34 protein-coding genes and 1 pseudogene are annotated in these 43,646 nt (G+C 68.8%); 18 read left to right on the forward strand and 17 right to left on the reverse strand.

Going from position 1 to position 43,646, the window contains the following annotated elements; genetic code table 11:
• Together ACH4RC_RS40135 and ACH4RC_RS40140 are read right to left on the reverse strand one after the other, a co-directional pair.
• A partial coding sequence (locus ACH4RC_RS40135; RefSeq protein WP_398209617.1) for a condensation domain-containing protein occupies positions 1–1,467 on the reverse strand: 1,467 nt, incomplete at its 3' end.
• Positions 1,464–9,428, reverse strand: coding sequence for an amino acid adenylation domain-containing protein (locus ACH4RC_RS40140; protein ID WP_398209619.1), 7,965 nt, complete (start codon positions 9,426–9,428; stop codon positions 1,464–1,466). The genes ACH4RC_RS40140 and ACH4RC_RS40135, both read right to left, overlap by 4 nt.
• A gap of 431 nt (positions 9,429–9,859) precedes the next feature.
• On the opposite strand from ACH4RC_RS40140, the gene ACH4RC_RS40145 reads away from it, so the two are divergent.
• From ACH4RC_RS40145 to ACH4RC_RS40165, 5 genes are read left to right on the forward strand one after another with little or no spacing between them, the layout of a single operon-like run.
• On the forward strand, positions 9,860–11,263 hold the full coding sequence (locus ACH4RC_RS40145) for a class I adenylate-forming enzyme family protein (RefSeq protein WP_398209621.1): 1,404 nt from the start codon (positions 9,860–9,862) through the stop codon (positions 11,261–11,263).
• Positions 11,260–11,544: a hypothetical protein gene (locus ACH4RC_RS40150; RefSeq protein ID WP_398209622.1), complete on the forward strand. Its 285-nt coding sequence runs from the start codon at positions 11,260–11,262 to the stop codon at positions 11,542–11,544. The genes ACH4RC_RS40145 and ACH4RC_RS40150 overlap by 4 nt, the downstream gene beginning before the upstream one ends.
• On the forward strand, positions 11,541–11,741 hold the full coding sequence (locus ACH4RC_RS40155; RefSeq protein WP_043382691.1) for an MbtH family protein: 201 nt from the start codon (positions 11,541–11,543) through the stop codon (positions 11,739–11,741). Before ACH4RC_RS40150 ends, ACH4RC_RS40155 begins: the two co-directional genes overlap by 4 nt.
• 8 nt (positions 11,742–11,749) lie before the next feature.
• Positions 11,750–12,313 carry a hypothetical protein gene (locus ACH4RC_RS40160; protein ID WP_398209624.1) on the forward strand — a complete coding sequence of 188 codons (564 nt, stop codon included), beginning with the start codon at positions 11,750–11,752 and terminating at the stop codon, positions 12,311–12,313.
• Positions 12,310–12,942 (forward strand): DUF6875 domain-containing protein, encoded by a 633-nt coding sequence (locus ACH4RC_RS40165; protein WP_398209626.1) that lies wholly within the window; start codon positions 12,310–12,312, stop codon positions 12,940–12,942. The genes ACH4RC_RS40160 and ACH4RC_RS40165 overlap by 4 nt, the downstream gene beginning before the upstream one ends.
• Before the next feature lie 769 nt (positions 12,943–13,711).
• Here the strand turns inward: ACH4RC_RS40165 and ACH4RC_RS40170 are convergent.
• From ACH4RC_RS40170 to ACH4RC_RS40180, 3 genes are all read right to left on the reverse strand, one after another.
• On the reverse strand, positions 13,712–13,864 hold the full coding sequence (locus ACH4RC_RS40170) for a hypothetical protein (protein WP_398209628.1): 153 nt from the start codon (positions 13,862–13,864) through the stop codon (positions 13,712–13,714).
• Complete coding sequence (locus ACH4RC_RS40175; RefSeq protein WP_398209630.1) at positions 13,861–14,304, reverse strand: hypothetical protein; 444 nt, start codon at positions 14,302–14,304, stop codon at positions 13,861–13,863. Before ACH4RC_RS40175 ends, ACH4RC_RS40170 begins: the two co-directional genes overlap by 4 nt.
• 146 nt (positions 14,305–14,450) lie before the next feature.
• Complete coding sequence (locus tag ACH4RC_RS40180; RefSeq protein ID WP_398209632.1) at positions 14,451–15,008, reverse strand: TetR/AcrR family transcriptional regulator; 558 nt, start codon at positions 15,006–15,008, stop codon at positions 14,451–14,453.
• Between the two features lie 64 nt (positions 15,009–15,072).
• On the opposite strand from ACH4RC_RS40180, the gene ACH4RC_RS40185 reads away from it, so the two are divergent.
• Positions 15,073–15,456: a hypothetical protein gene (locus tag ACH4RC_RS40185; protein WP_398209634.1), complete on the forward strand. Its 384-nt coding sequence runs from the start codon at positions 15,073–15,075 to the stop codon at positions 15,454–15,456.
• Positions 15,457–15,491: 35 nt separating this feature from the next.
• Here ACH4RC_RS40185 and ACH4RC_RS40190 read toward each other — a convergent pair.
• Together ACH4RC_RS40190 and ACH4RC_RS40195 are read right to left on the reverse strand one after the other, a co-directional pair.
• A pseudogene (locus tag ACH4RC_RS40190) lies at positions 15,492–16,298 on the reverse strand (IS5 family transposase).
• Positions 16,299–16,916: 618 nt separating this feature from the next.
• On the reverse strand, positions 16,917–19,607 hold the full coding sequence (locus tag ACH4RC_RS40195; RefSeq protein WP_398209635.1) for a hypothetical protein: 2,691 nt from the start codon (positions 19,605–19,607) through the stop codon (positions 16,917–16,919).
• Positions 19,608–20,082: 475 nt separating this feature from the next.
• On the opposite strand from ACH4RC_RS40195, the gene ACH4RC_RS40200 reads away from it, so the two are divergent.
• On the forward strand, positions 20,083–21,453 hold the full coding sequence (locus ACH4RC_RS40200) for a glutamate-cysteine ligase family protein (RefSeq protein ID WP_398209637.1): 1,371 nt from the start codon (positions 20,083–20,085) through the stop codon (positions 21,451–21,453).
• A 175-nt stretch (positions 21,454–21,628) separates the two neighbouring features.
• Here ACH4RC_RS40200 and ACH4RC_RS40205 read toward each other — a convergent pair whose 3' ends face one another.
• Positions 21,629–22,615, reverse strand: a complete 987-nt coding sequence (locus ACH4RC_RS40205; protein ID WP_398209638.1) for a RimK family alpha-L-glutamate ligase — start codon at positions 22,613–22,615, stop codon at positions 21,629–21,631.
• Positions 22,616–22,878: 263 nt separating this feature from the next.
• Here ACH4RC_RS40205 and ACH4RC_RS40210 point away from each other — a divergent pair, with 263 nt between their 5' ends.
• Positions 22,879–23,403, forward strand: a complete 525-nt coding sequence (locus tag ACH4RC_RS40210; RefSeq protein WP_398209640.1) for an aminotransferase class I/II-fold pyridoxal phosphate-dependent enzyme — start codon at positions 22,879–22,881, stop codon at positions 23,401–23,403.
• Positions 23,404–23,459: 56 nt separating this feature from the next.
• Complete coding sequence (locus tag ACH4RC_RS40215) at positions 23,460–24,032, forward strand: aminotransferase class I/II-fold pyridoxal phosphate-dependent enzyme (RefSeq protein WP_398209671.1); 573 nt, start codon at positions 23,460–23,462, stop codon at positions 24,030–24,032.
• Between the two features lie 221 nt (positions 24,033–24,253).
• Here ACH4RC_RS40215 and ACH4RC_RS40220 read toward each other — a convergent pair whose 3' ends face one another.
• From ACH4RC_RS40220 to ACH4RC_RS40230, 3 genes are all read right to left on the reverse strand, one after another.
• Positions 24,254–25,525, reverse strand: a complete 1,272-nt coding sequence (locus tag ACH4RC_RS40220; protein ID WP_398209642.1) for a hypothetical protein — start codon at positions 25,523–25,525, stop codon at positions 24,254–24,256.
• 588 nt (positions 25,526–26,113) lie between these two features.
• Positions 26,114–26,857, reverse strand: a complete 744-nt coding sequence (locus ACH4RC_RS40225; protein ID WP_398209644.1) for a Mut7-C RNAse domain-containing protein — start codon at positions 26,855–26,857, stop codon at positions 26,114–26,116.
• 1,027 nt (positions 26,858–27,884) lie between these two features.
• Positions 27,885–28,472 (reverse strand): TetR/AcrR family transcriptional regulator, encoded by a 588-nt coding sequence (locus ACH4RC_RS40230; protein WP_398209646.1) that lies wholly within the window; start codon positions 28,470–28,472, stop codon positions 27,885–27,887.
• 82 nt (positions 28,473–28,554) lie between these two features.
• Here ACH4RC_RS40230 and ACH4RC_RS40235 point away from each other — a divergent pair, with 82 nt between their 5' ends.
• On the forward strand, positions 28,555–29,454 hold the full coding sequence (locus ACH4RC_RS40235; RefSeq protein WP_398209648.1) for an SDR family oxidoreductase: 900 nt from the start codon (positions 28,555–28,557) through the stop codon (positions 29,452–29,454).
• 121 nt (positions 29,455–29,575) lie between these two features.
• On the opposite strand, the gene ACH4RC_RS40240 is transcribed toward ACH4RC_RS40235, so the two are convergent.
• From ACH4RC_RS40240 to ACH4RC_RS40250, 3 genes are all read right to left on the reverse strand, one after another.
• Positions 29,576–29,947, reverse strand: a complete 372-nt coding sequence (locus tag ACH4RC_RS40240; protein ID WP_398209649.1) for an antibiotic biosynthesis monooxygenase family protein — start codon at positions 29,945–29,947, stop codon at positions 29,576–29,578.
• A gap of 29 nt (positions 29,948–29,976) precedes the next feature.
• Positions 29,977–30,483 carry an NAD(P)H-dependent oxidoreductase gene (locus tag ACH4RC_RS40245; RefSeq protein ID WP_398209651.1) on the reverse strand — a complete coding sequence of 169 codons (507 nt, stop codon included), beginning with the start codon at positions 30,481–30,483 and terminating at the stop codon, positions 29,977–29,979.
• Between the two features lie 81 nt (positions 30,484–30,564).
• Positions 30,565–31,017, reverse strand: coding sequence for a VOC family protein (locus ACH4RC_RS40250; RefSeq protein WP_398209652.1), 453 nt, complete (start codon positions 31,015–31,017; stop codon positions 30,565–30,567).
• Positions 31,018–31,116: 99 nt separating this feature from the next.
• On the opposite strand from ACH4RC_RS40250, the gene ACH4RC_RS40255 reads away from it, so the two are divergent.
• The 3 genes from ACH4RC_RS40255 to ACH4RC_RS40265 all read left to right on the forward strand — a co-directional run bounded on the left by ACH4RC_RS40255 (position 31,117) and on the right by ACH4RC_RS40265 (position 33,272).
• Positions 31,117–32,118 (forward strand): Lrp/AsnC family transcriptional regulator, encoded by a 1,002-nt coding sequence (locus tag ACH4RC_RS40255; protein ID WP_398209654.1) that lies wholly within the window; start codon positions 31,117–31,119, stop codon positions 32,116–32,118.
• Between the two features lie 398 nt (positions 32,119–32,516).
• Entirely contained in the window at positions 32,517–32,768 is a 252-nt protein-coding gene (locus tag ACH4RC_RS40260; protein WP_398209656.1) for a hypothetical protein, read from the forward strand.
• Between the two features lie 345 nt (positions 32,769–33,113).
• Complete coding sequence (locus ACH4RC_RS40265) at positions 33,114–33,272, forward strand: hypothetical protein (protein ID WP_398209672.1); 159 nt, start codon at positions 33,114–33,116, stop codon at positions 33,270–33,272.
• Positions 33,273–33,723: 451 nt separating this feature from the next.
• On the opposite strand, the gene ACH4RC_RS40270 is transcribed toward ACH4RC_RS40265, so the two are convergent.
• The 3 genes from ACH4RC_RS40270 to ACH4RC_RS40280 all read right to left on the reverse strand — a co-directional run bounded on the left by ACH4RC_RS40270 (position 33,724) and on the right by ACH4RC_RS40280 (position 35,425).
• Positions 33,724–33,858, reverse strand: a complete 135-nt coding sequence (locus ACH4RC_RS40270; RefSeq protein WP_398209658.1) for a hypothetical protein — start codon at positions 33,856–33,858, stop codon at positions 33,724–33,726.
• A 257-nt stretch (positions 33,859–34,115) separates the two neighbouring features.
• Positions 34,116–34,382, reverse strand: a complete 267-nt coding sequence (locus ACH4RC_RS40275) for a transposase (protein WP_398209660.1) — start codon at positions 34,380–34,382, stop codon at positions 34,116–34,118.
• Between the two features lie 161 nt (positions 34,383–34,543).
• Positions 34,544–35,425, reverse strand: coding sequence for a ketopantoate reductase family protein (locus tag ACH4RC_RS40280; RefSeq protein WP_398209662.1), 882 nt, complete (start codon positions 35,423–35,425; stop codon positions 34,544–34,546).
• On the opposite strand from ACH4RC_RS40280, the gene ACH4RC_RS40285 reads away from it, so the two are divergent.
• The 5 genes from ACH4RC_RS40285 (at position 35,401) to ACH4RC_RS40305 (ending at position 43,561) form a co-directional block, all read left to right on the forward strand.
• Entirely contained in the window at positions 35,401–35,808 is a 408-nt protein-coding gene (locus ACH4RC_RS40285; protein WP_398209664.1) for a TetR/AcrR family transcriptional regulator, read from the forward strand. The genes ACH4RC_RS40280 and ACH4RC_RS40285 overlap by 25 nt on opposite strands.
• 1,031 nt (positions 35,809–36,839) lie before the next feature.
• Positions 36,840–37,109, forward strand: coding sequence for a hypothetical protein (locus tag ACH4RC_RS40290; protein WP_398209665.1), 270 nt, complete (start codon positions 36,840–36,842; stop codon positions 37,107–37,109).
• Between the two features lie 212 nt (positions 37,110–37,321).
• Complete coding sequence (locus ACH4RC_RS40295; protein WP_398209666.1) at positions 37,322–38,374, forward strand: trypsin-like peptidase domain-containing protein; 1,053 nt, start codon at positions 37,322–37,324, stop codon at positions 38,372–38,374.
• Between the two features lie 2 nt (positions 38,375–38,376).
• Positions 38,377–39,468, forward strand: coding sequence for a hypothetical protein (locus ACH4RC_RS40300; protein ID WP_398209667.1), 1,092 nt, complete (start codon positions 38,377–38,379; stop codon positions 39,466–39,468).
• A complete protein-coding gene (locus ACH4RC_RS40305) occupies positions 39,461–43,561 on the forward strand; it encodes an AAA family ATPase (RefSeq protein ID WP_398209669.1) in 4,101 nt (1,366 codons plus the stop codon). Before ACH4RC_RS40300 ends, ACH4RC_RS40305 begins: the two co-directional genes overlap by 8 nt.
• Positions 43,562–43,646 lie beyond the last annotated feature (85 nt).

Here is a 43,646-nt window from a genome sequence, read left to right on the forward strand (position 1 = left end):
ATTCAACTCCCCGTACGACAGCGCGGCCCCCTCCCACACCACCGCCACCGCATCCGGCGCCACCGCCACCCGCTCCTCGAACAACCCCGGCAACGACACCCGCGAAGACTCGGCGACCGCAGGAACCGCCAGCACAGCCGCCCGCTCCTCCGCGGAGAGCAGATCGATCCGCCCGACCGGCCGGGAAGGATCCGTGACGAAGAGATCGAGCACCCGGATCAGCCGATCGACGAACCGGGTGGCCGTCGCGCGGTCGAACAGGTCGTCGCGGTAGTCCAGGCGGAGGTACAGACGGCGCCCGGGGGCGGCGATCAGGGTCAGTGGGTAGTGCGTCGCGTCCCGTCCACGGGCCAGGTCGGGGGTGATCCACAGGCCGGTCTCCGGCCGCTCGCCGGCTTCGTCCCACGGGTAGTTCTCGAAGACCAGTGAGGTGTCGAAGAGGTCGCCGAGGCCCGCCAGTTGCTGGATGCGGGCGAGCCCGAGGTGATGGTGCCCGGTGAGCCGCGACTGCGCGCTCTGCACCTGGCGGACGGTGGCCAGCAGTGATTGCGCCGGGTCCATGGACACCCGTACCGGCACCATGTTGATGAGCAGACCCACCATGTTCTCGACGTCTGGCAGTTGAGGGTCGCGCCCGGCCACAACGGCCCCGAACACGACGTCGTCGTGGCCGGTGCGCCGGCTCAGCACCAGCCCCCAGGCGGCCTGGAGCACGGTGTTCAGGGTCACGCCGTGCTTGCGCGCCCGGTCGGCCAGCGCTGCCGTGCGGTCCTCGTCCAGCTCCACCGTGATCCGCTCCGGCATCAGTCCGGGGCGGCCCGGGTCCACCGGGGCGAGCAGCGTCGGCTGTTCGAGTCCGCCGAGCGCCTCCCGCCAGGCGGCCTCCGCCGCCGGCTGGTCCTGCTGCGTGAGCCATCCCAGGTACTGCCGGTAGGGGGCCACTCGGGGCAGCACGGTGGCGTCGCCCTGGCTGTCGTACAGCGTGGTCAGCTCGCGCACGAGCAGGGGCGTCGACCAGCCGTCGAGCAGGATGTGGTGGGTGGTCATGATGAGGCGGTGCCGTTCGGCGGCCAGGCGCACCAGGGAGAAGCGCAGCAGGGGCGGCTCGGCCAGGTCGAAGCGGCGGGCGTGCTCCTTGGCGGCGAGCCGGGCCAGCTCCGCCTCCGCGTCGGCGTCGGGGAGGGGCGACAGATCGAACTCGTCCCAGGGTACGTCTGCCTGCCGTGGTATCAGCTGTACGGTCTGGCCGGACTCCACCTGGCGGAAACCGGCGCGCAGGTTCGGGTGGCGTCGGACGAGTGCGAGCATGGCGGCCCGCAGCCGCGCCGCGTCGAGGGCGCCCTCGATGGCGAAGACATGCTGCACCGCGTAGACGTCCGCGCCGTCCTGCTCATAGCGGGAGTGGAACAGCAACCCCTCCTGCATCGGAGAGAGGGGGAGGATGTCTTCAAGGCCGGACGACGTCATTTCTGCACCCTCCACGCTGCTTCGAGCTGCTCGATGTCGTGCTGGCTGAGTTCGGTCAGGGGGAAGTCCGAGGGGCTGTGGCCGCCGGTGCCGGAGCTCTCGCCGTGCCGGACCAGTCCGCGGATCGCCCGGAACCAGAGGTCGGCCAGGGCTCGGACGTGCCGTTCGGTCCAGAGGTCCGGCGCCCAGCTCCAGACGGCCTCCAGCTCCGGCCCGCCCGGGGCGTCGCGGACCATGCTGTTCACCTCGAGCCCGTGCGCGAGCGCGGTCGCCGGGTCGGCGCCGCTCAGCAGGCCCGTCTCGGCGGCCACGGTCCATTCCGGGCGGCCGGGGACCACCGGGGCGCCCGCCGAGGGGAACCGGCCAAGGTAGTTGAATCCGAGTTGCGGTACGGCGAGCCCGGCGAGCTCCGGTCCGGTGCCGGGATCGAGATGCCGCAGCAGGCCGTAGCCGATGCCCCGGTCGGGCAGGGAGCGGACCTGCTCCTTGACCCGTTTCAGGGCCTGCCCGAGCGGCGGCCCGCCGTCGACGACCTCTTCCCAGGCCAGGGGCCCCGGGTCGACGCGGACCGGATACAGCGAGGTGAACCATCCCACGGTGCGCGAGAGGTCCGTGCCCTCGACGATCTCCTCGCGCCCGTGTCCCTCCACATCCACCAGGAGAGCCGTGTGCCGTCCGCGTGCGTGGGTCCGGCGCCACTGAGCGACCGCCAGGGCGAGCGCGGTGAGCAGGACGTCGTCGACCTTTGCGTGGAAGCCCGTGGGCACCGTCGTCAGGAGCGGGGTGGTGACCTCGGGTGGCAGGGAGAGTGTGAGATCGCGGGCGCGGCCCACGGTGTCCCGTGTGGCATCCAGCCGGCCGGCGGTCAGCGGTGGGTCGGCCGCGGTGAGCAGTCCGGTCCACAGGGCCGCCTCGGCGGTGCGGGCCGGCTGCCGGGCCTCGACGGCGAGGAGACTCGCCCAGCGGCGCAGGGAGGTGCCCACCGGGTCCAGCCGTGGAGGTCGACCGTCCTCGACGGCCTCGCAGGCTGCGATGAGATCGGGCAGCAGGATCCGCCAGGACACCCCGTCGACGACGAGATGGTTGACGACGACCAGCAGCCTGCCCCGTTCGGCTGGTCCGGCGTCGAACCAGACGACCTGGAGCAGCGGGCCACGCGCGGCGGACAAGCGGGCGGACGCCGCCTTCGCCTGTGCGCGGACCAGCGTCGCGTCGACGGCGCCGCCGGTCTCGACACGGTGAATTAGGTCCGCGGCCGGGACGGACCCCACCGGGCCCACCTGGAGCGACCACTGCCCATCGTCCTGACCGCTCGGTGTCCGGGTCAACCGCAGCGCGTCGTGGTGGTCCACGAGCGCCTGAACGGCCGCGACGAGGTGGTCCTCGCGCAGTCCGGCCGGCACCTCCAGCAGCATCGCCTGATGGAAGGCGTCGATGTCGCCACCGCGCGCGTCGTACCAGCGCATGATCGGGGTCGGAACCATCCCTCCCACGCCCGAGTCGTCGGGGCCGGGCGCCGACACGGCCAGTTCCTCGGCGACCTCGGCCAGTCCAGCCGCGGTCCGCTGCTCGAAGACGTCACGGACCGCGAATCCGACACCTGCCGAGCGAGCGAGGCTGACCAGCCGGATCGAGACGATGCTGTCACCGCCGAGCGCGAAGAAGTCGTCGTCGGGCCCGACCTCGTCCACGCCCAGGGCCTGCGCGATCAGCGTCCCCAGCAGTCGCTCACGCTCGGTCCGCGGCTCACGACGCGGCACGTCCGCCCCCGCGCCCGGATCGGGTGCGGGCAGCGCGGCCAGGTCGAGCTTGCCGTTGGCGGTCAACGGCAGCCGGTCCAAGGTGACGTACGTGGACGGCGCCATGTACTCGGGCAGCCGCTGCCGTACGAACTCACGCAGGTCCGCCGGTGTTTCGTCGGTGTCGGGGACGATGTAGGCGATCAGGCGGGTGCTGCCGGGCTGCTCGTGGTGGGCGACCACGGCGGCCTGCCCGATCGCCGGATGGCCGGTCAGCACGTTCTCGATCTCGCCGGGCTCGATCCGGAAGCCACGGATCTTGACCTGCTGGTCGGCGCGGCCCATGTACTCCAGATCCCCGGCGGCATTACGGCGCACGAGGTCACCGGTGCGATACATACGCCCGCCCGGCTCAAGGCCGTAAGGGTCGGCGACGAACCGCTCAGCCGTCATGCCCGCCTTGTTGAGATAGCCGCGGGCCAGACCCGCCCCGGCGATATACAGCTCGCCGGTCACCCGCGGCGGGACCGGCCGCAGGCGCGCGTCCAGGACATAGACCCGGGTGTTGGCCATCGGACGGCCGATCGGTACCGTCGCACCGCCACGGTAAGGGCGGGACACGGGGTGGTGGGTGGCGAAGGTGGTCGTCTCCGTCGGCCCGTAGCCGTCCACGACCATCAGCTCCGGGCAGGCCTCGTGCAGACGCTGCACCGTGGCCCCGGACACGGCCTCGCCGCCGCTCCATACCTGATGCACCCCCGACAGCGCCTGTGCAGCGTGCTCGGTGATCACGTTCAGGAGGGAGCTGGTCAGCCACAACGCGGTCACGCCGTGGGTGGTGATGGTGTGGTGCAGGGCGGGCACGTCCAGGTCCCCGGCCGGGGCCACGACCACGGTCCCGCCGTTCAGCAGCGGCACCCACAACTCATAGGTCGAGGCATCGAACGCGGCCGGCGAGTGCAACAGGACGCGTCGATGCGCCGAGCGGTCAAAACGCGGGTCCAGAGCCAGCGCGGCCACATTGCCGTGCGTCACCACGATCCCCTTGGGCGCACCCGTCGAACCCGAGGTGTACATCACATACGCCGCATCCCCCGCACACACACCCACCCCGGGATCACCGGGGTCGGACGCCAAGGGCTGAGGAGACTCGGTTCGGAGCAACTCCACGGCCTCGGCACCTGATGCCGGAATCGACTGTTCGTCGGCGATCAGCAAACGTGCTCCGGTGTCGGCGAGGACGTGGCGGATGCGCTCGGCCGGGTAACGGGCGTCGAGAGGCACATGGACGGCGCCGGCTTTCATCAACCCGAGGACCGTGGTGACCGACGCGATCGAACGCTCCAGAAGGACACCAACCGCGTCACCGGGCAGCACTCCCCTGCCGACCACATCGTGCGCGAGTTCATTGGCCCGCGCGTCGAGCTGTGCGTAGGTGAGAGTGGTGGCACCGTCAGTGACCGCCGGGGCATCCGGTGTCTGTGATACCTGACGCGCGAACAGCTCGCCCAACGACGCATCCGGCACGGCATCCGTCGTGTCGTTGAAGTCGACTACGGCATACCGGTGTTCGTCGGGAGTGAGGATGTCGATGTGGTTGAGGGGCCGGTCGGGGTGGGTGGTGGCGACGTCGAGGAAGTGGAGCCACCGCTCGAACAGCGCCCGCACCGTGGAAGCGTCATAGATGTCGCTGGAGTACTCGACCGCCCCACTGATCCCCTGCGGCTCCCCATGAGCACCGCGCCGTTCGGCAAGGCTGAATAACAGGTCGAACTTCGCCGTGCCCGTCCTGCCCAGCTCGACCTCGGCTCGCATCCCTGGAAGCTCGAGTTCTGTCTCGGGCGCGTTCTGGAGGGCCAGCATCACCTGGAAGAGCGGATGGTGCGACAAGGTCCGGGCCGGATTGAGCAGCTCGACCAGATACTCGAAGGGAACATCCTGGTGCGCGTAAGCGGCCAGACTCCTCTCCCGCACCCGAGTGACCAACTCCGTAAGACTCGGATCACCGGACGTGTCCGTGCGCAGCACCAGCGTGTTGACGAAGAACCCGATCAGCTCATCCAACGCCTGATCTGTACGCCCCGCCACCGGACTCCCGACCGGAACGTCCTCACCCGCCCCCAACCGGGACAGCAAGGCCGCAAGCCCCGCCTGCAACACCATGAACAGACTCGCGCCCGACGCCCGCGCCAGATCCGCCAGACGCCGATGCAGATCCGGATCGATGTCGACCGTGACGTAGTCACCTTGGTAGGTCATCACCGCCGGGCGCGGACGGTCCGTCGGAAGCGTCAGCTGATCCGGCAGACCCGCCAACGCCTCCGTCCAGTACGCGATCTGCGTCGCGAACAGACTGTCCGGATCATTCTGGTCACCCAGAAGTTCGTTCTGCCACAACGTGTAGTCCGCATACTGCACCGGCAGCCCACGCCACTGCGGCACCCGCCCCTCCACCCGCGCCGTATACGCACGAGTCAGATCAGCAGCGAGCGGACCCAACGACCAACCGTCCCCCGCGACGTGATGCAGGACGAGCAGCAGCGCGTGTCGGTGTTCTGACACCGTGAACAACTCGGCGTGCAGCGGGATTTCGGTGGCCAGGTCGAAGGCATACCGGGCCGCTGACTTCAGGGCCTCCGGCAGCTCCGTCTCGGTGATGTCGGTGGCGGGCAGTTCGACGCTCACGCTGTCGAGGACGTGCTGGTACGGAGCGTCGTGGGCCTCCGGGAACACCGTCCGCAGACTCTCGTGCCGGGCCACCACGTCACCGAGCGCGGCACGGAGCGCGTCACGGTCCAGCTCACCGCTCAGCCGCACGACGAGCGGGATGTTGTAGGTGGCGCTCGGCCCCTCCATCTTGTGCAGGAACCACAGCCGCCGCTGGGCGGACGAGAGCGGAAGGGTCTGCGGGCGTTCCCGCGTCGCCAGGGGCGGCCGAGCGGGTGCCGCGGTGTCGAGGAGTGCGGCCACCGCGGCCGGCGTCGGACCCTCGAACAGCGCGCGCAGCTCCAGCTCCACGCCGAACGCGGCACGGATCTGGGCGATCAGACGGGTGGCCAGCAGCGAATGCCCGCCCAGGTCGAAGAAGTCGTCGTCCACGCCGACCCGAGCCAGACCCAGCACCTGCGCGAACAGATCGCACACGATCTGCTCCTGCGGCGTACGCGCCTCCCGCCCCGGCCTGAGCACGGTGAAGTCCGGCTCCGGAAGCGCCGCCTTGTCCAGTTTGCCGTTGGCGGTGAGCGGCATGCGCTCGAGTACGACGACGGCGGCGGGGAGCATGTAGTCGGGCAGCCGGCCCCGCGCGAAGTCCCGTACCTCTTCGGCACGGAGGGCTTCCCGTGCCACCACGTAGGCGATGAGGCGGGCATCGCCGGACTGTTCTTCGCGGACCACCACCGCCGCCTCAGCGATGTCGGGGTGGTCGGTCAGCACGTTCTCGATCTCGCCGGGCTCGATGCGGAAGCCGCGGATCTTGACCTGCTGGTCGGCGCGGCCGACGAACTCCAGCTCGCCATCGTGGTTCCACCGCACCAGGTCACCGGTGCGGTACATCCGCGTACCCGGCTCGGCCGCGTAGGGGTCCGCCACGAACCGCTCGGCAGTCATCGCGGGCCTGCCCAGGTAGCCGCGCGCGACACCGGCCCCCGCGACGTACAGCTCCCCCACCACGCCGGGCGCCACCAGCTCAAGCCCGGGGCCGAGCACATACGTCCGCAGGTCGGGGATCCCGACGCCGATGACGCTGGCCGCCGCCGCGGTTGCTCGCTCCCGTGTCAGCGGCTGGTACGTCACGTGGACCGTGGTCTCGGTGATGCCGTACATGTTGATCAGCGCCGGCGTGTCGTCGGGGTGGCGCCGGTACCAGTCGGCGAGGCGGGACGGCTGGAGTGCCTCACCGCCGAACACCACCGTGCGCAGGGCGAGTGCACGGCCCGTCGGGGAGGCCTCGGCGTCGGCCTGCGCCAACTGGTAGAAGGCCGACGGCGTCTGATTGAGGACAGTGACGCCGTGCTCGGCCAGCAGATCCAGGAACGCGCCGGGCGCCCTGCTCACCTCGTACGGCACCACGACCAGCCGGCCGCCGTGCAGCAGCGCTCCCCACAGCTCCCAGACGGAGAAGTCGAAGGCGTACGAGTGAAACAGCGTCCACACATCGTCGGGGCCGAAGCCGAACCACTTCCGGGTGGCGTCGAAGAGCCGCACCACATTGCGGTGGGCGACGACGACGCCTTTGGGCCGGCCGGTGGAGCCGGACGTGTAGATGACGTACGCGGGATGACCGGGCGCGAGCGCGGTGACAGGGTTGTCCGCGGACCGACCCGTCACATCGAGCACGTCCAGCAGCAGTACGGGCATCTCCTCGACCATGGCTGCCGAGGGACGATGCTCACTCGTCGTCAGCACAAGAGCGGGCCGCGCATCGGCGACCATGTGCGCCACACGAGCCGCCGGATACCCCGGATCGACAGGAAGATAAGCCGCACCCGCCTTGAGCACCGCCAGGACAGCCACCACCAGGTCCGCACTCCGCGGCAGCGCCAGAGCCACCACATCCTCCGGACCGACACCACGACCGACCAGCTCATGAGCCAACCGGTTCGCCCGCTCATTCAACTCCCCGTACGACAGCGCGGCCCCCTCCCACACCACCGCCACCGCATCCGGCGCCACCGCCACCCGCTCCTCGAACAACCCCGGCAACGTCACCCGCGAAGACTCGGCGACCGCAGGAACCGCCAGCACAACCGCCCGCTCCTCCGCGGAGAGCAGATCGATCCGCCCGATCGGCCGGGAAGGATCCGTTGCCGTGACGGCTCGCAGGGCCGTGCGCAGGCGCTGGTGGTGAACGGCCAGTTCGTCGTGCGTGCAGAGGTCGGGGTGGGCGTTCACGTCGACTGCCGGTCCGGCGCCGTCGCGCCGGTCCCACACGGCGAGGGTGAGGTCGCCCACCAGGCCGGAGGTGAGGTTGTGCGCGGTGGTCGGCAGACCGGCGAAGGTGATCGCGTAGTCGAAGGACATGACGTTGACGACCGGTGCGTACCACGTCCCCAGGCGGCCGGGCAGTGCGAGGTCGCGCTGAATGTCCTCGGCCCGGTACCGCTGGTGACCGCCCAGTTCGCGCACGCGCTCGCCGATCTGGGCGAGGAGCTCACCGAGTGTCAGCTCGGGCCGTAGCGTGAGCCGGAGCGGCAGGACGTTGGCGGCCGTGCCGGGGGTGCGGCGCTCCACCTGGGTGAGGCGGGCCGTCACCGGCAGGCCCAGGACGACGGTGGTCGTGCCGGTCGTCCGGTGGACGTGGAGGGCCGCGGCGGCGATCACCAGGTGCGACCAGGGGGCGCGGGCCCGGCGGGCCGCGGCGCGCAGTGCCGTGTGTTCCGCCGGCTCCAGTGCGGTGGTGTGCCGGAGATAGCGCTCCGGTGTGGTCGACGGCGTGCCGACGATTCCGGACGGCCGCGGACGGTCGGCGAAGCGTTCCGTCCAGTACGCCCTGTCCTGGGCGAACCGCTTCGACTCCTGGTACGCCTGATCGGCCGTGACCAGGTCGGACAGCGTGCCGAAGGGGCTGGCTCCCACCGGGCCGCCTCCGGCGAGGGCGGTGTAGACGTCGGCGGCCCGGCGCGTGATCAGCAAGGCCCCGAAGGCGTCCATCACGGCATGGTGGTAGCCCTGGTACCACCAGAAGCGGTCGGCGCTCAGCTTCAGGAGCGCGTACTCGAACAGCGGGCCCTCGGTCAGGTTCATGGGCCGGGCGACCGCGGTGTCCATCCAGTCGCGGGCGGCCTGTTCGGGGTCCGGCTCCGCACTGAGGTCGGCGACCGCGAGCGGCCGGTCGACAGGCTCCTGAAGCGCTTGCCGGACCTCGCCGGCTTCCTCGACGAAGCGGACGTGCAGCGCCTCCGCTTCGGCGACGACGAGTCCCAGGGCTTGCGCGAACAGCTCCGCGTCCACACGTCCCTGAATCTCCAGGTACTCCCCCACCCGGAAAACGCGATTTCCTCTCCCCAGTCGCTGCTCGGCGATCCATATCTCGCGTTGCGCAGCCGTGAGGGGCAGCGTGGTGCACGTGGTGCCTGCACTGACGGACAAGTCTCCACCTCCGAGAATTCCCCCGCACGGATGGCCGGAGAGGCAGGAATGAAACTCACGATGTCCTGAGATACGCGTCGTCAATTCGATCGCGCAGAAGTGGGCAGAAACAGAACGGCGACCTGCGCGCATCCTGCGCTCTGTCGAAGCGACATGGATCGCCGTGCGTGAACTGGAGCCGGACGCAATCGCCCGGAAACGCGGCAGAGGGAACCTAACTCCCGAAGATCCGGAGGGTCAAGGAGATCAATCTCCTATGCCACGAGCAGGTCCGGGCCGTGTCCCGCCGGCGGGACACGCGGGACGACCCGGCGGGGCGTGGCCGACGCTCGCCATACGCTGCACGAAGTTCTCCCCGGCGGCACCGCGCCCCGCCGGTGCGGCGGCCCGCGTCGGAACCTGCGCGCCGATCGGAGGCCGGTCGGAGGAGGTTCGAAGGCGGTTCGGAGGCGGTTCGGCTTGATCGATGGGCTCTTGCCCGCCGTTTCTCGACAGTGTTAGCTTCATTTCTCATAAATGCCGATCACACGTTTCCCGAGGCTGTTTCACAAAAGGAAACCCGTATGGCAAAAACGCAGTGGGTAAGTCATCTGCTGAACCGTGGCGCGGACGACGACCCGTGGGCCGTTTCGAGCGCTTCGGTCACCCGGGGACAGTTACGCGGCGCGGTAGCCGAATTCGAGAAGACTTTCCGTGACCAGGGAATCGGCGAAGGCAGCTCGGTTCTCCTGAGGATGACGCCGAGTTTCACTTATATTCAGGTCCTGTTGGCCCTGTGGAGCCGTGGCGCGCAGGTGGTCCTGGTCGACTTCCGGCTCAAGCCGGCCGAATACGAACCGCTGGTCCGGCTGGTGCGTCCGCAGTACCTCGTCGCCGCGTCCGGCGCCGGCGGGCCGGTGACCGGGTTCCGGCAAGGGTCCGGCTTCACGGCCCGGCGGCTGCCGGACGGCCGGCCCGCCGTCGACGGCATACAACTGGTGCAGTTCAGTTCGGGCTCGTCCGGCCGGCCCAAGGTGATCGGTCGGCCCGCCGAGTCCGTGCTGGCCGAGATCGACCGGCACGCCGCGCTCCCGGGAGTCCCCGGCGCGGGCGACCGGATGATGCTGCTGAACTCGGTCATGCACAACATGGGGCTGGTCAGCGGCGTGCTGCACGCCCTCGCCTCCGGGGCGACGCTGATCGTTCCGCCGACGCTGCGCCCGGCCGAGGTCCTACGGCTCATGGCGACCGGCGGGGCGACCGCCGTCTACGGCACCCCGGTCCATTACGACCTGCTGTCCCGCGTCGCCGACCGGCCTCGACTGCCCGCGCTGCGCCTCGCGGTGTCCGGCGGCGAGCGGGTGCCGCAGGAGACCTTCGAGAACTTCCGCGCACGCTTCGGCCTGTCGGTCAGCCCGGTCTACGGGCTGACCGAGATCGGACTGATCGCCGGTGACCTGTCCGGCACGTCCGTCCCTCCGCAGCTGGGGCTCCCGGTGCCGGGGGCCGAGGTCAAGGTCGTCGACGAGGAGCTGTACGTGCGGATGGACCGCTCGCCGTATCTGTACGGCGAGCACGCGGACCGCTACACGGACGGCTGGCTGCGGACCTACGACCGGGTCCGGCAGGACCCCGCGACCGGGATGCTCAGCATGCTCGGCCGGGCCGACTCGCTGGCCGTGATCGGCGGACTCAAGGTCGATCTCACAGAAGTGGAGAAGGTCCTTCTGGCCCACGACCGGGTGACGGAGGCCGTCGTGACGCACGGAGAGGTCATCGAGGCGTTCGTGGGCGCCGACCCGGCCGTCGACGCGGACGAGTTGACGGTCTGGTGCCGGGAGCGGCTGAGCCCCGTCAAGATCCCCAAGAGGTTCCACGTCACGCGACTGCTGCCGCGGAACTCGATGGGGAAGCTGGTCCGCGACCGCGCGCTGATGCACGGACACGTCATGTCGGACTCGCCCTCGCGGGCACAGGGGGTCCGGTGATCTCCAAGGACGACCTCAGGGCGATATTGACCGAGAACGCGGGCCTCGGGCCGTCCGAGGAGCTGACCGACGACGCCGAGCTGGTGATCGACTCCTTCACCCTGGTGGTCCTCCAACACGTCCTGGAGGAGCGGCACGGCGTGGTCATCGACCCGCAGTTCGACGAGATGGCGCAGTTCACCTCGATCGACGGCATCCACACCTACCTGACCGGCATCGCACAGGAACCGCGACCGGCCCATCTGGCCCCGTCCGACCCCACGCGCAGGGAGCGATCATGAGCAACCCCTTCGAGAACCCCGACGGCACCTTCCTGGTGCTCGTCAACGACGAGGGCCAGCACTCGCTGTGGCCCTCCTTCGCCGAGGTGCCGGCGGGCTGGACCGTCGCGCTCGGCCAGAGCGACCGCCAGACCTGCCTCGCCTACGTCGAGGAGCACTGGACCGACATGCGCCCGCTGAGCCTCGTACGCCGATAGGAGTCTCGATGGACGACGCCGCATTCCAGCAGCTGCTGCTACGGGAGGAGGACCTCGAGGAGTCGTTCTACGGCGAGGAGCCGAGCGCCGCCTACGATCCCGCCTTCGTCTCCGGCGACGAGTCGGGACGGGCCATCGTCGACCTGACCAACATGCTCACGCACGGCACCCATCCCGAGACGGTGCACCACGCCTCCGCGCTGTTCACGAACGTCGTGGGATCGGTGGTGTTCCACCATGTCGCCCAGTTCGGCGAGGCGACCTGCCGGGAGATCTACCAGGAACTTCACGACGCGGTGCACGCCTGCGCGCAGTACCGGATGGAGCTCAACGACGGTGTGCGGCTCGACATCTCCAGGGTGGACCTGACCCCCGTCGAGCTGGGAGACGGCGGTTTTCTGGCGCGGTGGCTGTCCACCGTCGACCACTTCCGTATCGAGTCCGCCTGGGTGGTCGTCGCGAAGGACGACATTCTCACCTTCGTCAACGCCCGGGTCCCGGAGGAGTCGGAGGTCCAGCGGCTCGCACGCGTCGCCGTCGACCGCGTCGCCGAACTGACCGGTGCGTCATGACGTCCACGGCATCCATGGTCGACTTCGCGTCCGCGCTGGACACGGTCGAGGAATGGCTGACCGAGTACATCTCGGCGAGCCATCCGGAGATCGGCCGCTCGGGGCCCATCTGTCCGTTCGTGGCACCCTCACGCAAGAACCGGACGATGGAGATCCGCCTGCGGCTGGCCGGCCACGCGCCGACCCTCGAGCTGATCGAGGAGATAGCCCTCAGCAGCCTGCGAGAGTACGAGCTGACGTCCTGGCAGGGTCGCAATCCCATGCTGCGGGCCATGGTGGTCGCACTTCCCGACCTGCGCAGCGAGGACACCGGGCTGCTCGACCAGGCCCATGCCCGGGTGAAGGACGCCTTCGTGGCCCAGGGGCTCATGATCGGCCAGTTCCACGAGAACTGCGAGGTGACAGCCGCACGCAACCCCCGCTTCACGGTGAGCAAGGCACCCTTGCCCTTGTTCGCCATCCGCGCCATCGCCCTGCACGACGTCTTCTTCCTGTCCGAGCGACCGCACTGGTTCCAGCAGTACCGGGAGCGGTTCGGCAAGTTCTTCGGATCTGGGTCCGCCTCGATGGACCCGCACTTGGTGGAGCGTTACCAGGTGGCCGAGCGGGCTCACTGCAGTGCGCCGTGAATGCTGCTCGCCGCCCGCTGTCTGGATCGTGGTGGCTGCATGCGCGAACACGAAGAACGTCGAGGGCGACATCCGGCTGGCCGTTGGTGTACTCGACTCTGACAACTGCTCCGAGAATGTGGAACGCAAGGCGAAGAAGCATGCCTTCGACCCTTACGTGTCGGAGTGCGAGTGATCCGGTGATCCCATGCCCCGGTAACAGCCCCTGCCGCATCTGCCCGGCAGGGGCTGCCGGGCTCCCTTCGGACGAGGCGGAGGTCAGCATCGTCCATGTGCTTCTTCGGGCAGCAGTGCAGTTGAACAACTCCCACCCAGGGAAAGTCACCCGTGCTGTGCAACGCACGGCCCCGCCGGCGACCAGCCGACAGAGCAACCGGAGCCTGCTCAGGCCGACCACCGTCCGACGTCGCGGGGCCGAGGGCGCATTACCGCGTTCCTGCAGTACGACACCGAGCAGAACACCGCCCAGCGCACCACCCCGCCGCTTGAGGCGATTCAGGCCCTGCGCACCTGGACGCTGGCCGTCATCACGGACCTGACACAGAAGTGATCCGCGCGCCGCAGTTCTTACGTCCCTGCATTCGAGGCTGGTGACGCGGCGCCGCCCGTGCAGTCCGGCCGAGGCCGTCGCGCGGGCGAACGACTGTGTCCCAGGCATCGTCAGTCGGCCCCCGCCCCGTCCGTGGACGTACCAGGACAGAAGAGGAACAATTGGTGTCCTGCGAGAACGCATCCGAAGCAGTCCGGCAGGCCGCGGCCAGCTACCGGATCATGACTTCAGGCCGAAGAAGTCCGTGAGCCAGGCGGCACCCAGGGCAGCGGGAACGCTCACCGCAGCGGTGAGCAGCATGATGCGGATCTGCTGTTTGCGTTCTCGCGCCAGGTCATAGGCTTCGCTACGGCGTAGGGGCTCGACGGTCACGCTCCCCCGCGGCTCTGCCGGCAGGGTAGCCAGGTCTTGATCCCCATGGCCAGCAGCAGGAATGTCACAATCCCTGCGGGTCCGTACTGCCACTGAACCAGCTGCTCCATTCCTACGACGAAGACGGCGGCGCCCAGGGCGAGCAGCGGCATCGGGTCGCGGTTGAACGTGTAGGGCTTCAGGAGGACGTCCACGCGCGCAGCCAGCTCCCAGGAGCCGGCCCGTCCGTCGGATGTCTGGATGACTGAGCCGCGGCCCAACTGAACGACGATGTCGGGGCTTTGGGATACGAGCTTGAGTTCCCTCAACTCCGCTCGGGTGGCTCCACGGAGGTCGTCAACGGTGTCGGCCACGGCATGGGCGGCATGGATGGACACCGAGGCACAGTGCTCGTCGAGCAGAGCGTGCACGTCTTCCACATCGTCCAGGAACAGACGCATGTCGGGCAGGAGTATCCGGTATTCGCGAGGTATGTCCTCCCCCGGCGGAGGCACCCTGCGCAGCACACACATGTCGTCAGCCTGGGGCCTGTCCGGCGGATCTTGTCGCGGGCCGCCCGGATGAGAACTGATCCGTCTGGCAGGCCCTAACCGGACTGGACCGGAAGCCCGCGCAACAAGGTCTCGACAAACACCTCGAACGGCGGCTCTTCGGGCTCACTCCCGGCCGCCCCCAGCCACCGGACCACCCCGACCCCGAACATCTGCCAGCTCAGCTCGGCGTCCGTCTCCCCCGCACCGGCCGCCCGGAACGCCGCGACGACCCGCTCCCGCAGTCGCCCGAACGACTCCGGGTGGTGCCGGTGCGGACGGGCGACATGAGCGGCGTACCCGGGTACGGCCAGGAACTCTTCCCGCATCGAACACGCGAGCCGCGCCAGCCACTCCCGCCAGTCGCCGGCCCCCGGCTCCCCCTCGGGCAGCAGCCGCTCGACCATGACCTCACTCACCAGATCGAGCACGCCGTCCCGATCGGGCACCCACCGGTACAGCGACGAGTGCGACACCCCGAGACGGGACGCCAACTTCCGCATGGTGAGCGTCTCCACGTCACCCCGCAGCGCGGCCTCGACGATCAGCTCGCGGCTGAGACGCGCGGGCCGCCCGGGCCGGTTTCCGGTCGTGTCCTTCACCTTCGTGGTCATCGCGGCAAGGCTATGCCAACAGTATTAGTAACCAGTGGTCACTAATACCTCTACACTCGCCCCCATGGACGCACGAGAGACGCTAGAGACGCGCGAGACAGAGGTTCACGAGATCGACGTGGCCGGGCTGCCCACACCCGAGGCCCAGGGCATGATCCTGCGCGAACTGCGCACCCTCACCGAACGGGCCACCCCCTTCGCCGCCGTCCTCCTGATGCCCGCACCGGACGAACGCCCCTCCGGCACCCCCGCGACCGACCGCATCCGCGCCCTCAAGGAACTCCGCCCCGGCCTGACGGCCCACTGCCGCGGCCTCGCCTTCGTGGCACCGGCCGACATCCTGGAGGAAAGGGCCAAGGCCATCCACAGCGGCGACAAACTCTGGGGCTGTCCGACAACGGCCACCCAGGACGCGGAGGCGGCACGCGCCTGGGCGCGGAGCCGGTGACCTGGATTCCAGGACCTAGGGGGCTGGCCCGCGGATCAGAGGCGGAGCCAGAGCCTGATGGAGGCGAGGGTGACGGTGCCGTGGAAGATGTTGGCGCGCTTGTCGAATCTCGTGGCCACGGCCCGGGAGTTCTTGGGGGCGTTGATCGTTCGCTCGACTTCGTTCCTCCGCTTGTAGATCGTCTTGTCGAAGCCGACGGGCCGACCGCCTCTGCTGCCTCTACGTACACGGTTGGCACGCTGGTTCTTCGGTTCGGGGGTGGTGTGTTTGATCCGGCGTCGTCGCAAGTAGCGGCGGTTGTATCGCAAGGAGTACGCCTTGTCTCCGCCAAGATGATCAGGCCGAGTCCGGGGGCGTCCACCATCCGGGCGGGCGACACGGACACACTCCATGACCGGGATGAGCTGCGGGGCGTCGCCCCACTGGCCGGGAGTGATCAGCAGGGCCAGAGGGCGGCATCCGCCCTCACCGGCGAGGTGGATTTTGCAGGTCAGGCCGCCCCGGGAGCGTCCGAGTCCCTCGTCGGGCCGGTGCTGCCGGGGCATGCGGCTTTCCCCGGAAGCCGCGGAGGCTTCTTACGTGCTCCGGAAGAGCCTGTCCCACGTGTCATCCGCCGACCAGCGTCGATGCCGTTCGTACACGGTCTTCCACTTGCCGAAACGCGCAGGCAGATCCCGCCACGGAACCCCAGTTCGGTTCCGGTACAGGATCCCGTTGATGATCCTGCGGTGACTGCCCCAACGACCACCGCGCTGAGTGGACTTCGGCAGATGCGGCTTCAGTCGGACCCATTCATCGCTTGTGAGATCCTTGGACGAACCAGCGGCACCTCGCGCACGCATGGCCGCCACCGCTCGAGGGACAACGCCCAAGCATCGCCCGCACTCTGAGCCCGCTCGAAGCAGCTCAAGGCCCCTTTTTTCAGCATGCTGTCCTACGCACTCGGCCTCCTGCTTCCCATCAGCTGCTTGGGCCAGAAGGCCGCCTTCGCCCCCAGTGCGGCGGACAGGGCCTCGCCTACGCAGTCAGCGCCGAACGGATCCTGGCACTTCCGTTACCGCCGGCGTCTCCAGGGGGGCCGAGCACCGGCTGCGGGCCGCGGCCATGTCGAACCACTGCGCGGTCACGTCCCTGCCCGAGCGAATCTGGATGTGTACGGTCTCGCCCCGCCAGATCACACCCTCCGGTCGACGTCGTTCGCTCGACCACATCCTGGGGGGCCCAGAACCCCGACGGCGGTTGGGGCCGGCGGTCTGGATCGGGCGGCGACCCGGTCAGTACGGCCTACGCCCTGGTCGCCCTGTGCCGCCAGCCGGACCCCGAACCGGTCGCCGTCGGCATCACCTGTCTGATGCGCGCCTGCGGGATGCCGCCTCATGGCGAGAGCCCGGTCGCGTAGCGCGACCGGGCTCTTGTGTTCGGTGTCCCTGGCGGGGCAGGGACAGGGAGGTGCCGGAGGGTTATGCCTGTTCGTGGAGTGTGGTGCGGGTGGTTTCGGCCTGTTCGGTGATGGTGGCCAGGACGGGCTGGGGGACGTTCTTGTCGCGGAAGACGTCCACGAGCTGTTCGAGGACGGCGTCGGCCTGTTTCAGGTCGCCGCCGCGGGCGTGGGCGCGGGCCAGGCGCCGCATGGTGGTGTTGAGGGTGAGGTTGTCCACGCCGGCCGGGGTGCTGTCGTCCAGCGTGGTCTCGACGACGGCGCCGAGTTGCTGGACGGCGGTGGGCGTGTCGGCGGTGCGCACCTCGATGCCCTTGTCGCCGAGGGTGAGGAAGTGGCGTCCGGCGTTGGTGCCCTTGGCCATGCGGGCGTAGAGGGCCAGCGGGTGGTCGGCGTAGCGGGCCAGCAGCTCCTCCAGCGCGTCGTTGCCCTCCTGGAGGTGCGGGCTGTCGGAGCCCAGGACGGCGAGGAGGGTGCCCTGCTGGTTGCCCATGAGGAGTTCACCGGCGCGCTCGTCGTCGGCGCTGAGCGGGTAGCGGACCCGCAGCGGCCTGCTCGCCGAGACGACGCGGGAGCCGTCGGGCGTCCGGTAGACGGCGCGCAGGAGATACGCGCCAGGCTGGTCGAAGGTGAGCCCCTTCGCGCCGTAGCCGAGGTAGGCGCTGTCGTAGAGCGCCGGGGTGTCCGGGCCCAGCGTGACGCGGGCCTCGTGGTGGCCGCAGGTGCGGGCCATCGGGCGGAAGGGGCGGGTGGCGCCGTCCGGGCCGGTGATGAGGAACGTCAGGTTCTCGCTCTTGGGGCCGAGCCCGGGGGCGACCTCGACCTCAGGGCGAGTGCCGTCCAGGGAGAGCTTCACCTCGGCGACGACGGGCTCGCCGTACGCGAAGGTGTCCCTGCCGGTGAGTTCGAGCCGCAGCCCGGTGTCCTCCGACAGCGGCACCGCGAACTGCGCGGGCGCGGCGAGGTCGGCGGCGCGGTCGGCGGAGCCGTACTCGAAGGCGTTGCCGCCGGGGACGATGCTGTAGTAGAAGGCGTGCCGCAGGTGGCGCAGCTCGCTGGGGGTGAACTGGTAGCAGAACTCCGACCAGTAGGCGGCCGAGCCGCTGCTGGTCGGGCCGATGTACTCGCTGTCGTAGTTCATGAAGGACAGGTCGCCGTAGCCGCCGCGGGGACCGAGGGGCTGGGGCGGGGTGGCCCCGGCCTTGTCCCAGGAGTGCAGCATGTTCAGGGCGTGGCCCATCTCGTGGACGTAGGTGCGCAGCTCCCTGCGGGTCCCGGCGCGTCCGCCGCTGACTTGCTCGTCGTAGAAGACGGCCATGCCCTGCCGCTGGCGGCCGATGCTGTCGAACATGGTGCCCAGGACGCCCTCGTCGTCGGCGTATTCCGTGGCGATGAAGGTCCACAGTTTCCACTGGTGGGTCTCGCGGTAGCCGCTGAAGTGCTGGAGCATCGCCGCGTGGAGTTCGGCGTCCGACCATTTCAGGTCGGTGCCCGCGGCACTGACGGGAACCTGGCTGGTGGCCTGTGCGCGCAGTTCGATGCCGGCGTCCGCGTAGGCGGCGGGGACGGTCAGCAGGCGTTTGCCCAGTCCTGGCGGGCGGGTGTAGTCGGTGGTGGAGATCTGGGTGAAGGCCACGGTGGTGGCCATGGTGTCGACTTCCCAGTCGATGGTCCGCAGGAACCGGGAGGTGTAGGGGCAGATGAAGCTCTGGGTGGTGGCGCCGTCGGTACTGGTGAGGGTGACGGTGGCGGTGCCGCCGGGGGCCAGCTTGGTCACCGACACCGACGCCTTCGGCGTGGCGGTGTCGAAGGCGAATTTCGCGGTGCCGGCGACGACGGCCGGGAGGGCGGGTGCGGCTTGGGTGCCGTCGAGGATGAAGGAGTTGTTGTAGTAGGTGGTGGAGCCGGAGACGGTGAACAGGTCGCCGCTCACCACCGGGAGCGGGCCTTGGAAGTCGATTCGCAGGTCCAGGCGGGTGCCGCCGGAGGTGCCGGTGAAGCGGCCGGCGGCCGGGAGCCGCAGCCGCTGGTAGGCGGTGGGCAGGGCGGCCAGGCGGGGCAGCGCCTGGGCGTAGGCGCCCTTGGTGCGCCAACCGCGCGTCCAGTTGAAGGTCAGGGCCTGTTCGCCCTTGATGAGACAGATCTCGTAGCCCGCACCGCTGTCCTCCAGAGGGAAGGCGTGGTCGAGGTCGGCGGTCCACTCGGCGGGCAGCTCGTTCCACCTGGCGCCCACGGTCAGTCCCGTGATCGGGCCCTCGTAGCGGACCTTGTCGCCCCAGGCGACCAGCGCGCACCGGGAGCCCTTGAACAGCAGCGTCTGCCGGTACCCGCCCTGGTCGTCGGGGAGCTGGATGACCGCGTCGACCTCGCTGCGGTATTCGGCCGGGATCATCTGGCCGAGGCGGGGCAGGGCGGTGACGGGGCCCTGGAACAGCTTTCCGCTGGTCCAGCCCCACTGCAGGGCCTGGTCCCCGGCGAAGAAGACCGTAATCTCCTCACCGTCGTGGGGCAGCATCAGCGCGCCGTCGCTGTTGCTCGCGAACGGCTCGGGCAGCGCCGCGAATTCGCCGCTGTACACGCTGGCGAGTGGCCCTTCCCAGGCCAGCGTGCTCGTGTTGATCACCGCGACGCGGTCGTCGCGTACGAACAGTGTCTCCCATGGTTCCCCGGGCGTCGGGACAGTCGCCTGGAACCCGGTCGTCTTGAGCCTCATGAACCCCACGGTTACCCCCTGCTCCGCGGACCCTGGAGGGGTCTTTGAAGGGGAAACTACGACTGGCACGTGCCCCTGGCTACACCACCAGCAGTCCGACAAATCCAGCGATAGCGTCTACACGGCCGCACCCCATCCAGCGGACCCGCACTCACAGCCGCTCGGCGGAATCCCGCGCGCCGTCGGGGTGCCGTGCGCCGGGCCCAGCTGCGGCGGCGTACGGCACCGGGCGCCCGCCGGGGCGAGCGGTCCAACGCGGCAGCAGCGGCCAGGTCACCACGCGTCGGCGGCGGGTTCCAGCTCGCCGGTACCGGGCTGCCGCTCATGGAACCCGGACTAAGGTGGAGACGTGCGTATATGCGCGTGTATGCCCGCCCTCTTCGCACCCATTCATGCGAAGCTGTCGTCCGCGCCGGGCCTGTCCGCCGGCCGGCGCGACCGTGCCGTCGCCCTTCCAGAACCGCAAGGTGTGTTCATGTCCGTCGCATCGACATCACCGGCGCTCTCACCCGCCGAACTGCGCAGCGTGTTCGAGCGGGAGAGCCACGACGAACTTGTCGGCATTGAAGTCGAGTCGGCCGCGCTCGACCCCCAGAGCGGTGAGTCGATCCCCTACGGCGGCGAACGAGGTATCGGCGCTTACCTCGAGCACCTGGCGTCCGGGCCGGGGGCCCGGCCCGTCCACGACCAGGGCACCCTGGTCGGCGTCCGACTGCCCGACGGCGGAAACGTCTCCCTGGAACACGGTGGGGCGGTGGAGTACTCGTCGGCCCCCTACCCCTGCGTCGCCGATTTGATGGAAGCCACCGGGACCGCACTCGAACAACTCGCCGCGGCCGCGAGCCCGTTCGGCTTCGCACTCGTGCCCGGAGCCCAGTACCCCTGCACCAGCTTCGAGGACGTGCAGTGGGTGCCGAACTCACGCACCCGCATCATGCGTGACCACTTCGCGAGCTTGGGAGAGGACGGTCAGGGAGGGCCGAGGATGATGTCCATCATCACCTCCACCCAGGTCTCCTTCGATTTCACCTCGCTCACCGACCTCGCCGACAAGCTCCGCGTCCAGGCTGCGGCGTCCACCCCCGCAGCAGCGCTCTTCGTCAACGCGCCGCTGGAGGCGGGCCGGCCCTGCGGCTGGCTGTCTCGCCGGATGCGCTACTGGGCTCAGGCCGACCCGGCCCGTACCCGCGTCATCCCCGTCACGCTGCGGGACGACTTCTCTGTCGATCTCTTCATCGACTGGGCGCTGGGCCTGCCGATGATCCATCGTGGCAGGCCGGACGGCAGCCGCGAGCGGCTTGTTCGCCCGGTGCCGTTCGGGACCCTGCTGACTGACGGCTTCGACGACGGCACGCGGCCCGGGCTCCAGGACTGGCACGACCACCTGTCGCAGATCTTCGCCGATGTCCGCCTGCGGGACACCCTGGAATTGCGGGCAGTGGACGGATGGCCCTATCCGGCGCTCGCCGCGGTACCGGCGTTCTGGAGCGGCCTGACCTATCACGCGCCCACGCGGGCGGCCGCGTGGCATCTGCTCCGCGAGATCAGCCACGGGCAGCATCTGGCCGCCCTCACCGACATCGCCCGCCGCGGGATGGAGGCGACCATCGCCGGACGGCCGGTGCGTGGGCTGGCCGCCGAGCTGGTGCGCCTGAGCGAGGCAGGGCTGCGCGCACGCATCGACGCCGGGCTGGAGCGTGCCGAAACACTCACCTACCTGGAGCCGTTGAAGGACGTGCTCCGCACCGGGGAAACCTTCGCCCAGCACACTCTCGCCCTGTGGCATCAGGACCCGGCTCGCTTCCCCCAGAACTACGTCGAAGCCCACCGCATCCCCGCCGTCTGACCCGGCCACGCGCCGTCGGGGAACCGGCGCAGGCCGTACTTCCGGAACGGGCGGCCGCAGCTGCGCAGGGACAGCACCCGCGCCGCCGCTGCCCGCCGGGGCCGAGGCAAAGGAGCAGGCCGTGTGACACCCGCGGTGGGCCGACGGCGCCCGGGAGGGCGTGCGGCGGATCCGGTCAGGTGCGGTGGCTGCTTGCGTCACGAGCGGCGCGTACCAGTACCGCTCCCAGTCTGGGCAGTGACGTGCGGCGCAAGGTCAGGAACAGGTTCGGCTCGATGAGCTCCAGTTCCATCAGCAGTGGGCGGCCGTCCTCGCCTTCGACCAGGTCCACTCGGGCGTAGAGCAGGGTGGTGGAGCCTGGGACGGCGGCGAGTGCTTGCTCGGCGACGGCCGTCTCCCGTGGTGAGGGTGTGCACGTTGTCAGCCCCGGGTGTGGCACTTTGGGTTGAGTGAATGAGCTGCCGGCCGTCAGCACTGCGTCCTTCTGCGTGGCGTGCAGGAGTCGGCCGCCGGCGTAGGCCAAGGAGTGTTCGCCCGTAGTGTCGACGCGGTGGACATAGGGCTGGATGAGCGCGGTGGTACCTGCTGCGAGTAGCTGGTTCAGGTGGTGCAGTGCCTGTTCGTGGTCGTGCGCGTCGTAGCGGGCGGCAAGCCGCGAGCCGTTTCCGATGGCCGGCTTGATGACGAACTCGCCGCTTGGCGGAAGGGCGGTGGCAGCATCGGGGTTCGGGGGTTCCACGTAGTGGGTGTCCACTACAGGGATGCCGAGTTGAGCCAGGTCGCGCAGATAGCGCTTGTCGGCGTTCCAGCGCAGAACAGCGGGATCGTTGGCCAGCCGGGTAAGGGCTGCGCAGCGGTCGGCCCAGTCCAGGAACTCGCTGATACGCGCGGGGTAGTCCCGGGCGGACCGGATGACGGCGAGATCGAATGCCGCCCAGTCCGCGTCCGCGTCGTCCCAGCACACGGCCATGGCCTCGGCTCCTGCCTGGTGTACCGCCTCGAGGAGCAGGGGCATGTCCTGGTCGGCGGGCAGTTCGGGGTCCGGCTCGGCTGTGACCAGCGCGATCCTGGGGCGGTGGTGGGGCAATGTGTGCTCCTCCGGCCGGATTGAGGGGGCTCGCCCGAGTTTACGAATGAGCGGTGCCGTATGCAGCGTGGACATCGGTCCCGCAGAGCGCATGAGCGCTTCGTAACAGCCGGTCTCCGCGTCCGCAGCGCAGCGTCGTTGCCAAAAAGCCCGGCGTGCCGCCTGGCGCCACTGCTGGCACAGTAGGTCTCAGGAAATCTCTGTGCGCCGTAATTGGCTGACGCCTTCCAGCGGCAGGAAACTTCCTCCGCCCGTGCGGGCAGACGGTGGATCGTGCTGCATAACTCTTTCATACACATGCCGCGCCGCACCCGCCCCTCGCGAAAGGTGACGCACCCATGCCCCCGTTTCGCCACGCAAGCCTGCTGGACGGCATACAAGAGGCCTCATCCATCAAACTGAACAATAAAATCTACGAGATGCAGGCATCGGGGAACGACGTCATCACGCTCTCGCTCGGCGAAGCATTTTTCGACATCCCTGTACCCTCCTTCGAGGATCTCCCGGCAGCAAAGATCCACCACTACTCGCACTCGCGCGGACTGCCGTCACTGCGCGAGAAACTCTCCGGATACCACCGGGCCGCGTCGGGCGCGCCGGTCGATCCGGAGCATGAGGTGATGGTGACCGCCGGATCCAAAATGGCGATCTTCATGGCCCTCGCCGCGATTCTGGAGCCGGGCGACGAAGTGATCATCCCGGAGCCCTTGTGGGTGAGCTATCCGGACCAGGTGCGTCTGGCCCGTGGAGTCCCCGTGACGACGCCCTGGCAGTGCACCGTCGAAGAGCTCGCCACCTACGTCACCCCGCGCACTCGGGCCGTCGTCGTCAACAATCCGCGTAACCCGAGCGGGGCCGGCTGAGCACCGAGGAGCTCCGGCTCCTCCATGAACTGGCCGAGCGCCACAACCTGGCGCTCATCGCCGATGAGGCCTACCACGAGTTCGTACCCGAGGGGGCGGCCTTTGTGTCAGTGCTCGCGCACGATCCTGACAAGCAGCACACGATTCTATGCAATTCCATGTCGAAGAACTACGGTATCTCCGGATGGCGGGTCGGATACCTCATCACCAACCGCCAGCTGATCAGTCAGATCGTCAAACTGCAGCAGCATCTGGTGACCTGCGCCCCCACTCTGCTCTGTTACTATCTCGCGAAGCATTTCGATTACATCCTTGAGTACACGCGGCCGCAGATCCAACGGGTTGTTGCGCTACGCAATCGTATGGCTCTTCTGCTCGCCGACCGCAACGTCGAGTGCCTTCCCGGCGACTCCACGTTCTACCTCTTCGCTTCCCTGGGCGCCTCCCGAATGCAATCGAAGGATTTCGCCGACACGCTACTGGCCGAGCACGGCGTAGGCGTCGTTCCTGGCATCGGGTACGGCGCTTCATGTGACCGCTTCGTCCGCCTGTCCGTAGGCACAGAAAGCGAAGAACGCCTCATTCACGGCATTACCACCGTGGCATCCCTCATCGAAAAGACCCAGTGAGGACAGGCACGCCGCTACGTCTGCGCCTCGGGCGGCGGCGGGAGGCCCCTGGTTGCGGCCGCGGCAATCGTCCCGCGGTCCTTGAGCCGTCGACGGCTGCGCCCATGCGCACGCTGCCCGGTAGGTGGGGTCTTCTTTCCTGCCCGTACGCCAAGGCCTTACCCCAAGGCTCTACGCCAAGGCCGAGGGTGGCCACCCGGTCGTCCGTCAATCCATGAGTGTCACGCGGCATCTCCCAGAATGAGGGCAGCCACGGCGTCGCGGTCGGTGATGACAGCGGCCAGTTTCCTGCTCACACTGAGCACGGCTTCGACGACGGCCGGGATGCCGCCCACCCTGCGAATGGCCTCGGCAGTCGGCTTGAGCCGCAGCGCAGCCCCGGCGTCGGGCTGTGCATGGGTGCTGACGGTCAGGATGCCGTGATCACGCAGCAGCAGGGCGCCAAGCGCCGCGCCCGCCTCGCAAGGCACCACAGGAGCCTGATCGGCGGGAACTCGAGCCCGGCCCAGGACATCTCGCAAGATGTCGTCCTCGTGGATCGATGGGCCCAGGTCAGTGGGGTGGACGATCCCAGCGGGGTAGCGCTCGGCCAGGGCGGCGGCGAGTTCTTGTCCCACTCGGGCCTGTTCGCACAGCCGCTCGGGAGAATATCCCTCAAGCGAGCGCAGCGCGCCGACGGCGATCGGGGCACGGGCTTCCATGCCGAAGCAGGCCCCCACCGCCGACACGCGCGCGACCAGTTCGGCGCGTCCGGCCAGCAGGCCGGCCCGGGGACCGGACAGACCTGCCTTGTCACAGTTGGTGACCGTGAGGTCCGAGCCGAGGACGAGGGAGGGTGCCCCGGCATGCAGCGCAGTACGCAGCCGGGCGCCGAAAGCCTCATCGAGGAGCGTGGCAGCGCCGTGCTCACGGGCGTAGGCCACCACATCCTGGATGTCACTGTCCGCGATCCGTTCCAAGCCGCTGGTCACGGTGGTGAGGAGGACCAGAGCTGGACGACGGGCCTCGATCTGCTTCTTCCAGTCACCGTCCACGGAAGCGTGGATCAGGGTCGCGCCGGCCATACGCGCGCCGTGCATCACCGAGGCGTGCGGCCGCCCGGCGCTCGGCACCACGGAGACCACGCGGGCGTCCCGGGCAATGGCCACGATCGTCGCGATGATCGCGGCACTGGTCCGGTTGAACACCGCCACCTCATCGTCCTTGCGGCCCCCGAGGTGGGCAAGCCCGGCGGCGCGCAACTGCGCGGCGAACAGGCCCGGGCCGACCCACTCCTCGCAGAGCGTGTTCAGATCCTGGGCCCGGACGGGGTAGTCGCGCTGGTTTCCGGTGAAGACCGCGATCGATTCCCGGCCCAGTCTGCCTGCCCGTTCCGCGGCGATGGTCTGCCCGTGGCGCAAGCGCAGCCCTTCCTCGGTGGACGAGGTGATGATCGATCCGCGGGCGAATCCAACGATGGGGTCGATGGGGTTGCCGAAGCTGTCTTCAGTCATGCCGGGTACCCCTCGTCGGTACTGGTTCGTGTGTGCAGCTCGGGCGGTTGATGCCGGGCTGCGGCGCAGGCATCGGCCCGCCCAGTGCCCCCACGCTCTGCTGGGAGCGTCCTGCGACAGTCGGCGTCGGAAGATTTCGCCCGGGGTGCTCTGGCTCGCGAGCGGGCTGGCTTCTGCTCCGGGCAAAGCGGTCATGGGTGTGGCGCGAGCACTGGGTGACCCAGCTCCTCGACTATCGCGGCTGGCAGACGCACCGGCCACTCGACCTGCAGACCGGGCCGGTCTGGGGCACCGTGCTCGGCGCAGCGCTGCTCGTCGGTGCTGGGGCACACGGCCATGTGATGCGCGTGCCCGGGGTGGTGGCGTGGCCGACGCGTGGCCGCAGGCCGGCGAGATGCGAACGTCGGTGAGCTGGAGGCAGGGCGCCCGGGGATGCGGGCCGTGGAGTCCGGCGGTGTGCTCCAGGCACCTGTTGCGCCGCGCCGCCCGCCGCGGCGTCGTTGGGCATGGGGACGTGTTCCCGCGCTGCGTGGGGCAATGTGCTGGCGCGCCGGACCGGGGCGCGCGCTCAGGCCGGGCTCGCGCGGGTCAGCTACACCCCGCCCCCGGTCCGAACTCGGCCATCGCCGCCGTCACCATCGCCTCCAAGCGGTCGTGGTGCGCTCCGCGCCAGTACACGCGGGCACACTGCCCGCACTGGGCGAAGACGTCGTAGCCGGCGGCGGTGCCGCCCTGAAGGCGGTCGGTGATGTCCTCCTTGCGGGCCGCAGCCAAGGTGCCGTTGCAGGCGGCGCAGCGGCTCCAGGGGCGCAGCTCGGGGGCGAACCGTCCGAGGACGTCGCGGAGCTGGTCGTCAGGGCGGTCGCTGTAGACGTAGCCGCCCGCCCACAGTTCGCGGCGGCGCAGTAGCCCCCGGTCGCGGCTGAGCAGGACCCGGCGTTCGGTCGCCGAGCGGAGTGCGAGGGCCGGATCGCCGATGTCGGTGGCCTCGTACGCGGTGTCGACGCCGAGCAGCCGCATCCGGCGGGCGAGGGTGCCGAGGTGGACGTCGAGGAGGAAGCGCAGCGGCGCGCCCGGTACAGGCTGCGGCCGGGTGACGGCCCGCACCTCGACCCGCTCCCCCGCCGCCGGGATGTGCCCGGTGCCCGCCTCGGCGCCGTCGACGCGAAGAGCGCCGACCTCGGTGAGCGGCACCCCGAGCGATTCGACGACGTGCCCGAGCGTGGAGACGCCGTCGACGGTGAGCGGCGCAGGCGTGCCGTCGCGGTAGGCGCGCGGCACGAACAGGCCGAGGACGGGTGCGACTTCGACAATGATCTCCGGACCGTTCATCGGCACAGAATGTCACGTCGGGGGACGGGGCCCGCGAGGAGGACCGGCCGCAGGGAGGACGGGCCGAAGGAGAGAAGCCAAGGCAGATGGGGTGCGCGGAGCGGGATGTGGCCGCCGGGGGTGCCCGGCGGCGCACGGCGGGGCTTGCGCTGCTCGACGACACCAGTGGGCGGACGGGCCCGCGCGGGAGGCGCTGGCCCCGCTCCTCGACGACGAGGTGGCCCAGACGTTCGAAGCGATGCCGGCCACCCGGCTCCAGCAGGCGACCGAGGGCAGGCGGCGGCTCGGCCCGGCCGAGCGGAGCGTACTGCGGACAGTGCCCCGCTTCCTTCAGCAGGCAGGGACCGCTCGGCACCGTCAATCGCACGGACGGCGCCGCGTCGCAGCAGCCTCGCCGCCAGCCCGTCGACCTGGCGGCTGAACGCATCACCCCAGCCGCGCACCGCCCCGGCACATGCCTGTGCGCACGAGCAGCCGCAATGCGCACAGAGGGCCCGCCCAGGGCCGCGATGGTCCGCACGCCCCGGCTTCATCGCCGATCCGGACGATGATGATTGCCGACGTCGCGCCGCCACCATCCCGGCCGACCGCATCACGCTCGCGGACAGCCAGTTGATCCTTGGGAATGGAGACACGGAACGCGTTCGCTTCCCTCTGGAGTCGGTTGCATCTGTGGAGGTCGTGCGGGTTCCGGGTGCCACACAGCGCGAGGATCCGGACCAACCGCGCGCCCGGTACCCGAATGTCGGCAACCCCTGGAGCCAGGCCGACGACGACAAGCTCCTCACGCTCTACCGGGCCGGGCCAGGACCCAGAGGTCCTGGCCGAGGACTTCAGCCTCCTCGCCGGTCTCGGAGCAGCCCTGATGGTCGGCGGAGCGTGCCGGAGGCAGAGCATCGGACGCGCCTGCCACGCCCTGGACGAGGAGAAGCCTCACCGCCGGTCACCGCCGCTCGGCGCTTAGCAACGCTTAGCAACGCTTAGCAACGCTTAGCAACGCTTAGCAGCGTCTGATCGACCTGCCCGGTCAGGATCGCCGACCGCTGCCGGCGATCATGGTGACGAGCGTGTCGATGAGGTCTTCGGCGCCCACCTCGCCCCACTTGTCGTTGGGCAGCTGACCGCTGACCTCCATGCCGGCGACTCCGTTCGCGGCGCTGATGAGGAGAGCGGCGTATCTCCGGGCGTCTCGTTCGCCGACCAGGTCGGCGACGATGGCCAGGAACTCGGTCTGACTCCGCTCGGCCGCACGGGCCAGTGCGGTGGGGTCAGCGGAGGGATTGCTGAACATCAGCTTGTACAGGTGCGGCCGGGAGCGGCCGATGTCGATGAGCGCGACGACCCCGCTGCGCAGTTTCTCTTCGCCCGACAGACCGGCATCCGCGCGCAGTTCCTCCATGAGATCGCCGAGCCGGTCCCATGCCCGCGTGCCGATCGCCACCAGCAGGCTCTCCTTGTCGGGAAAGTGCCGGTAGGGCGCACCGCGGGTCACTCCGGCCTCCGCGCCGACCGCGCGGAGGGTCACCGCTTCGAGGCCCCCGCGGTCGAGCAGGCCCGCCGCGGCATCGATGAGGGCGCGACGCGTGGCGGCGGCCGATTCGGTTCGGCTGATCATGAGGGCCATCCTAGCGGGCTGATGATGACACGGTCACCTGAATGAGTTGACACCGTCATCCGAGACCGGCAGGATCGCTTAGGTGACAAAGTCATCTGAAACTCAGGAACTCGTCGTCGTCACCGGTGCATCGACCGGTATGGGTGCGGCCACCGCCCGTGAGATGGCCCGCCGCGGCTTTCATGTCCTCGCCGGCGTTCGACGCGACAGCGATGGCCAAGCCCTCCTCGCCGCCTGCGTGGAGCCGGTGATCCTCGACATCACAGACAGGGGCCACATCGCGGCGCTGGTGAACCGCATCGACAGCGACCCGCAGGGACGCAGTTTGCGGGCCCTGGTCAACAACGCGGGCCAGCCCATGGCCGGACCGGTCGAGATGATCCCGCTCGACGCATGGCGGCGCCTGTTCGAAGTGAACGTCTTCGGTCACATCGCGCTCACGCAGGCCCTATTGCCCGCGCTGGTGCGCGGCGCGGGCCGGATCGTCAACATCAGCTCGCTGAACGGCAAGGTCTCCATGGCCGGTTACGGGGCCTACGCCGGCAGCAAGTTCGCCCTGGAGGCGGTGAGCGACGCACTGCGCAACGAAGTGGCCCCGCACGGCGTGCAGGTGGTGGTCGTCGAGCCGGGCGGGGTGAGAACCGAGATGGCCGGCCTGGGTCTGACGACGCTGAGCCGCCTCAGTGCCGAGATGACCCCGGAGCAGAGTGCCCGCTACGGCGACTTGATGCTGGCGATCCCCTCCCACGTCGCCGCGTTCACCAAGGCAGGCGTGAGCGCCGAGACGGCCGCCCGCACGATCGCGAAGGCCGCGACCGTCCGCCGACCCCGCACGCGCTACACCATCGGCGCGATGACCGCCTTCCTCATCCGCGCCTCCCGCTTCCTTCCCGACCGTGTGCTGGACCGGATGACCACCTCGGATCTGCGCAAGCACTACCCTGACCGGGCCCGCCGGGCCCCTGCGGCGCGTCCCGCGTGACGGGCCGCGCTCCCACGTCAGCCGGTGAACGGCGGGCCTGCCGGACGGGCTCGTCGGGGAAGCCGATGGCCGGAGCGGCCGACTGACCATGCGCTCCGCTGTCCGTCACCGCTTCGGCGTGTCAGGCGACGCAGATGCCCGGCACGGCCTGGGCCCGGAACAGGTGCGGGGTGGCGATGAGACTGGCCGGGTACAGCTCACGGGCGGCCGCGCGCACGCTGCCGTCCAGCCGGGCCGTGCGGTAGTGGTCGGTCGACTCCCACACGGCGTGATTGAGGAACGTGCCGCTGCCGGCGATGCCGCGGTACAGCTGGGTGGAGATGAAGCCCGGTTGGTTCTTCAGTGCGGCCGCGTCGGTGGACCAGGCCAGCAGCAACCGGTCGACGTCTTCGGGGGCGACCTGCAGGACGTTGACGAGGATGACCGGTCCGCCTCCCTCGTCGAGCTGGTCAGCGAGTGTGACATGGGGGTCGAGTTCTCGGAAGTCGGGCATGTCGGCTCCTTCGACAGGCGGGCGGGAGATCAGGTGTGTGCACCGGTCCGTTCGGGTCGAAGGACCCGGCGCAGGGCGTCCAGGGCTGTGGTGAGGCCGTGCTCGATCGGTGCGGTGGGACGGAAGACCCGCCCGTCGTCCTGAGGGTGCAGCAGCTGGTCGATGTCCGGGATCGGGACGCAGCCGACCACCTGCGGCTGGAGCGCGGTCAGTACCGGTTCGAGGGCCCTCGCGGCGCCGGCCCCGGCTGCCACGCCACCGTAACCGACCAAGATCACCGGCTTGCCGCGCCACTCCCGGAACAGGTGGTCCAGGGCGTTCTTCAAGGCGGTGTTGTAGTCGCGGTCGCACTCGGAGCACCCGAAGAAGTGTTCCGCCGCGCGGTCGATGAGCTCGCTGACGCGCGGGCGAGTGCCACCCGGTAGTCCCGCGCGCTCGGGTGCCTCGGTCCGGCGAGCATCGGCGGGCCGGTCCCGGCGGGGTCGACCGCCTCGATGTCGAAGGCTCCGCCCGAGGCGGCCTCTGCGGCGACCCACCGTGCGGTGGGCGCCCCCGCGCGCCCGCCCCGGGTGCTCGCGATCAGCATCTGGACGACGGGCAGCCGGTCGACGACTCGGTCATGACAGGTCCGGGAGCTTTCCGCTCCTCTTGAGCTCCTCGTTGAGCAGCGGGTTGACGTGCTCGGCGTCGAGACCGCCGCTGCCGTAGGGACGTGTGATGATCTCCAGTTCATGGCCGCTGGGGTCGTTGAAGTAGACGCCGCGGCCGTCATCGAGGTAGTTGATCGAGCCCGGTTCCTGGTGCCGGGGATCCGCCCAGTACTCCAGGCCGCGCTCCCGTACCCGGGCGAAGATTGTGTCGAACTCGTTCTCGCTGACCAGGAAAGCGTAGTGCTGGGCCATGATGGCGCGGTCGGTGGTCATGTAGTCGAAGGTGATGTCGGGGCTGACCTGCACCATGACGAAGTGACCGAGTTTCACCGGGGGCTCGAAGCCCAGCATGTCGGTGAGGAAGCGGGCGGAGGTCTCGGCATCGCGGGACCAGACGATCTGGTGGTTCAAAACGCTCATGCACCCAGTCTTCGTCGCTCCCTTCGAAAAACCGCAGCGATCAGCCGATATCACCTTCTAACCTCCATGCTGTTCACGCACAGCGCCTAAACTTCCCGCATGGACCTCCTGGACCAACAAATCCTCCAGTGCCTGATGCTCGACGGGCGGGCGCCGATGCGCCGGATCGCCGAGGCGGTGGGAGTGTCGGAGCAGACCGCGATGCGCCGCTACCGCGCGATGCGGGAAGCGGGGGTACTGCGCGTCCTGGTCAGTGAGGCAGCCGCCTCCGCACGGCACCGGTTGTGGCTGCTGCGGTTGCAGTGCCGCCCTGACGCCGCCGCACACCTGGGTGCCGTGCTCGCCGCGCGCGAGGACGTCTCCTGGGTCGCGCTGCACTCCGGCGGCGCGGAACTGATGTGCACCACGACCCTGCCTGCCGACGCGGCCTGCGGGACAGGGGTCCTGCCGCAGATCTCGCACACCGCGGAAGTCCTCTCCTTCACCACACACCTGATCCTGCACTCCTACTCCGGCGGCCCCGCCGAATGGTCCGGATTCGAGCAGCCGCTGAGCCAGGAAGCGGAGCGGCACCTGCTCGAGGGACGCGACCCCGACCGGCGCAAGGTGACGTACAGCCCGGTGCCCCCCGAGGACCGTCCGCTCCTGGAGGAACTGCGCCACGACGGCCGAGCCACCGTCGCCGCCCTCGCCCGCGCCCTGAACTGGCCGCTGTCGAGGGTCAGAAGCCGTCTGCAGGCACTCCTGGACAGCGGTGCGGTCACCGTGGACGTGGACGTGATGCTGGAAGCGTTCGGCTACCGCACATCGGCAACGCTGCTCCTGCAGGTCTCCCCCAGCCTCATCACCACCGTCTGCGAGGCCCTGTCCGCGCACCGGCAGACCAGCTGGGTCGCCGCGGTCACCGGCTCCGCGAACATCGTGGCCGCTGTGACCTGCCGCGACAGTACCGAGCTGTTCAGCTACGTCACCGAGCAGCTCGGCAGCCTGCCCGCGGTGACCCATGCCGAGGTCATTCCGGTGCTCAGCAGACTCAAGCAGGCGGCCACACGCGTGGCCGGGAGCCGGCTCGCACAGCCAAGCCACGGCTCAGTCGTCTGACGAAGCCGTCGTCAACGGCCGTATGAACCCAGCCTGGCCTCAGGGCGCCGACGCCTCGGAAATGCGTCCGCGACACAGTGCCCGCATGGAAGAGCAAGCCTGGTGGCCAGGGTGCCTCCTGCCCGTTCGCCGGCGGGGCTGTAACCGGGTACGCCAGACGCGTCCTATGGCGGGCGGTCAGTGGTGGAGTGTGCGGGTGGTCCTGCTGGGCGGCGGGATGGCCGGTGAGCTGTGGCCGCGACCAGGCCGCATCTTCGCCGTCTCCACGCTGCACAACATGCACACCGTGGCCGAGGCCATCGACGACGCCTTCGCCCGCTTCGACCGCAGCCACCTGCACGTCGGTAGGACGGTGGTGGTCGGGGTGTGTTCGGCTGGGTCTCTCTCTACCGTGGGCGGTGGAGGAGGCGATCCTGATGGGCTCGTTGTTCGAGGAGTTGAAGGCCCGGGAGGCGACTGCCCGGGTGCGGGTCGACGAGTTGGAGGAGCAACTGGCCGAGGTAAGTGGCTGGTTGGAAGAGGCTCGGGAGGATCTGCACCGGTTGCGGATCGCTCGGGAGACGGTGTTCGAGGTGATGGCGGAGATGCCGGCTGGTGCACCTGCCACGGTAGATGCGGAGCCGGAAGTCGCAGGGGGCGGACGAGACTGAGGGGTCATCTGCGTACGCCGGAGCCGAGCGTCGGATGGTGGGGGTGCTGGCGGTGCCCCGTTGGCGGCCGCACCTGGGTGGTGGAGTGGGCTCCGGGGCCCGGAGACGGCTTCGCAGTACTCCCGATGGCACGGGCCGATCCCGCGGGGGCCGGTGCCAGGCGTGCATGTGCTGTCGGAAGCGGGGCACAGGAGGGGAGTATCACGGGCGTGCAGCCGCCGGGCTTCATCGGCTTGAGCGGCAGCAGGTCCGGGGCACGGAGTTCAGATTCAGATAAGGGGGCGTCGTGGGCTCGGCAGAGTCGGGGCCGCGCGTGCCGAAGGAAAGACCCGGAAGATCGGATGCGTGATGATTGTTGTTGGTCTGATTCTGCTGATCATCGGCCTGCTGGTAGGCATGTCCCTGCTGACCACGATCGGCGGGGTGCTCATCCTGATCGGCGCGATCCTGTGGATTCTCGGAGCGACCGGCCGCGCTGTCGGCGGACGCAAACACTACTTCTAGGCAAGTCACCGCCTGTCAACGCGTCTGTCAACGCGTCTGTCAACGGCCTCCCGATCGGGTTCTGATCCAATTCGTGGGGCAGTGACACGGTGGCACCACCGAGTGACAGAACCGTCGTTCGTGTGATTGCAGCGTGCTCTCGACGTTCTCCACGGCCTTCTCTCATCTGTCCTGCGTGGTGGTGGACGAGGTCAGGGGCCCTCCCCTTCCCGAGATGGTGGGCACGCGGTAATCGATCATGCAGTGAGCGGGAGTTCAGCGGTGGTGTCGGCGTTCGTATCCGTTGGGGCTGAGGTGGCTATGCGCGGAGTGCCCGCGCTGGCTGGGCGAGCAACTGCACCTCAACTCGGCCGGAACCACCGCCCTCACCGACCGCCTGAGCGGTGCGGGTGAAGTTCTCTGCTGATGTGTGGATCTGGTTGCGTCGGCGCGTGAGGGCCTCGTCGACGGCCTACTTCGTCTGCCGCCAGACCAGTTCGATGTCGTTCGACTCCGGGCTGCAGGGCGGCAGGTAGAACCGCTCCACTCCGATCTTCGCAAGTTGTCGACGGCGGCCCTTGAACGCCTTGGCCACGTGCGCGGCCACCCGCGGCACCAGATGGGGGATCGAATCGCCCCCGACGCCGTCGGCGGCCAGATCCAGCAGCCCCGCTCCCCCGCCCACGCCCGCCAGGCGGACGCAGGTGCCAGAGCAGGTCCGGCTCTATGCCGACGCATCTTCGCGGGAGAACGAGAACGACCGGTGAGCGATCTGTGCCGGTCGATCCATGCGGAGAGGGCAACGTACCCGATCGTCCTGCTATATCGCCGTAGTGCCCGAGGAGGACACCCGAAACCGGCGGTTCAACGTTCTTGGCGCTCGATCGTCTGCTGTTGTTCGCGACCTCCTTGCTCAGCCGCTTGAGTTCCCTCGCACTCAACGCTGGTCAATTCACCGGACTTGCCCCCTCCCCGGTTCGCCTTCGTCCGGCGGTACCAGCCGCGCAGGGACTCCGAGCTGATACCGAGATCCCGGGCAACCGCGATGGCCGTCTTACCCGAGGCATCTACGAGCGCGATCGCGTCCCGCTTGAACTCCTCGGTGTACCGCTTGGTGTACTTACTTCCCACGTGGTGCTACTTCCTCTGGGACCACTCAGATCCCAGTCTCCAGGTGTCCGCGATCAAGGGGAAGCTCCACATGGGTCAACGGTTGCCGTCCGGGAAGAGAGTGGAGGTGGGCTGCGGACCTGGCGACGATGTGCGTCGTGAGTCTCACCGCCCTGCGCCACTCAGCGGACTCCCGCAGGGGCGCGGAGCTGCTCGGCCAGCTGCTCGAGTTCGGCCACCGTGGCAGGCGAGCGGTCACTGAGTCCGCTGTGCACGGCCGTCGGGCTCTTCAGGAAGCGCCGGAGCACGGCGACAAGGAGCCCTTCTGGCAGAGCCCGCAACGCGGCGAACGCGCGAGGTACCGGTGGTGTCTCCATCGCGGCAAGATTCTGGCGCATGAGGCGGAGCATGCCGCGTACCGCGGCCGGATCGTCGCTCAGCGCCGCTGGGCCGCCCGCCGCGTGTACCGCCTGATCGAGCGGCACTTCGAACGCTGCGTGTGTCCTGAGCCAGGCGCCCATGTGCGGCTCGGCCTTGGCGTTGACCCCGGCGGTACGGAACGTCGCCACAATCCGTTCCAGTCGCGGGGTGGTACGGCCGTCGGGCTCACCGATCGGTATCGCGACCCGGCGGGTGATGACATTGGTCTTGCGGTAGCGGACCACGTCGCCGTCCATCGTGCCGCCCGTCATGGGGAAGCCGAGCAGCACCCGCTCATGGCCGAGCACCGCACCCAGGGCGTCCGGGCCTGCTGCCCAGTTGAGCAGGAACAGTACGTCCCCCCACACATCAGCGAGTGATTCCAATACCGCGTCCACCTGGTGGGTGCGGACGAAGACGGTGATCAGGTCGCACCTGCCGCCCGGGTGCTCCGTCACCGCTACCGGCACACTTCGGACAGGGCCGTTCTCCTCGGCAAGCTGCACTCCCTGTTGGCGCAGAGCGGTCAGGCGCCCGCCCCGGGCGAGGCGTGATACATCGTGGTCGGCCTCATGCATGCGGGCGGCGAACAGACTGCCGCAGACCAGGGCTCGACAAGTTGCTCGCCCGCACCCCCGACCCACCGGTCAGCGAACTGGTGGAGGCGTTCGCGGCACCGCTATTCGACGAGATGCCGGCCGACAACAAGGGCGGCGACCGGAGGACCCGGCTGATCGTGATGATCCTCAGCGACCCCGCCGAGGAGGCACGCAACTGGACCGGCACGGCCGACGGCGAGATCCGCGAGCGTTACTTCGCAGCCTTCGCGCGCGTCCTGCCCGATCTTCCCCCGGAGGAGCTGGGGTTCCGAATGCGGGGGATCTTCGCCGTGACGGCCATCGACCGCCTCCAGGTCCACCAGCAGCCTTCCCCCGGCTGCGCGTCCCCGGTAGCGGGCGAGGCGGCCCGGCGTTGGGCGATCACGTTCCTGACGGCAGCGATGAGCGCGCCGGCGAACTGGCCCTGACGACCCAGCACATACGCCGGCGGCAGGGCCAGACGGCTTTTCTTGGTCTTTTTGATGTGGCCGTAAAGACCGAGGTGGGTTCGACGCGACGGAGAATCGGCCCGGCTGACAGCGCGGGCAGATGATTGAAAACGAGCATCTTCGCCACCCGCCCGCAAGAGGCCGTTTCATGATTCACGACTCATGGTTCCGCATTTGGGAATGCCGACCAGAATGAAGGATCAGAATCGCTGGGAAATTGCTTCTGCGACAGGCGCCGATCCTTGACCTTGAAGAACTTGAGCGCAAGACCTGTCACCACAGATGGAAGGCCGCTCGACACAATGACGATGCGGAAGGCTACGATCGCGCACCTTCCAACAGGCGCACTCGGTCATCGTCGCTTGCAGATATCGAAAAGAGGTGCGTCCGTGACGGATGAAGAGTTCCTGTTCCAGAAGTTCATGAGTGGGCTCTACCTGTGCTTGGGTGAGGTGTTGAGGGCCGAGCCGGAGTGAGTGGAGGTGTTCACCGAGCTCCGGGCGGGCTGGTTCGCGCGGCTGATGCGGGCAGTGCGGGAGCGCGGTGGCGAGCATCCGCGGATGGGGCGGCCGTGGCGGCTGTCGCTGTCCGAGCGGGTGCTGCTGGGGCCGTGTACCGGCGGACCAACCTGATCATGCGGCGGCTGGTGGTACTGCTCGGCGTGTGCCCGGCGACCGTGTACCGGCCCGCATCTTGACGGAACGAAAGATTCGGCAGTATGCCTGATGCGTTCCGCTATTGCACTGGTGCACTCGACGTGATCTTCAGAGATTCGGTTCTCCGGTTCCGTAGGCGCGATGAACTCTACTCCCCGAGCCGAGCACAGCAAGACGGTGGGACCGCAGCTTTTCGGGCTGCGGTCCCACCGCCTTCTGGACCGATTCGGTGAGCTGAAATGACGGCATCGTGTATCAGTTACCCGAAGCCTTGGGTGGGCCTGGAAGTATCACGCAACCAGTCCGCTCGACTGGAGAATTTCCGGTCGGGTGGCCGTGTGAAGGAGGCGATCCATGTCGTTGCCTCGTGCAGAGGTCCCTGACGGCGCAAAGCAAGCCGTCAGGCCGGGCCAGGGTGAGGAGTCACTGCCCAGGATCACCCGACTCAATCGGGGGCTTTACGGGCTGGTCTTCTACATCCTCGGTGTTTCCTTGCTGCTGCTGATCCTGGGCTGGATCGTCCTGACGGCGATCGGCAAGGCGGTACCCGACGGTATTCCCGTGGTCATCGCAACCATCGTCGGGGCGCTGGTCGGGGTGATCGCCACGGACAAGGCGACGTGAGCGGTGAGCGGCGAGCCGGCGCGAAGCGATCGGGCTGGAGTACGGCCATCGTGAGCGGGCGCGGCGATCGTGGGCGGGCACGGCGATCGTGCGGATCTGGCCCAGCCGTAGCACCGTCACACACCTGGCTGTGGCGTCGCGAGACCAAGCTGCAGATGCCCGGCGTCGTGCCGAGCCCGGCGTCGAAGCGCGATAACGCGCGGTAAGGGGGCATGATGACCGGGATCCTGGACGAGTTCCCTCTGGACTTCTCCCGCCCCCAGCTGCGCGCCTTGCGGGACCTCTTGTCCCGGGCAATCTTCCAGCCCCGCGACGTACAGGCCATGGTCATCGACGCCGGGCTGAATCCGGGGATGATCGACTTCTCAGGAAACGCGTCGCTGCAGTGGTACTCGATCCTCACCGAGGCCCGCGCAGAGGAACGCGTTTCCGACCTGTTGGGCGCCGTCCGACACAGACAGCCGCCGCTGGGCACGCGGATCGACGAACTCGTCGGCGAGCACCCCGTGCTGGAGCCGGGTACCGGCCCCGCTGACGATCTCACCGACGCGAAGGGGCCCGGCTGGAAGGGGTTCGGCGCTGAGCGGCTCGTCGTCTCGAACATCGACACCCTGCTAGGAGTCGCGTTCCTGTCCGTCGGGCTGGATCGCAGCAGGTCGATCTGCCGCGTCAGGTCAACGTTCGACGGCCGTCAGTCATATGGGACGGGGTCCCTCATCGGCCCGGACCTGCTGCTGACCAACCATCACGTCCTGCACGACTGGGACGGCGACGGGCGAGCAGCGCGGACGGTCGAGGCCTGGTTCGATTACGAGCTGGACCAGGCCGGCCGGACGAGGCCGCTGTCCGTCGTCTCCTGCGAGCCCGTGACGATCGTTGGCGACGGCGAGCACGACTGGGCCGTTGTCCGTACTTCCGCGCCACCGCCGAACACGAGTGCGGTGCTCGACCTGACGCTCGCGAGCCCGCCACGCGAAGACGACTACGTCTTCATCATTCAGCATCCGGACGGGGGACCGAAGATGATCGGACTCAGCCACAATCTCGTGCGCTACGTGGACGACGACGTCATCCAGTACTGGACGGACACGAAGGCGGGGTCCTCGGGCGCGCCCGTGTTCAACAGTCGTTGGGAGGTCGTCGGGCTGCATCACCGTTGGGTGGAGGCACCTGAAGGTGAGGGCGTTGCGTACCGGAACCAGGGCCGCAGGATCGAGCGCATTCTGGCCGGGATACGCGGCCGGGGTATCGATGTGGGGGTGTAGGCATGCTCGCGTTCGACGATCCCGCGCTCAGCGACCCCCGTGACGAGCGGGTCCAGCTGATCGTCGACATGCTCACCAGGAACGTCTACGGCGAGGCGCAGGTGACGGCTGCATTACTCACGGCCGGACTGATTCCGGGCAACTATCCGCTCTCGACAGCACAGCTCACCTGGACGACGGCGGTGCCGGACGCTGCGCGGTGCGGGACGCTCGGCGCCCTGGTCCAGGGCGTGATCGCCTCCAACCGCGCCTTCGGGAAGGACCTCGAGCGACGCATCGACCAGCTGCTGCGGTCCACCTCGGGACGACAGGGCTGGTACCACAACGACGACCCGTACTCGTGCGCGTTCGTCGGCCTGCGCAGCGCCCGTGCCGTCATCGACCGAGTCGAACTACGGAAGGGCCTACGCGATCTCGCCAAGGGCGAGTACCGGATCCTCGTGGTGCACGGGACGCCCAGATCCGGCAAGTCCCACACGTGGGTCTTGGTGGACCATCTCCGAAACGCAGGCGAGCTGGTCGGGAGCAACCGCTTCGCACGGGTGACGACGCACGCGTGGAGCGGGCAGGTCACCGGTGAGGACCTGGCGCGCTCGCTGGCGGCCAAGCTGGGACTCAGCGTCGACCTCGCGCCCAGCGCAGAACTCGAAGACACCCGGGTCCGCAAGTTCCTCGACCGATTCACAGGCCTCTACCCCCATGACGGCGTCACTCGCTGGATCATCCTGGACGGATTGGACCGGCCCGGCGTCCAAGACAGCGCACGGGACCTGGCGAAGAATCTTATGAGGCTCGTGGAGGATGGGGAACTCCAGCAGACCCGGCTCATCGTGACCGGCTTGGACCCACTCGGCCTGCAGATCGGGTATGCGGCGCGTGAGGAGAAGATCCCCGTGATCAATCGCGCGTTGGTGTCTTCGTTCCTCAGGGACCTGGCCCCCCACCTTGGCCGGACCGTGACAGACGCCGAGCTCGACGAGTGTCTCTGCGAGGTTCTCGGCCCAGGCCCGGAGCAGCGCGATCTCGGAGAAGTTGAGCGGGCCGTCGTCCGGCTCGTGAGGACTCGCTGGGTACAGGGGGAAGCCCATGGTTGATGGAAACCGGTACGTCGAGACGGCGATGGCGGACACCGACGACCGCCATCTGCGCGCCGCGGTACTGTCCGTATTCGACCTGCCTTGGATCGAGCCGACCCTGTCCGAAGCAGACGTGGACGACGCCACCGCATTCCTGTCGACCTCGTGCGAGCGCGTTCTCGATCCCGAGGGAAAGCCACGCTGGCGTATGCGGGACGACGAGCGGGTGCGCGTTCTGCGCACCGTGCCCAAGGCGAAGCTGCGCGCCGTGCTGGACAGCGTGACAACCCGACCCGACGAGCCCTTGCAACACCTCCTGGAGCAGTACCTGCACAGCGGCTTACCACCGGCGGAAGATCTGGGACCAGCGGAACTGAGTGGCCTGCTGCAGCTGGAACGTTGGTTCGGAAGCCGTGCCGGGATTCCCGCGGCGCAACAGGTGCAGTCCCGGCTGGACTGGCTGAATCTCCTCGCACCGCTGCAACGGCTGCTCGCCCGGGGGTTCGTCGGGCGCAAGGACCTGCTGGCCAGGCTCACCGGATTTGTCCAGCAGCCCGGCACTTCAGGCCCGTTCGTCATCGAGGGCGTGGGAGGCAGCGGTAAGTCCACCGTGCTCGCCCGCCTCATCCCGGAGTTGGCCCGGCGAGGAGACATCGTCGCCTACATCAACTTCGACCGGGCATGGCTCGTGGACGGCGGCGCGTGGGCGCTCGTTGGTGAAGTCGCCCGGCAGGCGGCAGTGCAGCGCTCCAATCTCGGCGACGGAATGATCCGTGTGCGGCGGCAGGTCCAGCGATTCGCCTCCCGTACCGGGTACGAGGACGTCGCGTCCCGGAGCAACCAATCAGTGGAGCGCGTCCCCCGCTTCGTCATGACGGAGCTGAGCGAGCTGATGTCACCGAGGCGGCATCTCGTGATCGTCATCGACACTTTGGAGGAGCTGGCGCGGCGGGAGACCAGCCTGGCCGTTGCTCTCTCCGGCGCCCTCGGGGAGCTGGCTACCGTGCTTCCGGACCTTCGGATCATCGCCGCAGGCCGTGCCCGGCCGAGGTACGGGTTCGAGACTGCGGAGATCTGGCACCTGACCGGGCTGGGGGACGCGGACGCGCTACACCTGCTACGCCTACTCACTGCGGACACCGGAGCGGACCACGCGGCCGCTCCGGACGCCCGCCCCCATCCGGAGGTGCTGCTGCCCCAGATCACGCGAGTCCTCGGAGGGAACCCGCTGAGCCTGCAGTTGGCCGCGGATGTGCTGAACCGCACCGGCAACGACCCGACCCGGATCATCGCAATCGGCGAGGGCGACGTGCAGGGGCAGCTGTACTCGCGCCTGCTGGAACACATCCGCGATCCTCGCGTCCGGGCCATCGCCCACCCCGGGTTGACCGTCCGCAGGCTGACGCCCGACATCATCCGCCGCGTGCTGGCGAAACCGTGCGGCATCTCGCCGCTGAGCGAGGCCGAAGCGGAGGCGGTGTTCTGGGCGCTCACTACTGAGGCGACGCTGTGTGAGAAGTCCGTGGACGGCGACGGTGCCCTCGTCCACCGTCCGGATGTGCGAGCGCTGATGCTGCCATCCATCAAGAGGGACCGGCCGGCGACAACCAGGCAGATCCACGAGGCGGCTGTGCGGTACTACGAGGCGATCGCGCCTGAGTCCGCCGCGCCGTCATCCGGGTTCGGCGTCACGGAGCGGGTCGCCCGGCGGGAGGAGCTCTACCATCGGCTGATGCTCAAGCAGGAGCCGGCGGAGCTGGACCGGCGGTGGCTGTCATCGGTGGCCGAAGACCTGGCATCGGTGATGGACGAGTTGCCATTGCGCTCGCAGCTGTATCTGGTGGGCCGGATCCGCGGGCTCCGGCTGGATCCGGCGGTACGGGCCGAGGCGGACGACGAAGAGTGGTGCCATGCGGTGCGGCCTGCGGTAGAGGCGCGCCTTGAACGCGGGCTTGTCGAGGACGCACTCGCGCTGCTCCGAGAACGGCATGGGCACGACGGCCGATCTCTGCTGGCGGACCTGGAGATCGAGGCGCTGGAGCGGCTGGGGCGAGTAACCGAGGCGCTGGCCCTCGCCGAACGGGAACGGGCGCGTGCCTCGTCGCTCGGCCACGACCACTGGGTCCGACAGATGATCGGCCAGCAGGCCCGGATCTTGGAGCGGATGCAGCGCTGGGGGGAGGCGTGGGCGCTGCTGGAGCCGCTGGCCGTGCTGGACCGCGAACGCCGTGGTCGCACGAGCATGCTGGACGAGGAGGTGCGACTGCGGGAGCTCGTGGTGCTCACCAGCCTGCTGCGGATCGCCCGCCATCAGGGCAGGACGAGCGAGGCCATAGGACAGCTCGCCGCCGAGACCACGGATATCGCCGAGTCGACCCCGGCTCGCCTGCTCACGGGTTCCCCGAGTCTGCTGCGCGACCTCGCCGCGGAAACTGGGGCGCGCTCGCCGAAGATCCTCCAGTTGGCGACCCGAGTACGGGGCACGGACACCGATGGATCAGACACCGCGGATGGTTTGGATCAGATGGTGCCGCAGGAGGTGTTCGAATCCGAGGCGGACAAGTCGCTGGGATACCTGGGGAGGCCGATCACGGACCCTACTCTCGGCATCGCCGTCGACGTCGCGTGGCGAGGAGAACCCCGCAACCGACTGGTCACGATCGGGGATTCGCTCACGCACGGCTTCCAGAGCGGGGCGATCTTCAACACCGACCTGTCCTACCCGGCGATCATCGCGTACGAACTGGGGTGGGCCAAGCACTTCCGGTACCCCACGTACGGCGGGTACGGCGGACTCCCGTTCAACATCGAACTGTTGCTGCGCGACCTGGAGGAACGCTTCGGTCGGGACGTGGATTGGTGGGAAGCGGCACCTGCATTGTTCCGAGCCCGGGGCTTCATGGATCAGGTGGAAGACTACTGGGAGCGCGGGTCGGGCACCGCAAGGCCCCGAACCACCGCCATCCCGCACAACCTTGCGGTGTTCGGCTGGGACCTCCGGGACGCCCTTGAGAAGTCGGCCGACGTGTGCCACAAGCTGATCGGCACGACCAAGGACCATCCGCTGAACCGAGCTGTGCAGAACGCCGTCGAGCGCGCCGCGCTACGCGTGTTGCCCACCGAGCCCCCCGAGGCCAGGGCACTGACGCAGCTGAGCGCAGCCGCACGGCTCGGCGAAGAGGTCGGTGACACCGACCCGGCACACGGGATCGAGACGCTGATCGTGTTCCTGGGCGCCGACAACGCCCTCAAGGCAGTGACCCAACTGCGCGTGGTCTGGAGCGCCGAGGGCTACGACGACCCGGAACGCAAGAAGGCCTACACCGTCTGGCAACCCGCGCACTTCGCAGCCGAACTGCGAAAGGTGGCCGCCCAGGTCCGCGAGATCAAGGCGCGGCACGTCGTGTGGTGCACGGTCCCGCACGTCACCATCGCGCCACTGGCGCGCGGCGTCGGCGGCAAGACCGGACCCGGCTCCCCCTACTTCCGCTACTACACCCGACCGTGGATCAACGACCAGGACTTCGACCCGGTCTGCGACCCGCACCTCACCGCAGACCAGGCACGCAACATCGACAGCGCCATCGACCAGTACAACGACACCATCTCCGCCGTGGTCCGGCACGCCCGGGAGGCAGGCAAGGACTGGTATCTCCTGGACACCGCGGGCCTGATGGATCGACTCGCCTCCCGCCGCTACGCCGAAGATCTGAAGGCCCGCCCACCCTGGTGGCAGCCCTACCCGCTGCCCCCGGAGCTGCAGTCGCTCACGCCCCTGCCCAACTCCCACTTCCTCACCAGCGACGGGGAACGGCGCACCGACGGTGGGCTGTTCTCGCTGGACGGCGTGCATCCCACCACTGTCGCCTACGGCATCCTCGCCCAGGAGCTGATCAACGTCATGCGGCTGGCGGGGGTCACATTCCGTCGGCCTGATGGGCTCACGCCGCGACAGGGACCGGTGCTGGTGGACTTCCAGCGCCTCGTCCGCCGCGACACACTCATCAACCGGCCACCCGGAAACCTGACTGCAAGCCTCCACGTCATCGGCTGGGCGGACGAAGTCCTGGATCTCCTCCGACGCACGCTGTCGTTCGACAGTTACCGGTAGTTCGTTAAATCCGGCGGTATAGGTCAATGCCGTGTCCGGTGGTGACTGCGTCGAGCAGGGCCTGGAGCTCGGAGGGCGGGTCCTT

The sequence above is a fragment of the Streptomyces sp. NPDC016845 genome (genome assembly GCF_044332585.1).
Lineage (GTDB): Bacteria > Actinomycetota > Actinomycetes > Streptomycetales > Streptomycetaceae > Streptomyces.

Excerpts from the sequence above, each read along its gene's own strand:
- ACH4RC_RS40290 (WP_398209665.1), top strand. The coding sequence starts at position 36,840 with ATGTCGTTGCCTCGTGCAGAGGTCCCTGACGGCGCAAAGCAAGCCGTC.
- ACH4RC_RS40210 (WP_398209640.1), top strand. The coding sequence starts at position 22,879 with ATGCCCCCGTTTCGCCACGCAAGCCTGCTGGACGGCATACAAGAGGCC.
- ACH4RC_RS40195 (WP_398209635.1), bottom strand. The coding sequence starts at position 19,607 with ATGAGGCTCAAGACGACCGGGTTCCAGGCGACTGTCCCGACGCCCGGG.
- ACH4RC_RS40230 (WP_398209646.1), bottom strand. The coding sequence starts at position 28,472 with ATGATCAGCCGAACCGAATCGGCCGCCGCCACGCGTCGCGCCCTCATC.
- ACH4RC_RS40140 (WP_398209619.1), bottom strand. The coding sequence starts at position 9,428 with ATGCGCGCAGGTCGCCGTTCTGTTTCTGCCCACTTCTGCGCGATCGAA.
- ACH4RC_RS40225 (WP_398209644.1), bottom strand. The coding sequence starts at position 26,857 with ATGAACGGTCCGGAGATCATTGTCGAAGTCGCACCCGTCCTCGGCCTG.
- ACH4RC_RS40145 (WP_398209621.1), top strand. The coding sequence starts at position 9,860 with ATGGCAAAAACGCAGTGGGTAAGTCATCTGCTGAACCGTGGCGCGGAC.
- ACH4RC_RS40200 (WP_398209637.1), top strand. The coding sequence starts at position 20,083 with ATGTCCGTCGCATCGACATCACCGGCGCTCTCACCCGCCGAACTGCGC.
- ACH4RC_RS40305 (WP_398209669.1), top strand. The coding sequence starts at position 39,461 with ATGGTTGATGGAAACCGGTACGTCGAGACGGCGATGGCGGACACCGAC.
- ACH4RC_RS40155 (WP_043382691.1), top strand. The coding sequence starts at position 11,541 with ATGAGCAACCCCTTCGAGAACCCCGACGGCACCTTCCTGGTGCTCGTC.
- ACH4RC_RS40240 (WP_398209649.1), bottom strand. The coding sequence starts at position 29,947 with ATGCCCGACTTCCGAGAACTCGACCCCCATGTCACACTCGCTGACCAG.
- ACH4RC_RS40165 (WP_398209626.1), top strand. The coding sequence starts at position 12,310 with ATGACGTCCACGGCATCCATGGTCGACTTCGCGTCCGCGCTGGACACG.
- ACH4RC_RS40220 (WP_398209642.1), bottom strand. The coding sequence starts at position 25,525 with ATGACTGAAGACAGCTTCGGCAACCCCATCGACCCCATCGTTGGATTC.
- ACH4RC_RS40160 (WP_398209624.1), top strand. The coding sequence starts at position 11,750 with ATGGACGACGCCGCATTCCAGCAGCTGCTGCTACGGGAGGAGGACCTC.
- ACH4RC_RS40295 (WP_398209666.1), top strand. The coding sequence starts at position 37,322 with ATGATGACCGGGATCCTGGACGAGTTCCCTCTGGACTTCTCCCGCCCC.
- ACH4RC_RS40175 (WP_398209630.1), bottom strand. The coding sequence starts at position 14,304 with ATGCGTCTGTTCCTGGACGATGTGGAAGACGTGCACGCTCTGCTCGAC.
- ACH4RC_RS40250 (WP_398209652.1), bottom strand. The coding sequence starts at position 31,017 with ATGAGCGTTTTGAACCACCAGATCGTCTGGTCCCGCGATGCCGAGACC.
- ACH4RC_RS40255 (WP_398209654.1), top strand. The coding sequence starts at position 31,117 with ATGGACCTCCTGGACCAACAAATCCTCCAGTGCCTGATGCTCGACGGG.
- ACH4RC_RS40185 (WP_398209634.1), top strand. The coding sequence starts at position 15,073 with ATGGACGCACGAGAGACGCTAGAGACGCGCGAGACAGAGGTTCACGAG.
- ACH4RC_RS40300 (WP_398209667.1), top strand. The coding sequence starts at position 38,377 with ATGCTCGCGTTCGACGATCCCGCGCTCAGCGACCCCCGTGACGAGCGG.
- ACH4RC_RS40205 (WP_398209638.1), bottom strand. The coding sequence starts at position 22,615 with ATGTCCACGCTGCATACGGCACCGCTCATTCGTAAACTCGGGCGAGCC.
- ACH4RC_RS40180 (WP_398209632.1), bottom strand. The coding sequence starts at position 15,008 with ATGACCACGAAGGTGAAGGACACGACCGGAAACCGGCCCGGGCGGCCC.